The following is a 55,774-nucleotide window of genomic DNA, read 5'->3' on the forward strand; positions in this document are numbered from 1 at the left end:
GACATCGACGGCCGCCGCGCCTTCCGGTACCACTCGGTCTACTACGACACCCCCGGGCTGCGGTCCTTCCACGACCACCGGCAGGGTCGCCGCCTGCGTTTCAAGATCCGTGAACGGGTCTACGAGGACACCGGTGAGCGGCAGTTCGAGATAAAGCTCAAGGGGTGCCGTGGCGACACGGTCAAACACCGCCGCCCGCTCACCGGCGCCGACACCCCGCTCGACGCCGCTCCGCTGGCCTTCCTGGCCGACACCCTGGACCGGGCGTACGCGATCGCCGCGCCCACCGCCCTCGCCCCCTCGCTGAGCACCGACTACCTGCGCGCCACCTTCGTGGCCGACGGGGAACGCATCACCTGCGACGCGGCCCTGACCTGCGTCGATCTGCGGAATGACCGGGCTGTGCAGTGCGGGAGCGATCTCGTACTGGTCGAGACGAAGTCGGCGGACCACCTGACCGAGGCGGACCGGCTGCTCCACGCGCATGCCCTGCGCCCCGCCGTCTTCACCAAGTACTGCGGCGCCCTCGCCGCCCTCCACCCCGACCTGCCCGCCAACCGCTGGCGCCGGGCGGCACGGCAGGCGTTCGGGGGCGGGGGAGTGGGCGCGGTACGCGCTTGAGTCGGACGGGGGGTGGCACGGGCCGAATTGCCCGGGCCGTTCCCGCCGGCCTCAGCCTCGGCCACGACGCAGGCGCCCGGCCGTTCAGGCGGTCCGGGCGTCGCCGCCGAGCAGGTTCTGCGGCAGGGCGCGGAAGCTCCAGGCGCCGCCCTTGCGGGTGAACTCCCAGACCAGATCGAACCGGTCCGGCCATACCTTGGGCACGTTGGCGACCCCACTGGCGCCGAGTGCGTCCACGATGTGCGGGATACGGGAGTGCTCCCAGCAGATCAGCACCGGCGCCTTCGCCGCCAGTGCGGCGGCGGCCAGCTGCTTCTCCTCGTGCTCGGCGATGCTCGTGTCGACCCGGATGCGCAGCGCCTCGGCGAGCGGCGTCACCGTCTGCCGCATCCGGTGCGCGCCCGCGTGGGGGCCCCGGTCGGCGGCGGCGAAGATCGTCGCGGGGCGGGGGAGCAGGGGAGCGGGGCGGCCGGGGGTCGGGATGAACAACCCCGGCAGGGCGTGCGCCCGCTGCCAGCCGCGCTTCGTCAGCGACTTCTTGTCCTCCTTGCCCGATTCATCGAACCCGGCGTCGCCACCGGCCGGCTTCTCGCCATGGCGGATGATCAGGACGGTGGTGTCGTCGACGCGGCCGGTGCCGGTGGTGGCGGGGTCCGAGGCGGAAGGCTTCGGATCCTTCGTCCCGCTGCTGCATCCCGCCGCCACCACGGGCGCCGCGAGGGCGAGACCGACCAGCACCGCCCGACGGTTGGGGCCGCCGTTGTCCGTATCGTGCACTTGTGCGCGCCTCTGCCTCGGTTCGGTGTGCGTAGCTGCGTACGCAACGATGTCAACCACGTTGATGGCGGATCGGGCGGCGGGGTTCCCACGGAGTGGTGTGAACGAGCGGCAGCAGTTCCAGCTCACTGCGTGCGCCGGGCATTCGGGGTGTTTCGGCTGTTGCGCGTGGAGGGTCGGCTTACCGACTTCCTACTGATCCTGAGCCAGTATGAGTGGTCGGATTGTTCGGTCAGCTCCAGAGCGAGAAGGGCGATTCCCCGTGGCGGACAGCGGTCGAACCGGAACGTCGAGGACAGAGGGCGCGGGAGCGCGGTGAGCACCGCCCCGGTTCACTCGGTTCAGGAGAGTGCGAGGGCGGACGGCGAGGTTCGGCGACGGTTGTGGCGACAGCCCACGGCCCGAGTGCGTCTGATCCTCCTCTATGGCGGTATGTTCCTGCTCTGCGGGATCCTGCTGCTGTCGGTCGTCTATTTCCTGGCCGCCCGGGCCCTGCACGACGGCAGCGGCGATCTTCCGTTCCGGGTGCTTCCCGGCAGCCAGATCTCGGTCAGTGGCAGTTGTCCGGGACTCGATGCCCAAGTCTCGCCCGCCTCCGATACCAATTCCGTACTCGACGCGTGCCTGGCGCAAGAGCGCCGAGACGCCCTGGGTGACCTGCTTCACCGGTCGCTGCTCGCGCTCGCGGGACTGACGGTGATCGCGTTCGGGTTCGGGTATGCGATGGCGCGCCGCGTCCTGTCGCCGCTGGGCCGCATCACCCGCGCCGCCCGCCGGGGGGCGGGGGCGAATAGTCGCGGGTGAGGGCAGGGAGGTGCGTGTTACGGTCGCGCCATGGACAAGGACCAGATCGACGCGATAACCGCCGAGTTCTACGGCGCCTTTGACAACCGGGACGGGAAGCCCGCCGACGTGGCCCGCATCCGTCGGCTGATGCTTCCGACCGGCGTGATCGTCAATACGGGCCCCAAGTTCACGGCGTACACGGTGGAGGAGTTCATCGCGCCTCGCGAGCAGTTGCTCTCCGACGGTCGGCTGGTCGAGTTCAGCGAGTGGGAGACTTCCGAGCGGACCGACATCGCGGGTGACATCGCCTCGCGGTTCGGCACGTACCGCAAGTCCGGGACTCTGGAAGGCGAGCCGTACGACGGCGGCGGGTCCAAGACCCTCCAGTTCGTACGCACCCCGGAGGGCTGGCGTATCGCGGCGTTCTCCTGGTACGACGACCAGTCCTGACGACAGAGGTGTTCCGCAGGCGAATGAACGCCCCCGTCATACTCAACGCTCCCGCGACGCCGACCGCTCCGGCGCTCGTCCTTCGGCCCTGGTCCACGCAGGACGTTGCCGCGGTGGTCGAGGCCTTCCAGGATCCCGGCGTGCGCCGTGGGGCGAGCGCTCGGATCGACGACGAGGCCGACGGTCTGCGATGGCTGCGGATGCAGGAGCGGGGATGGGAAGCGGGCGACCGGTTCGGCTTCGCCGTCCTCGACGTGCCCCGTGACGACACACCGCGGCGCATCGTGGGCAACGTGGTGCTCAGGGAAGTGGCATCCGGCAAGCCCTCCGCCGAGGTCGGCTACTGGACGTTGCCATGGGCTCGCGGACAGGGCGTGGCTCCTCGGGCCCTGGAGGCTCTCACCACCTGGTCGCTCGACACCTTCCGGGCCGACGGCCTGGAAAGGATCGAACTCCTCCATCAGTTGGACAACCCGGCATCCTGCCGCGTCGCGGAGAAGTGCGGCTACGAGTTCGACAGGATCCTGCCGTCCGCGCCGCCCTCGTACCCGCTCGATGGGCACTTGCACGTGCTGCGCGTCACGGCCGGGTGACCGAGCTGCCGCCGAAGATCCTGCCCAGCACCGACTGGACCGGCTCGCCGTCGAGCAGCTTCCGTAACTCGTCGACTCCCTCCCGGCGCTGGAGCGGTGTGAGCGAGATGTAGTGCTCGATACGTTCGTTGAACGTCCGCCGGAACAGCGCGTAGAGCTGGTCGTCCGCCCGGACCCGGGCGGCGATTTCCACCAGGGCCGCGGTCCCGGCGAAGTCGTCCTCCGGGCACCGGGTGCTGCGGCAGGACATCCCCGAACCGCGCCGCGCCCCGGCCGAACTCCGTGTCGTCGAGCTCGCGCATGGTGTAGACGTGGGCGGCGTGCTGTTCGTGGATGGCCATGGGCAGTTGATCGAGGGCCAGCGACTCATGGAGCGCGGTGAGCCCAGGGGCGAGCAGATAGTGGGGCGCGCTCGCCGCCACCTGCAACAGCTCGCGCTGCTGGAGGAATCGACAGGCGGCCTGCCGTCCGGCGACCGTAACGGTCCGCTGCCGCTCTCCGCCGAACGGCCCTCCGCAGACCAGAACGGAGCGGAACCGGGGCCAGTCCCGCAGGAGATCCGGGATCCAGCGCAGCAACAGCCGTACATAGGCGTTGTTGACGTCGAAGTCCAGGAGGAAGTTCTTGAACCCACCGACATTGATCAGCATGTCGTGTACGGGTTCGGCGCCGCGAGCGGTGCTCCGCAGCCCCTCGGTGTCGATGATCGAGCCTGTCAGATGGACGACGGGACCGCCGCCGAGAGCGATGAACTCGGCCGCGCGCCGGGCGACCCCCGGAAAGTTCTGCACGACGCTGTGCGTGGCGAGCAGGTGTGCCGCGACGATGCGTTCGTGCGGCGAGAGCCCGGCGAGGTGGTCGTCGGCGGCCGCGTACGACGTACGGGGCATGGTTGCGCACAGCTCGCGGATCCTGGTCGGCGGCAGCGTCAACTGCCAGAAGCCGAACAGGCTGTCCACCATGACCACCGGCCGCCGTGCCACCACCGCCCGGAGGACCAGGTCGGCGTCCATGACGGAGACGGCCTGATCGCTGCCGTGCAGTAGTTCGTCGATCGCCGCGGATCCGGACTTCTCCCGTACGCCGTCGGTCTCGCGGATGTCGTCGAACGCGTCCGGGTTGCGCCTGGCGAAGGCGGCCGCGACGCCGTCACCGACGAACACCCGCTCGTGGTCGTGCAACAGGCGGGAGACCGCCACCAGTTCGGCCGCCGGGCCGAATCCGCAGTTCTGGGCCCCCATCACGATCCGCATGCCGACGCCCCCTATGGGTGGTGTGGTGGGAACCCGTTGGCCTGGGAGAACAGCTCGGCGAGTTGACGGGCGAACTCGACCGGGTGTTTCGCGTAGCCGATGTGCCCGCCGGGGAACAGGGCGAGTTCCCGGCCGAGCCGCTGCGCGAGTACGGCTGCGGGGCGGTGGACCAGATACGTACGCGATGCGCGGCCGCCCGCCACGACGACGCGGTCCGCGATGGACGCGAGTGCCGCGAGGTCGGGTACGAAGTGGGAGAAGGGCCGGATCACATGGGCCAGGAAGAAGACCGTGTTGTCGTGCGCCTCGGGCAACTCCGGCGCGGGAACACCGCCGAAGAACGCCTCGAACCTGCGCAGCGCCGGGGCCGCCCCTTCCCGGCGGAACGTCTCGTGCACGTCGTCGATGTCCCTGAGTGTCGCGGCGGCGTCCGGAAGCAGCCCGAACGACGGAGGCTCATGGACGACGACCAGCCGCACACGCTCCTGCCGACGGATGGCGAGTTCGAGCGCCACCACCCCGCCCGAGCAGCTTCCGAAGACACGGGCCGGTTCGTCCGGCCCGGCCAGATGGTCGAGCAGACGGCACGCGTCCTCGGCGTGCTCCTCGACCCGTTGATCCGCCGGCGGGCCGTCGAGCGGACTGCGGGAATTGCCCCGTGGGTCGTACGTGACGACCCGGTACTCCACCGCCAGGACGGCGGCCATCCGCTCGAACACGGCCGCGTCGGAATCACCACTGGCGATGAGCAACAGCAACGGCCCCTCGCCGCGCACCTCGTAGTGGATACCCGCGCCCGGGACCGTGAGCATGCCGCTCTTCGATGGTTCCATCACACTCCATGGGACGAAGCCGACGTGGCACCGTACGCCATGGTCAGGTTACGGACGGTGAAGGGCGCGCGGAAGGGCGTATCGGCGCGCGGCGAAGCGCTGCCTCTGCTGGTGCGTGACGCGCTGGTCGGGGTTGTTCGCCCGGTCAGCGCGTCCGGCGCGGACGGCGTTCGAGGACCGGGTCGCGGACGGTCAGTACCGCCGTCGTGGTGAGCAGCCCGATGCCCGTGAGCTGGAAGCCCGCCGCCCACCACCACATCAGGTCGCCCTTGCTCCCGATGATGGGCCCGACGACGCCGCCGGGTGAGTAGACGACCGTGAGGTGTGCCCCGCGAGGAGCGGGGCAGGCGCCGGTCCTGGGCAGTCGCTCATTGTTGCCGTCGGGGAGATCGACCCAGCACTGCTTGTACTTCGTGCCGTGCGCGCCGGTCTCCGTGGAGGCGTACGCGACCGCGGCCGTGCCCTGCTCACCGGTGAGGGCCAGGAACGCGTCCGGCGCGTGCACCGCGCCGACGACCAACAGCGCACCGCCGACCCAGTACGTCGCCCTGGCCCAGCGGGGTACGGCCCTGCTGCCGAAGACGACCCGCCGCAGGATCCACGCGTACAGCGTGATGAGCACGATGAAGCCGAACACGACGCCCAGGCCGAAGTCGAGCATCGCCGGTACGAGCGTGCTGACCACGGCCACGACGATGATCACGGCCCACGCCACGGCCATCGCGCGCGGCCCGAGCCCGGGTCTCGCCGCCACCGCCCGCTTCTTCCCGCCACCCATCGCCCCGCCCCCTCGTCATGTGACCGGAAGTCTCGCACGCGTCACCGTGGCCGGATCCAACCGCTGCCCCTCGCGTTGACCGACACGTACGGGCGGTCGTGCACCTCGTGCTGCCCGAGGGAACGAGGAAGGTAGGGTTCCGAGGGCAGTTGGCGTGATTCCGCCATCGCGGGCGCAGATTGGCGGTGGGTGGGGGCTCCCAGCGACAGGTGTAAGGACCATACTGGTCATGCCCCGATCACCCAGAGAACGATTCCATGGCCAAGAAGACGACTTCCTCGACCACCGTCCCCGACACCGTGTGGCTGGGGCGCGGGCGCCACTTCGGGCCCGAGCCCGAGCAGGACGTGCGGCGCAACCTGATCGCCCTCCAGGCGGCCGGGGTGCTCGACGACTTCCTGGACCTCGACCCCGTCGAGGCGGCCCGTTCCACCGTCCTGCACCCGCGCGACGAGTCCGCCGACCCCGGCCCCTTTGCCCGCCGCGTCTTCGAGGCCCGCTGGCGCGTGGCCGACGACGTCACGGTGCGCGCGCAGCTGACCACGTACGACCCGGAAAGCCGCCGCAAGGAAGGTGAGGGCGTCACCTGGGTCCTCGCCGCCGAGGCCGAGCGGCCCTGGGACGTGCAGTGGCCCTCGCCCGCCACCATGCTCTGGCCCGACAGCGACCGGATCGCCTGGGACCACGACACGGTCCCGGGCCTGCGGCTGCGGACGACGAACCACCTGCCGAAGGACGACGACGAGCTGCGCCACCGGCTGCGCGACTGCACCCGGCAGAGCTGGTGCATCCACGTCGTGGTGCACGAGGCGATGACACCGAACGTGAAGGGGCAGCAGCCGATCTCGGCGTTCCTGCCGCCCAGCCTGCGCCACCGGGTCGTCGAGCACCGGGGCACGCCGGAGCAGGCGCAGATCGCCGACTTCGCGATGAAGCGGGAGCTGAGCGTACGGATGCCGCGCGGCGGCGCCGTCGTCCTGCCCACGGTGCCGCAGGGCCCGGATTACGACGCCGAGCGTTTCACGGTGCGCAGTGTCTTCCTCGACGGCTCGCAGCCGACCGAACTCGTCGACGCCATCGTGGAGTTCGCCGCGCTGCCGCAGGTGCTGTCGGCCGACGCCGAACGGGCGCTGACCCGGCTGCGCCAGGGCTGGCACCTGCTCACCCCGGACGAGGAGCTGGTCCACGCCCAGTCCATGGTCACCAGGTACGCCGAGGCGCTCGACGCCATGACGAACTCCCGTGACCTCTACCGCGAGGCCGCCGAGGCGGCGCAGGCCGCACTCGCCGAGGCGACCGGCGGAGACGGCGTGCCCCGGCCGCGCACGCCGGGCTCGGCCAAGCCGGACGGCTCACCGCTGGGCGCCCTGACGAAGGCGTTCGGCCGGTTCCGGGACCCGAACAAGTAAGTCGCGTCGCGGTGCCGTGGTGCCCCGGCTACCGGGCGAGGCGTTCCGCCAGCAGGAAAGCGCCGATCAGGATCATCATGGCGCCGGAGGCGCGGGTGACCGCCCGGGCCGCCGAAGGGCGGGTCTTCAGGACGGTGCGGGCCAGGACGCCGACGCCGAGGTAGACGACGGCGCAGGTGGCCATGTGGAGCGTGCCGAGCAGGCCGGTCTGCGCGGCGACCGGCCAGTGGGACGCGGGGTCGATGAACTGCGGGAAGAGGGAGAAGAACAGCAGCACCGCCTTGGGGTTCAGGCCGCTGGTCCCGGCCCCCTTGAGCATGATCCGCAGGCGGGAGGAGCTCATCGTCTCCTCGGACGCGGTCAGGGCGGCCGGCTGCCGCAGTACGCCCCACCCGAGCCACACCAGATAGCCCGCCCCGGCGACGGTCAGTGCGGTGAGCAGGGTCGGCGAGCTCGCCACCAGCACCACCAGGCCCGCGACGGCGAGCAGCGTGTACCCCGCGTATCCGGCTATCAGCCCGGCGACCGCCGGCACGACCGAGCGGTCCCGCAGACCCGCCGCGATGGCATAGGCCCAGTCCGCGCCCGGGGTGAACACCAGCAGGATGTCCACTGCCAGGAAGGCCGCCAGCGTGGTCGTGTTCATGATCGATCTTCCTCACGTGCTTCGTTTCGTGAGGAAGGCTAGGTCGGATCCGCCGGAAAGTGTTTCCGTCTTTACTTCATGATCGCGCGATCTGGAGGATAATCTTCTCCATGGACGCCCTGGACCGGAAGATTCTTACCGAGCTACAGCTGGACGGCCGTCTCACGGTCACCGAACTGGCCGCCCGCGTGCAGCTGAGCGTCTCGCCCTGCCACCGGCGGCTGCGCGATCTGGAGCGCGCGGGCGCGATCCGCGGCTACCGCGCGATGGTGGACCCGGCGGCCGTCGGCCTCGACTTCGAAGCCCTCGTCTTCGCCACCCTGCGCTGGGAGGACCGCGACACGGTCACCGCGTTCGAGGAGGCCGTGGCGGCGGTCCCGCACGTACTCCAGGCCCAGCGCCTGTTCGGTGAACCCGACTACCTGCTGCGTGTCGCGACCGCCGACCTGTCCGCGTTCCAGCAGCTCTACGACCAGCGGCTGGCCCGGCTGCCCGGGGTCCAGCGCCTGACGTCGACGCTCGTGATGAAGCATGTCGTGGACGATCGGCCGTTGCCCGAATAGTGCCGCATGGTTCGACGACCCAGTGGCCGGGCAGTCGCGTCCCCGCTGGGTGCAGGGGATCCGATCACGGCGTGACCGAGAGGACGATCTTCCCCGTCGTGCGACCCGTCTCGCCCAGGCGGTGGGCTTCGGCGGCCTCGGTCAGGGGGAAGACCGCGTCGGCGATCACCTTCAGGCGGCCCTCCTCGACCAGCTTCGCTATCTCCTGGAGGCCTTGCCGGTCGGGCTCGACGAGCATGAACACCGCGCGCACTCCCGCCGCTTCGGCCTCGGCCGTGGGGAACGTCGCGTCCAGCGGCAGGATCGAGATCAGGGTGCCGCCCGGACGCAGAGTGCGCAGGGAACGGGCCCAGTTCGGGCCGCCGAGGCTGTCCAGGACGACGTCGACATCGCGGACCGTCTCGGCGAAGTCCTGGGTGCGGTAGTCGACGAGTTCATCCGCGCCCAGCGAGCGCAGCAGGTCGTGCTTGGCGGCGCTCGCGGTGCCGATGACGTGGGCGCCGCGGGCCTTGGCGATCTGGACGGCCAGATGGCCGACCCCGCCCGCCGCGGCGTGGATCAGTACGCGCTGACCCGGCCGGACGTCGGCCGTGTCGACCAGGGCCTGCCACGCGGTGAGCGCGGCCAGCGGCAACGCGCCCGACTCGACGTGGCTGAGCCCCTTGGGCCGTACGGCGAAGTGGCGGGCGGGCGCTGCGACATACTCGGCGTGCGCGCCGGCCGGGTGCGGGAAGCGCGGCATCCCGTACACCTCGTCACCCGGCCGGAAGACCGTCACACCGTCGCCGACCGTCTCGACCACGCCGGAGACGTCCCAGCCCAGTGTGAACGGCGGCTTCGTCCCCACAGCGAACTCGCCACGCGAGCGGGTCTTCCAGTCGGCCGGATTCAACCCGGCGGCGTGCACCCGGACCAGGATCTCGCCCCTCCCCGGCGCGGGGCGCCGCGTCTCGACGACCTTGAGGACCTCCGGGCCTCCGCCGGTCTCCTGGGACACGGCGCGCATGGTGGCGCCGGAGGTCGTGGCGGCGGGAGAGGCGGCGGAGGTGGTGACCTGGGACATGATGATGTGGCCTCGCTTCTGCAGTGCTGCTCGTGTTGTTCGCATAGTCCGTGCTGGGCGTGCTGGACGTGTTGTTCGTGCTGTCCTTGTCGGAGGTGCCGGATCCGTCTCGCGGCACGTCCTCACACTGCCCGAGCGCGCACCCCCTCGGCGGTGGCGCTCTGGCCACATGATGAAAAGATCTGGCCATGCATCACGTTGGCGTTCTGGCGCTGGACGGCGTCGTCCCCTTCGAACTCGGCATCCCCGCCCGGATCTTCGGCGCCGCCCGCGACAGCGCGGGCAATCCGCTCTACGCCGTGACCACGTGCAGCGTGGACGGCGGTCCGGTCCGTGCCGAGGCCGACTACGGGCTCACCGTCTCCCGGGACGCCTCCCTGCTGGCCACGGTCGACACCGTCGTCATCCCGCCGTCCCACGACCTCGGACCGATCCGCGAGGAGGGCCGGCTGCCCGCGGCGCTGCGCAGCGCCCTGGACGCCGTCCGCCCCGGCACCCGTATCGTCGGCATCTGCACGGCCACGTACGTACTGGCCGCGGCGGGGCTCCTCGACCACCGTCCGGCCACCACGCACTGGCGCGAGGCCGACCGGCTGCAGCGGATGTTCACCACCACTCGCATCGACCCCGACGTCCTGTTCGTCGACGACGGTGACATCCTCACCTCGGCCGGGGTGGCCGCGGGCATCGATCTGTGTCTGCACCTCGTCCGCCGCGACCACGGCAGCCAGGTCGCCAACGACGTGGCCCGCTCCTGTGTCGTACCGCCCTGGCGCGACGGCGGTCAGGCCCAGTACATCCAGCGCCCCGTCCCCGACGCCACGGCATCCGGCACCGCCCCCACCCAGGCGTGGGCCCTGGCACGCCTCGCCGACCCCCTGACCCTCGCCGACCTGGCCGAGCACGCCCACATGAGCGTGCGCACCTTCTCCCGGCGCTTCCGTGAGGAAACCGGCACCACTCCCGGCCAGTGGCTCATCCGCCAACGCGTCGACCTGGCACGCCACCACCTGGAGACCACCGACTGGCCCGTCGACCTCGTCGCGCACCGCTGCGGCTTCGGTAGCGGCGTCTCCCTGCGCCAGCATCTCCAGGCCGCCATCGGCGTCAGCCCCCAGGCGTACCGTCGCACCTTCCGCCCCACGACAGTCCCCGCGCCCGCCTCCTCGTGACGCACAACTGAGCGAGGGCGCCCGTCACATACGTACGCAATCAGCCTGACTGGCACGTGCCCGAGGCAAGCCGTGGTCGCTGCTTTCGGCCACTCGGCATCGGTCGTGTGCGCCGGTTCCGTGCGCCAAGCGTGCGCCCGTATCCGCCACCGCACCACCCGCACCTTGCATGGGCGCACAAGGCAATGGGCCGGTCGCTCGCCGCGCCGCTCGCCCACCGGAATTCGGCAGCATCCCCGCTGGCTCGAATACAGTCGAACGCGTCTTCCATGGTTGACGGTGGCACATGCTCCCGGGAGCCTTACGCTCACCGAATCATCAGTGAATCGGCAGCTCAGATTGGGGACGCGAATGAACGCCAACGGCAATGGAAAGTCGGGCGACCAGCCGTACCTCATCACCGGCCGGGGAAAGGACGCCGCCCCGAAGAATGCCTTCGCCCTGTTCGCCGACATCAATTACAACGTCGGGGGCCCGCGCACCAAGATTCTGGTCATTCCGGCCAGCGGGACGGCGAACAACTTCAGCGACTACGGATTCGACCAGAGCGACGACGGTGTGAGCAGCGTCGTCAACAACACCGACCGGGACAACATCCTCTTCACGAGGACCAACCAGGGCGGCTCGCAGTTACCCGTCCCGGCCAACTCCTCGATCGCCGATCTGACCCGGATCCCGCTCAGCGGAAGCGCCACCCGCACCTGGAACGACCAGGCCCAGTCCGCCCTCGCCTTCAACAAGCCCGTCCCGCTCCCGGTCTTCACCGCGCCCAGGGCCAGCGCGCAGACCCAGGACCGCCGGCAGGCCGTCCAGGGCAGCGCTGCCGCCGACGTCCAGCAGGTACTGCTGTACGAGGCGGCCAAGTTGCTCGCCACCTGCCCGGTCAAGGACAGCAAGTGGGAGTACGTCCCGGACCACGACTGGCCGCTCGGCCAGCACGACCTGTCCGCCATCGCCGTACGGGACGACGTGCTGTCCGGCAAAGCGCCACTGCGCTTCTACGTCACCCTGCCGACCCCTGTCGTGGACATCAGGTCGCCCAAGGAGGGAACCGAGGTCGACAGCGGTGCCACCGTCGACGGGGTCGCCTTCAACGCCGACTCGGTGGTGCTCACCGAGGGCGGTGGCCCGCTCGGCACCGCCAAGGTCACCAGCAACGTGTGGAGTTTCGCCCGCGCGGGCGGCTGGCCGGTCGGGAAGCACAGCGTCACGGCGAAAGCCGTCCACGGCAGCCAGGAGTCCGAGCCGGACACCGTGAACTTCACGGCGGCCAACAAGAACCTCAAGGTCGAATTCACCTTCAACTCCTCCTGGCAGGACGGGCAGAGCCACAAGTACATCTACTCCTACGACGTCACCATGTACGCCGGGGAAACCGATGTGAAGCACTGGAACGTGGGATTCGGTCAGCTCCCGGACGGATCCGTTCTGGCCCCGGAATTCGAGGCCAGCTTCTGGGGTCTGATCGTCGATGACGGCTCCGCCGGAAACGTGGTCCTCGGCTCTCCTCCCGAGGGAATCCACGTCGTCCCGGCCAAGGGCAAGCTGGTCATTCGCGTCCTCGTCCTCATCCCGACAAAGGACGACGCGTACCACAAGCTCTACGGCCTCTTCGCGAAGTCGCTGACGCAGTAGCCGGCGCCCGGCGTCGGGCAGCGGGGACGCGCTCACGCGCCCCCGCTGTCCCTGTCTCCGCCCGGGTTCCACGGATTCGCCACCCGCCGGCCGGGGAAGGGGGACATGCTCGGAAGCGCAGAGCCAGGTCCGTACGAGGGAGGTCTCATGGGGTGGCGCAGTGAGGAGTTCGGGGCCTCGCACGAGGGCAAGGCGCAAGCCGTGCTGGCCGATGGCAGCGAGCCCGGGCCGAGGTACTTCGACGTGGGCAGCGGCCCCAACGTCCACAAGACGAGCGACTGGTGGGTGTACGACGGGACGCCGCGCGCGCCGCAGGCGACCGATCTGCGGGCGGCGTGCGTCTGCGGCTGGCGCGGGCTCGCCCAGTATGTGATCGACTGGTCGGACGTCGAAAGGAACGGCCCGGACCTGTACGACACCTCCGGCCCGTACGGCGACTGGAACCAGCACATCCGTGAGGTGACGGCCCGCACGGTACCGCTGCCCGCCGCTGTCGAGGACCTGCTGGAGCGCCTGGACGAGCAGTTGACCGCCCTGGCCATGGACGCGCCGCTCGCCGCGTTACGGGCGGTGGCGGCCCTGGAGCGCACCACCCGCAGTGTGGGCCGCGCGGCGGCCTGCATGGCGGAAGCCGACGAGATGCCGTGGGAGGCGATCGGAACGGCGCTCGGGCTGAGCGAGCGGGACGCCTGCGCGCGGCTGCGACGCTACAGCCTGGGCCTGGACCACCGGATGTGACTGCCCGTCATGCTGTCATGTCCGGCTGCCGACGGGGCAGTTCGGCGCGCCGGACCGCGTCCGAGGCGAGCGCGATGGCCACGCCCAGGCTGCCGAAGACGCCGCAGCCGATGAACACCGGGGCGGCGCCCCAGGCTCCGATGGCGGCGCCGACCACGGGGTAGCTGAGGGACGCGTTGCGGCGGCAACTCGCCGAGTGCCCCCTGGACATGCTCGTGCGCCCCGTGCCGGTAATTCGATGGCGCGCCTTGTTCCGTCCGGCCACTGTTGGTCCCGTGGTAGAACCCAAGTATCAGATCCGCGCCCTGCATACGGCGTCCACGCTCACCGTCTACCAGGCGTACGCGCCTGAGATCGGGCTTCCCGCCGCCCGGGATGGGCGTTTTCCGGCGCTCTGGCGGCGGGAGCGGATGACATGGATCAAGACGTCGTTCCTGTGGATGATGTACCGCTGCGGGTGAGGGAACAAGGGCGGCCAGGAAGCCGTCCTCGCTGTCGAGATCACTCGGGAAGGCTTCGCGTGGGCGCTGGAGCGTGCCTGTCTGTCCCACTACGAGCGGGGGCTCCACGCCGACCAGGCCACCTGGAAGCGGGAGTTGAAGCGGGCCCCGGCCCGGGTGCAGTGTGATCCCGAACGCGACCTGCACCTCCACCCCCGCCCCCACCGCTCGCTCCAGCTCGGCCTCACCGGTGAAGCCGCGCACCGCTACGCGGACGAGTGGATCGTCTCCATCACCGACGTCACCCCGCTCGCCCGTACGATCCACGCCCATGTACGGGAGGGCGCCATGGACGCCGCCAGGCAACTCCTGCCTGCCGAAAGCCCCTACCCGGTGCCCGACGGGTTCCTGGCTCACCTGACCCCGTGAACCACCGGCGCTCGCGCCCGGGAACGTATCCGCGATCATGGCTGTCATCTCCTGATGACTTCCATCCGCCGAAAGGGACCCATGGTCAACGCCCGGATACTCCTCGCCCTCGCCCTCGTCGCTGCTCTGGTCGGCTGTAGCGCGGCCGATGGGGGCGGTGGCAGTGGCCGGTCGTCGCCTCGGGCCTCCGCGTCCGCCGGCAATGCCAGTCCGGGCGGGAAGGCCTCGCCGCCCGGGCTTGAGGCGTGGATCTACCCCGGGTCCACCGGGGAGGACACCTGTGGGGCCGTCGCCGAGTACCGTGACGGACGACTGCGCAACGGCGTGCTCAAGCCGCAGTACTGGGACGTCGACCCGAGTGGCGCGGTGAAGCTGCTGGATTCCGGGACCCACCCGTGCAACGGCTTCAGCGAGGCCGATGCCGCGGACGTCAAGGCGTATTCGGCCGCCCAGTACACCACCGTCTCCGCGATGGACCGGCCCGCGATCGCCGCACTGGTGAGCGACCCCACCCGTCGTACGGCCGCGGTCGGCTCGCTCACCGAGCTCGCGAAACGCATCGGGTTCACCGGTGTGGACATCGACTTCGAGGACTTCTGGACCTGGACGGCCGAGGACGAGAGCGGGTACGAGGCGTTTCTCACCGAGCTCGCGCAGAGTCTGCACCGCGCCGGCCTCAAGCTCCAGGTCGACGCTCCGGTCGAAACCCATGACGGTGACTCGGTGTTCGACTACGCGGCCGTCATGCGGACCGGGGTGGACCAGCTGGTCGTCATGGACTACGGCCGGCAGTTCAACACCCCCGAAGGGGAGAAGTGTTGGGCCATCTCACCGCACAGCTGGGTGCGCGAGGCCGTCGCGTATGCCCAGTCCCGGGTGCCGGACAAGGACCGGCTGGTCATCGGGCTGCCCTCGTACGGCTTCACCGCCCCCGACCCTTGCGTCACGGACAAGGTGAAGGACAGCGTCGCGCTCGCCACGATGCGCCGCGCGCCCGGCTACTCCGACGACCCCGCGACCACGGCCGCCCGGCGGGACGCGGCCTCCGGCGAAGTCCGCTGGACAGCGGGCGGCACCCTCTACGACTACACCGACCAGCAGGGCATGGACACCAAGTTGGCGGTCCTCCACCAGCTCGGGGTCGCGCACGTGTCGGTGTGGGCGCTGGGCACAAACCCGTGGTTCTCGGCCAATCCGCGTACGAGGTGAGCTGGTCCGGCAGGCGGCCGGAAGGGGTGTCGGCTGGTGGGGGCGGTGCATGCGCGGGGCGGATTCCCTTCGCGTATGCCCGGGGCAGGCTTGTCGCGCGAGCGGGCGTCGCCGATGCTGAAGCCCATCCGACCGGCGGGCCACGGACGGTCCGTCAGGCACCACCTGGTAATGGCGCAGGCGGCCCCGCGTATGCCGCCGATCTCCTCGCGACCTCGTCGCGGCTCCCACCCGAGCGGACATGCCTGTGTCCGGCCTGCGCCCATGACACCACCGGAGGTATCACACCATGGGCAGACCACGGCTGACCGGACGTTGGAGAACGGTGACCCGCGCCCTGGCCGCCACCGCGCTGGCGACCGCCGGACTCAGCGGTACGGCGGCCCACGCCGCCCAGGCGGCCCCGCTCGCCGCAGCCCCGGCGATCGGCATCCAGTTCAACCCCGACGGTGACGCGGGCCAGTGCGGCGGCCGGACGGGCCAGCAGTGGGCCACCTCGCCGGACTGGACCCAGTCGATCCGCTTCGACACCGACAACCGCCCCGGCGGCTGCCAACTGGCCTTCGGCGTCTACGACCCGGACCGCACCTTCGCGGGTGCGTCCATCACCTACGACTTCCACGTCAGCCCCGGTGGGGACAGCGGTCAGTGCGGTAGCCAGGGTTCGTATCAGATGCCGATCCAGCCGTTCCAGACCTTCGGCCCCAGCGTCCGGGTCGACACCGACAACCGATCGGGCTACTGCAACCTCACCCTCGCGGTGAACGGCCGCTCGGATGTCGGCCTCGACGTGCAGTTCTACCCCGACGGCGACGCCGGGCAGTGCAAGAACTACCTGCCCGCGGGCCAGTACCAGACCGCGTACGCGGGCAACCCGGTCACGGTCGGCATCGACGCCGACAACCGTCCCGGCGGCTGCCAGTTCCTGCTCAGGTTGCGGCACTTCTAGGGTGAGGGTCGCGCCTCACCTCAGCGGTGGTGGTCGCCGCCGTGCGTGTGGTCGTCGTCGCGGCCCGTGTCGGGGGATCCGCCCATCATGCGGAGCATGGAGAGGCCCCCGGTGCGCCAGAAGCGGAGCAGGAGCGCGGTGGCCAGGACGATGAAGGCGATGTTGAGCCAGGTGGTGTAGTTCCAGCTCACGCCCTCCATGGGGATCGTCGCGTCGGCCTGGTCGGGGATCAGACCGAGGCCGCCGAAGGTGAACTCGACGATGTACCCGGCGACGACCATCGCGAGGTAGAAGGTGCCGAGCAGGAAGGCGGCGGTCCGCGCGCCGTAGTACTTCCGGTAGACGTTGAGGATCGGCGGGATCAGCAGGTCGGCGAAGACGAAGGAGACCACACCGCCGAAGCTGATGCCGCCCTTCCACAGCACCACCGCCAGCGGCACGTTGCCGATGGAGCACACGAACGAGGCGATCGCCACCAGCGGGCCCGCGATCGGGCCCCACAGCTTCGCGGCGAGTGGGTGCCCGTCGAAGAAGAAGGCGCGCCAGAAGGAGTCGGGGACCCAGGCGGCGATGGCACCGGCGATGAGCAGGCCGACGACCAGGTCGCGCAGGATCGCCGCCCACTCCATGACGAAGACGTGCGAAGTGGAGGTGAAGCCCTCGCGGGAGAACAGGCGCCGGGCGAACGAACCCTCCCGGTGGACGGACATGTCCATCGCCGCGTGGCCCTCCATCGACCCTGCCAGCCCCCGTTCGGCCTGCTCGCGGGCGGCCCGCAGGAGCCCGTCGCGGAGGAAGAACCGGAACAGCACCGCCAGCACGACGATCATGATCGGGCCGCCGATGAATTCGGCGGCGGTGAACTGCCAGCCCATCAGCAGCGCCAGGATCACCCCGAGCTCGACGACCAGGTTGGTGGAGGCGATCTCGAAGGCCATCGCGGCGGTGAAGTTCGCGCCCTTGCGGAACAGCGAGCGGGCCAGCGCCACGGCCGCGTACGAGCAGGACGAGGACGCCGCGCCCAGTGCGGCGGCGATGGCGAGCGTACGGGGCCGGTCGTCGCCCAGGAGCGCGACCACGGTGGATTTGCGGACGACGGCCTGGACGACGGCGGACAGGGCGAAGCCCAGAATCAGGGCCCAGGTGATCTCCCAGGTCATGGATCCGGTGATCGACAGCGCGTGCAGTACGGCGTGCATCTGTGAAGCCTTCCCTGTGCGGGGGCCCGCCCACGGCGGACACGCGCCTTCTTCGGGGTGCGGGTCCGCCGGGCCGGAGGTGCGGGGCGCCGCCGTCGAAGGCGGCGCCCCGCCGGGGTCAGCCGACGCGCAGCGTCAGGGCGGCGGTGTGGAGCTTGCCGCCGGTTCGGAACTGCAGGAACAGCCGCCAGTTGCCGGACGTGGGCAGCTCGGCGTGGAAGGACAGGTCCGGGCCGCCGTTGTCGCCGGTGACCTTGGTCGTCGGGTGCAGGTGGGCGAACGCCGCGTCGCCTTCGTGGAAGGAGGTCAGATGGGCGTACGTCTCCAGGTACGGCTGAAGGTCGGTGACGGGTTTGCCGTCCTTGGCGATCGAGACGGTCAGCGGGTGCGCCATGCCCGCCATGAGCTCGCCCTTGACGGTGACGGTGTACCCGTCGACCCGCGTGGTGGCGGCCGGTGCGGGCAGCGGGGTCTTCGCGGCGTCGCCCGGCACTGTGACGGTGCGCGAGAGCACGAAGTCCTTGCCCTTGCCCGCGCCGCTGTTCGGGGTGAAGGAGGTGAACATGCGCCAGGAGCCCGGGGCGAGGGCGGACAGGTCCGCGCTCCAGGTGCCGTCGGCGGCCATGGTCGGGTGCAGGTGCTGGAAGCCGGTGAGGTCGGAGCGGATGGCGTAGAAGTGCATCCGCTTGGTCTGGTCGACGGCGAAGTCGGTGACCGCCTTGCCGTCCGGGCCGGTCACGGTGAACCCGTAGGCGGCCTGCTTGCCGCCCGGCAACGTGGTGTCCTTCGAGGTGAGGCGGTAGCCGTCCTTGCCGTCGGACAGGCCGTTGCCGGACGCCATGTGGTCCATGCCGGGCATGTCTCCCATCGCGGGCGACTTGCTGGACGAGGACGAGGACGACGCGGAGGGCTTGCTGCCGTGGTCCATCCCCGGCATGGACGAGGAGTCGCCGGAGGAGCCGCAGGCGGCCAGCGTCAGCGCGAGAGCGGCCGAGGCGCCTGCCGCGGCGAGCACGCGGCGGCGCGCGGTGAAACGAGAAGGAGAGAAGCGGGAAGGGGAGAACATCGGGTGGGGTCTTTCCGGGTGGGCGCACCACACCGGTGGCGCGCGCGGACAGTAAGGGCACGTCTGCCGGTCCCGGTCGACGACCGGGGTCCGGCGCATGCCTGTCACGTCCGCGCGATGCACACCCGCAGCAGATGATCTCTTCCGCCGACCGGTGGCCCGCGCCGCCGACTCCCGCCCTCTGCCCGCAGCCGGGCAAGCGCCCAGGCGGTCAGCACGGTGACGGCCACCACGGCCGCCAGGCCCGGCGCGCCCAGGGAGATCCGCTGCTGTGCCGGGGTCGACACGCACAGCGCCCCGGACATCCCCGCGCCTTCGGCGGCCCGGGCGCTCGGCCCCTGGCCGTCCATGGGCGATGCGTGGGTCATCGGGGAGGCGTCATGGCCCGCGGCCATCGGTGTATGGGCGGCCATCGGCGCGTGGGCGGTCATGGAGCCGTGGCAGCCCTCGGCGGCACTCGCCGGGGCGCCATGCATGAGGAACAGGCCGAACAGGACCACGCACACCGCCAGCAGCCGGGCGATGCCCCGCCCGCTCGCCGGTCCGCTGCCCACGTCCCGTCCCCTTTCGTCCCATGCCCCGGGCGCACCGCACCACCCCTTGGGCACAGTGCGGCCCCCGGACGCACCGCCTGCGCCGGGCGCACCCACCATACCGGGGCAGGGTATCGAACGCCGCACCCGCCTCCGCCCTGATCCGCCCCGTACCCCCTCGGTAGGCTGAGCGCGACAACTCATCGTGAAGCAGTACGTGGCACAAGGAGCAAGACGTGAGCGAGCCGGCGTCCATCGCCCTGCAGCAGCAGATCGCCCGGGAACTTGAGGTCGCCGAGTTCTTCGAGGCCGAGCGGGAGATCGAGCGCCGGGTGGCCTTCCTCGCCGAGCGGCTGACCTCCACCGGTCTGCGCTCGCTCGTGCTCGGCATCAGCGGCGGCGTCGACTCCACCACCGCCGGCCGGCTCTGTCAGCTCGCGGTCGAGCGCGCCCGGGCCGCCGGGCACGAGGCGCGGTTCTACGCGATGCGGCTGCCCTACGGGGTCCAGGCCGACGAGCACGACGCCCAGCTCGCGCTCTCCTTCATACGGGCCGACCACGTGCTGACCGTGGACATCAAGCCCGCGAGCGACGCCGCGCTGGAGGCCGCGCTGGCCGCCGGGGTGAGCTTCCGCGACGCCCACCACCAGGACTTCGTGCGCGGCAACATCAAGGCCCGCCAGCGCATGATCGCCCAGTACGCGGTGGCGGGCGCCCACGACGGCCTGGTCGTGGGCACCGACCACGCCGCCGAGGCGGTCTCCGGCTTCTTCACCAAGTTCGGCGACGGCGCCGCCGACCTCGTCCCGCTGACCGGCCTGACCAAGCGCCGGGTGCGGAGGGTGGCGGACGCGCTGGGGGCGCCCGCCGAGCTCGTCTGGAAGACCCCGACGGCCGACCTGGAGAACCTCGACCCGGGCAAGGCAGACGAGGACGCCCTCGGGGTCACGTACGACGACATCGACGACTTCCTTGAGGGCAAGCCGGTCGACGAGCGCGCCTTCGAGACGATCGTCAACCGCTACCGCCTCACCGACCACAAGCGCCGGCTGCCCATCGCGCCGTGAGCACCGCCTCGGCGCAGGCCCAGCCGCACCACACCTGTGCTGCGGCGCATGTCCTGTAGAGCCCTTCCCTTGTCCCAAGCCGCCCGGTAAAGGCCGGTGATCGGCGGTGGCCTGCTGCGGAACACGATCCGCAGCAGGCCGCCTGACCATCGTCGGGACGGCGGTTCCTCACCGCCGACGCGACTACTCCGCTACTCCGCGGCGATCGGACGCAGGAACTCCAGCGACCACGTCGCCTGCGGCTCGGGCGTCTGCGCGATGAGCTGGATCTGTGCGCCCAGATAGTCGGCGCGCCAGGCCAGGCTCTTGTCCGAGACGATCTGGAGCCCGCCGATGACGGGCTCGAAGGTCCACTGCGTACGCTCCTCCGGCCGCACGCTGTTGGCGAAGAGCTTGTCGTCGGCCGCCACGAGGCCCACCTGCGGATGGGTGTCGAGGAATATCTGGTACGGCGCTCCCGGTGTGTCCTGGATGGGCAGGATGGCCCATTCCTGCTGGAAGGGCGGGTCCAGAGGGCGGTCGGTGGCGACCGGGACGCCGTGCTCGATGACGTTTTCCCGGGCCGTCGCGAGCGCGGGCGGACCGAAGATATGGGCGTAGAGCCGGTAGACGCCGGGCCTGATCGGTACGGGAGGCATGCTCGCCACGTCCTCTCTCCCTCACTGGCCGGTGGCGACCACCACCGGTCCTCGCCCCACCATCACGGGCGCACCCGTCGCAGCACAGCTCAAATGCCGCCAAGCCGAGTACGGCGCGTACGAGGCGCCGGGGGCTGCCGTGACCATTGAGCAGGCCCGGACCATTGCCCGCTGAACTCGCCTATGGCTAGCCTGTGTTCGTCATTACGATCGTTGACCGGGGTTTCGAACACGAAGGGCGGGTGGCGGGCGATGGGCCGACTGGTTCCGGCGGTGACCAGGGCGCTGGACGTACTGGAGCTCTTCCTGGAGAGCGAAGTCCCGCTCTCCGCACCCGACATCACCCGAAGGCTCCAACTGCCCCGGACGACCGTCCATGAGCTGATCACCACCCTGGCCGCCCGGTCGTATCTGGTGGCCGTCCCCGAGCAGCCCGGCCGCTATCGCCTCGGGGTGCGCACGTACCAGCTCGGCAGCCGGTACGCGGAGCAGCTGGACCTCGCCGCCGAGGGGCAGCAGGTGGCGCGCGAAGTCGCCGAGACCTGCGACGAGACCGTGCATGTGGCGGTCCTTGAGGACACCGATGTCATCTACATCGCGAAGGTGGACTCCACGCACGCCGTCCGTATGGTCTCGGCGGCGGGCCGGAGGCTGCCCGCCCACTGCACCGCCGTGGGCAAGATGCTGCTCGCCTCGCTGCCGCCGGCCGAGCTCGACGTACGGCTCGCGCGCGGCGAACTCGTCGCGATGACCCCCGGCAGCGTCACCGACCCGGCCGTGCTGCGCGCCGCCCTGGGGGAGATCCGGGCCCGGGGGACCGCCGTCGAGCACCGCGAATCCAACCCGGACGTGAGTTGTGTGGCCGCCCCGGTACGCGACAGCGCGGGCCGGGTCGTGGCCGCGCTGTCGATCTCCGTACCGGTGATCAGATGGAGCGCGGAGCGCGAGGCGGAGCTCGCGGAGCTGGCCCTGAAGGGCGCCGGTGATCTGTCCGTGCGGCTCGGCCACCGGGGCTCGCGATGAGGCCCGAGGTCGCGGTGCGCGAGTGGGCCGAGCTCGGCGAGGGCCCCACCTGGGATCCGGTCGGCGGGCGGCTGATCTGGGTCGACATCCTCGCGTCGCGCATCCACGGGTACGAGCCCGGCAGCGGCCGGCGTACCGTCATGGCGACCGAGCAGCACGTCGGCGCCGCGAAGCCCCGCGTGGGCGGCGGTCTGGTCGTCAACCTCCGTGACGGCGTCGGCCTTTACGGGCCCGACGGGGCCTTCTCGTGGCTGCTGCGGGAGCCCGTGCCCGGGCGGCGCGGCAACGACGCGGCCGTCGCACCCGACGGGGCCCTGTGGGCGGGCACGATGCGCTACGACGAGGCGCCGTCCGGCGGCTCCCTGACCCGGGTCACGGGCGACGGCACGCCCACTCCGCTGCCGGGTGACATCACGGTCAGCAACGGCATCGGCTGGAGCCCGGACGGCCGGTCGATGTACTACGTCGACAGCCCCACCCGGCGTATCGATGTCTTCGACTTCGACAGTCAACTGGCCCATGAGCGGCGGGAGTTCGCGGCCATCGAGGAGGGCGCCGGTTTCCCGGACGGGCTGGCCGTGGACGCGGCGGGCGGTGTGTGGGTGGCGCTGTGGGACGGCGGGGCGATCCGCCGCTACGGGCCGGACGGGACCCTCGACCTGGTCGTCGGGCTGCCCGTGCGCCGCCCCACCGCCTGCGCCTTCGGCGGCCCCGGCCTCGGCGACCTGTACATCACCACCGCCCGGGTCGGCCAGGACCGGCCGCACCCGCTCGCGGGCTCGCTCCTGGTGCTGCCGGGCATCGGCAGGGGAATACCGGGCACCGCCTTCGCCGGATGAACGACGGAGGCGATGCCCGGCGACCGGGCCGCCCACCGGGCCCGGGGTCTGGGGTCAGCGCGTCTCAGCGCGTCGAGAAGGTGTGCAGGGTGGAGGAGCGATACGTCCGGCCGGGGCGCAGCACCGTCGACGGGAACGCGGGCCGGTTGGGCGAGTCGGGGAAGTGCTGGCTCTCCAGGCACAGCGCGTCGCCCTGGCGGTAGGTGCGGCCCGAGGGGCCGACCAGGGTGCCGTCGAGGAAGTTGCCGCTGTAGAACTGAAGGCCCGGCTCGGTGGTGTACATCCGCATGACCCGGCCCGAGCACGGATCGGCGAGCGTGAGCGCGTACTCGGGGCTCTGCGTGATCCCCTTGTCCAGCACCCAGTTGTGGTCGATTCCCTTGCCGTACAGGAGCTGCGGATGCCCCTGGCGGATGTCGCGGCCGATCTCCTTCGTACGGCGGAAGTCGAAGGGCGTGCCCGCCACCCGGGCCAGTTCGCCCGTCGGGATCAGGCCCGTGCCGACCGGGGTGTAACGGGCGGCGGCCAGTTCCAGGGTGTGGTCGAGGACGGAACCGCTGCCCTCGCCGCCGAGGTTGAAGTACGTGTGGTTGGTGAGGTTGACGACGGTGGCCCGGTCGGTGGTCGCCTCGTAGTCGATGCGCCACGCGCCGCGTGCCGTGAGGGTGTAGACGACGCGGACCTTGAGGGTGCCGGGGTAGCCCATCTCGCCGTCCGGCGAGATGCGGGAGAGGACGAGACCGGTCTCGGAGCCGTGGGTGAACGGCTCCACGTGCCACATCCGCTTGTCGAAGCCCTGGGTGCCGCCGTGCAGGCTGTTCACCCCGTCGTTGAGGGGCAGTTGGTAGGTGTGGCCGTCGAGGGTGAACCTGCCGCCCGCGATGCGGTTGCCGTAGCGGCCGATGAGTCCGCCGAAGTAGGGGGACTTGGCCACGTAGTCGGCGAGGTTGTCGAGGCCGAGCGCGATGTCGGCCAGGTGGCCGTGGCGGTCGGGGACTTCGAGGGAGTGGACGATCCCGCCGTACGAGAGGACCTTCAGGCGGGTGCCGCCGTTGGTGACGGTCCACAGGTACACCTTGGTGCCGTCGGCCAGGGTGCCGAACAGCGTCCTGGTGGGGGTGGAGCGGCCCGGCGCGGCGTGGGCCGTCGCGGGGGCGAGTCCGGCGGTGAGTCCGGTGGCGAGTCCGGCCGCCAGCGCCGTACGTCTGCTGGTGTTCATGAGGGCGACTCCTCGGGAGTGGGTGGGGAAGTCAGGAACCGGCCTTGCGTTTGTTGTAGACGTCGAAGCCGACCGCGGCGAGCAGCACGAGCCCCTTGATGACCTGCTGGTAGTCGGTGCCGACGCCGACGAGCGACATGCCGTTGTTGAGCACACCGAGGACCAGGCCGCCGATCACCGCGCCCAGGACCGTGCCGACGCCGCCGCTCATCGAGGCGCCGCCGATGAAGGAGGCGGCGATCGCCTCCAGTTCGAAGTTGACGCCCGCGTTGGGGGTGCCCGCGTTCAGACGGGCCGCGAAGACGACGCCGGCCAGCGCGGCGAGCAGGCCCATGTTCACGAAGACGAGGAAGGTGACCCGCTTGTCCTTGACGCCGGAGAGCTTGGCCGCGGCCTGGTTGCCGCCGAGCGCGTACACATGGCGCCCCACGACGGCGTTGCGCATCACGAAGCCGAGCCCCAGGAGCAGGGCGCCGAGCAGCAGCAGGACAACGGGCACACCCCGGTAGCTCGCCAGCGTCAGGGTGAAGGCGAGGACGGCCGCCGTGATCGCCGCGCACTTGGCGAGGAACAGGCCGCGGGGCAGCACCTCCAGTTCGTACGCCTGCTGGCGCCGCCGGGACCGTACCTCCTGTACGAGGACGACGGCGATCAGGCCGAGCCCCAACAGCAGCGTCAGATTGTGGTAGTTGGTGTTCGGGCCGACCTCCGGCAGATAGCCGGTGGATATCTTCTGGAAGCCGTCGGGGAACGGGCCGAGCGAGCGCGAGCCGAGCAGGATCTGGGTGGCTCCCCGGAACAGCAGCATGCCGGCGAGGGTGACGATGAAGGACGGGATGCCCACATACGCGATCCAGAACCCCTGCCAGGCACCCGCCAGGGCTCCGATGGCGAGCGCGATGACCAGCGCCAGCACCCAGGGCACATGGTGCTCGACCATCAGCACCGCGCACGCCGCCGAGACGAAGGCCGCCAGCGAGCCCACGGAGAGATCGATATGGCCCGCGATGATGACGATCATCATGCCGATGGCGAGGACCAGGATGTAGCTGTTCTGCAGCACCAGATTGGTGACGTTGTTCGGCTTGAGCAGCACGCCGTCCGTCCAGATCTGGAACAGGACGACGATCAGGCCGAGCGCGACCAGCATCCCGTACTGCCGCATGTTGCGGCGGGCCGCGTCGAGCAGCAGGGCCCCGGCCGTGGCGCGCGGGGACTCGGGTGCGCGCGGGGCGCTCGGCGGGCTGTCGGTGGTGACCGGACTCATGCGACTACCTCTTGTTCGTGGTCATATGGCGCATCAGCACTTCCTGGGTCGCCTGCGCCCGGGCGACCTCGCCGGTGAGCCGCCCGGCGGCCATCGTGTAGACGCGGTCGCACATGCCGAGCAGTTCGGGCAGCTCGGAGGAGATGAGGACGACCGCTCTGCCCTCGGCGGCGAGCCGGTCGACGACGGTGTAGATCTCGTACTTGGCGCCCACGTCGATGCCGCGTGTCGGCTCGTCGAGGATCAGCACATCGGGGCCCGCGAAGATCCACTTGCTGAGGACGACCTTCTGCTGGTTGCCGCCGGACAGCCGCCCGGCGCGCTCGAAGACGGTCGGCGCCTTGATGTTCATGGTCGCGCGGTACGACTCGGCGACCCGCCGCTCCTCGTGCTCGTCCACGATGCCGCGCCGGGACACCTTGCCCAGCGCACCGAGCGTGATGTTGTGGCCGATGGTGTCGATGAGGTTGAGGCCGTAGCGCTTGCGGTCCTCGGTGACATACGCGATGCCATGGGCGACCGCCTCCGGGACGGTCCGGGTGCGGATCTCGCGGCCGTCCTTGAGTACGGTGCCGCTGATGCCGCGCCCGTACGAGCGGCCGAAGACGCTCATGGCCAGTTCGGTGCGGCCCGCCCCCATCAGTCCCGCGATGCCGACGATCTCGCCGCGCCGCACGTACAGGCTGACGCCGTCCACCACCTTGCGCTGCTGGTCGACGGGGTGGTGCACGGTCCAGTCCTGGATCTCCAGGGCGGGGCGGGCGTCCGGGTCGCCCTCGTACGGTGTGCGCGCGGGGAAGCGGTGGTCGAGGTCGCGGCCGACCATGGCCCGGATGATGCGGTCCTCGGTGGTGGCCTCGTCCTTCACGTCGAGGGTTTCGATGGTGTGGCCGTCGCGGATGACGGTGACCGAGTCGGCGATCGCCGCGATCTCGTTGAGCTTGTGCGAGATGATGATCGAGGTGATGCCCTGTTCCTTCAACTCCGCGATGAGGCCCAGGAGATGGGCGCTGTCCTCGTCGTTGAGCGCGGCGGTCGGCTCGTCGAGGATGAGCAGCGTGACCTCCTTGGCGAGGGCCTTGGCGATCTCCACCAGCTGCTGCTTGCCGACGCCTATGTCCGCGACCCGGGTCTGGGGATGTTCGTCGAGTCCCACCCTTTTGAGGAGCCGCGCCGCGTGCTGGAGCGTCCGGCTCCAGCTGACGATGCCGTGCGAGGCCTGTTCGTTGCCGAGGAAGATGTTCTCGGCGATGGAGAGATGGGGGACCAGGGCCAGTTCCTGGTGGATGATGACGATCCCGCGTGCCTCGCTCGCCCGGATGTCCTTGAAGGCGCAGGGCTCGCCCTGGAACAGGATCTCGCCCTCGTAACTCCCGTGCGGATGAACGCCGCTGAGCACCTTCATCAGGGTCGACTTGCCCGCGCCGTTCTCCCCGCAGACGGCGTGCACCTCACCCGGCGCGACGGTCAGGGAGACGTCGGAGAGCGCCCGGACGCCGGGGAAGGACTTGCCGATGGAGCGCATCTCCAGGACGGGTGCGCGCGGGGCGGGGATGCGGGGAGCGGGGTTGTCCGGGGCCGGGACGTCCGGGGTGGGGGTGTGGCTCACTTGAGGTCACTCGCCTTGATGTAGCCCGAATCCACCAGCTCGGCCTGGTAGTTGGTCTTGTCGACGCTGACCGGGTTGAGCAGGAAGGACGGCACGACCTTCTTCTCGTTGTCGTATGTCTTGACGTCGTTGACCTCGGGCTTCTTGTTGTTGAGCACCGCGTCGGCCATCTGCACGGCCTGCTTGGCCAGCGCCCGGGTGTCCTTGTAGACGGTCTGGGTCTGGTTGCCCGCGATGATCGACTTCACCGACGCCACCTCGGCGTCCTGCCCGGTGACGACCGGGTACGGCTTGGCGGCGGTGCCGTAGCCGCCGGAGCGCAGCGCCGACAGGATGCCGATCGACATGCCGTCGTACGGGGACAAGACGGCGTCGACGCGGTCGGAGGAGTACGACTTCGTCAGCAGGTCGTCCATGCGCTTCTGTGCGGTGGCGCCGTCCCAGCGCAGCGTGGTCACCTGGTTGAGCCGGGTCTGCCCGCTGCGTACGACCAACTGCTTCTTGTCGAGGTAGGGCTGGAGCGTCTTCATGGCGCCCTGGAAGAAGTAGCGGGTGTTGTTGTCGTCGGGGGACCCGGCGAAGAGCTCGATGGTGAACGGGCCGGTCTTGGCGCCGCTCTTGAGCCCGAGCTTGTCGATGATGTACGTCGCCTGGAGGACGCCGACCTTCTCGTTGTCGAACGAGGCGTAGTAGTCGACGTTCGGCGAGCCGAGGATGAGGCGGTCGTACGAGATCACCTTGATGTGCTGGTCGGCGGCCTGTCGCAGGACGTCGCTCAGCGCGCGGCCGTCGATCGCCGCGATGACGAGGACGTCGTCACCCTTGGTGATCATGTTCTCGATCTGGGCGACCTGCTGGTCGACGTTGTCCTCGCCGTACTGGAGATCGGTCTTGTAGCCGAGCGCGTGGAACTGCTTGGCCATGTTGTTCCCGTCGGCGATCCAGCGCTCCGAGGACTTGGTCGGCATCGCGATGCCGATCGTGGCGCCCTTGCCGCTCTTGCTGGTGCTTTTGCCGCCGCCCTCACTGCTCTGCCCGCACGCGGCGAGCGCGAGGGCGAGCGAGGCGGCGACGAGGGGGAGTGCGGCTCGGCGGGTGCGGCGCATGGTCATCGGTCCTCCGGAGTGAGGGGGAAGCGGTCGAGGGGGCCGGGGCGGCGGGAGCCGAGCGGGGACATACCGCCGTCGGCGCGGTGGCGGGCGAGCAGATCGAGGACGAGCCGGCCCCGGCGCACCCGCTCACGGGCGGTGTCCAGGGCGGTGTCGCGCAGATGGGCGCCGTACGGGTAGATGCCCGGCGCCTTGGACAGGCCGAACTTGAGGTAGAGCGGGGCGGCCCGGCGGATCAGCTCGGCCGCCTCGTACATCCGCACATAGCCGCCGAGGTCGTCAGGGGCTTCGACGTACAGGTCGAGGGGGACGCCGGAGACCCGGCGCATCTCGGTGAAGTGAGCGAGCGTCAGGTCGGAGGGGACGTTCACGGAGTCGGCGCCGAGGTGTTCGTACACCGCGACCGACGCCGGGTTGACCGGGCCGACCAGTGCGGAGACCTTCAGGGTGGTGTCGGCGGGCAGCAGGCCGCGCTCGCGCATCCGGTGCAGGGTCCACAGCACGCCCTCGTCGGCCACGAGCAGCGAGGGGACGCCCAACTCCGTCGCGCGCAGGGCGTCTTCGACGCAGCCCGCGAGCGCGTCATGGCCCCGGGCGCGCAGTCCCGCGCCGCCCGACGCGGTACGGGCCGAGGCGCCGGTGTCCCAGGTGCCGCGCGGGCCGGTGAACAGGCAGAGCTCGATGTCGCGCTCGGCGGACGCCTCCACCATCTCGGTGATCTCCGCGTCGGAGAGCATCCACACTCCACTGCCCTGGCTGACGCGGTGCACGGGCACATCGAGGCGGGAGGCCTCCTTGAGGACCGCGCCGAGCGCTTCGGGGCCCTCCACGGAGGGAATCTCGGTGCGCCAGGTGCCCCCGTCGGGAAAGGAGTGCGGGGAGGAGTCGGTGGGACGGTCGGCGGGTGCGGCCAGGCCGAGCGCCGTCAGAGCCGGTTCGCCGGGACGGCGGGGCCCTTCGGGGGTCGGGGCGGGGGCTGATGTGTGGGTCACGGGCGGTTCCTAGGCTGAGAGTTGTTCGAAATACCGGACATCGTTCGGATAGTTGGGCGCGCGGCGCCGTCGGGAGCACGAGGCGCGCGCCTCACGGGCGCAGCAGGACCTTCCCCGTATCGGGATCGTCGGCCGCGAGCAGCGCGAGCGCGTCGCCGAACCGTTCCAGCGGGAACTCGTGCGTGATCAGCCGCGCCGGATCGATCCGCCCCGTGGCGTACGCCCGTACGGCGAAGGACCAGGCGGCCGAGGGCGCTCCGAAGACGCTGCGGACGGTGAGCTGGCTCAGCGAGAGGTGGACCGGATCGATGCCGACCGCTCCGGCGGCGAACATCCCGGTGAGGACCACCCGGCCGCCGCGCCGGGCGAGCAGGCAGGACCCGGCGGCGGTGCCGGGCGCCCCGGCGGTCTCCACGACCAGGTCGTAGTGGCCGTGCACCTCCTCGTTGGCCTCGGGGGTGCGGGCCTCGGTCGCGCCCGTCAGGAGGGCGAGCTTGGCACGTTCGGGCCGGGGGTCGACGGCCGCCAGCTCGGCGGGGGAGTACGCCGAGAGCAGCTGGACCGCGAGCAGCCCCAGCGTCCCCGCACCGACCACGGCGATCCGTTCCCCCGCCTCCGGCGCCCCGGCCCGGACGGCGGCCGCGACCACCGCGGCCGGCTCCAGCAGGGCCGCGGCGCGCGGATCCGCGTCGTCGGGCAGCGGATGCAGCAGCCGGGCGGGCACCACCAGGTGGTCGGCGAAGGCGCCGGGGTGGGTGAACCCCGTTTCCGCGTACGAGTCCGCACACAGCGAGGTCTCGCCCTGCCGGCACCGCTCGCAGGTCCCGCAGCTGCGGAAACCCTCGGCGACCGCCTTGCGCCCGACGAGCCCCGGATCGACGCCGGGCCCGGCCGCGACGACCGTGCCGGACCACTCGTGGCCGGGTGTGACGGGGTAGCGGACGTACCCGGGGTCGCGGTGGCCGTCGTACACCTCCAGGTCGCTGCGGCAGATCCCGGCGGCGGCCACCTCGACCAGTACCTCGCCGGGGCCGGGCTCCGGGCGCGGACCGGTGACCAGGCGGTGGCTGCCGGGGGTGTCGATGACGACCGCGCGGCTGCTCACCGGCCCGCCCTCGGGGAGCCGGGGGCACCGGGGGAGCCGGGGGCGCGCTTCTCCCAGCCCTCCGCCCACAGGTCGAAACGGGCCTGCTGCTGCGGGAATTCGGCCGCCGCGTCCACATCGAGCTCCACGCCGAGGCCCGGGGCGTCGGGCAGTGTGAAGTAGCCGTCGACGACCTGCGGCGCGCCCTTGACGACCTTCTTGATGTCGGCGTCCGCGAAGTCGTTGAAGTGTTCCAGTATCTTGAAGTTCGGTGTGCAGCCCGCGAGTTGGAGGGTGGCGGCGGTGAGCACCGGGCCGCCCACGTTGTGCGGGGCGACGAGTACGTAGTGGGTCTCGGCGGTCGCCGCGAGCTTGCGGGCCTCCAGGATGCCGCCGAGGTGGCCCACGTCCGGCTGGATGATGTCGGCGGCCTGGGACTCGAAGAGCTCGCGGAACTCGATGCGGTCGTGGATGCGTTCCCCGGTCGCGACCGGGATGTCCACCTTGTCGGCGACCTTCCGCAGCGCCTTCAGGTTCTCCGGCGGGACCGGCTCCTCCAGCCAGGCGGGCGCGAACGGGGCGAGCTCGCGGGCCAGGCGCACCGCCGTGGCCGGGGAGAACCGCCCGTGCATCTCCACCATCAGCTCCGCGTCGGGGCCGATCGCGTCCCGTACCGCCTCGATCAACGAGACGGCGTAGCGGGTCTGCTGATGGTCGAGTTCGAAGTGCCCGGTGCCGAACGGGTCGATCTTCAGGGCCCGGTAGCCACGCTCCACGACCGTACGGGCCGCTTTGTGGTACGCCTCCGGGGTGCGCTCAGTCGTATACCAGCCGTTCGCGTACGCCTTGACGCGGTCCGTCACCCTGCCGCCGAGCAGCTGCCACACGGGCACGCCGAGCGCCTTGCCCTTGATGTCCCAGCAGGCCATCTCGACGACCGCGATGCCGGACATCACGATCTCGCCGGCCCGTCCGTAGTCGCCGTACTTCATCCGGCGCACCAGGTCCTCGATGGCGAAGGGGTCGGAGCCCGCGATGTGGTTGGTCTCGGCTTCCCGGAGATAGCCGATCAGGGCGTCGGTGTGGCCGAGCATCCGGGTCTCGCCGACGCCGGTGAGGCCTTCGTCGGTGTGGACCTGGACGTAGGTGAGGTTGCGCCAGGGGGTCCCGACGACATGGGTGCTGATTCCGGTGATTCGCACGGCAGTTGCTCCCGGGGGTGATGCACGGCGTTCGATATTTCGTCACACGTTCGAAATCCTGGCGTGACGGTAATGACGCCGGGGAGCGGGTGTCAATGGGTCGCGCGGCAATCGTTGAAATGTGAAGAACCCATGGTGCGCGGGGTGTTGACGCGAGGGCGGAGCAAGGGGAATGCTCCCGGCGTCGAAATGCAGAACGATGTCCGAAATCTCGAACCGCTGGCGAGAGTTGAGGAGACCGGCATGACCGCACACCCCGCATCCGGACCGGCACAGCCACCCGCCCACAGGCCCGGCCGCAGAACCGTCCTCACCGCGCTCGGCGCACTGCCGCTCGCCGGGGCGATCGGCCCGGCCCTCGCGGCGCCTGCTGCGCGGGCCGCCGAAACGCTCCCTGCACCCGTGGCGCACTGGACGTTCGACGAAGGCGCCGGCACCACGGCCGCCGACAGCTCCGGCGGGCCCGCCCTCACCCTGGGCGGGGGCGCGCGGTGGGGCGCGGCGAAGTACGGGGCGTCCGGACTCGACCTGTCGGCGGGCGGCAGCGCCACCGCGCCGGGTCCCGTCGTGAACACCGCCGGGGACTTCAGCGCGGCCGCCTGGATACGGCTCGCCACCACCACCGGATACCAGACGTTCGTGTCCGTCGACGGCGCCGACGTCAGCGGTTTCTACCTCCAACTCCGCGACGACACCGGTGCGTTCGCCTTCACCCGGCTCCCGTCGGACGCCGCCTCCGGAAACGGCGCGGCCGCCGTCGCCGGGGCGTCCTTCGCCCCCGTGCCCGGCGTCTGGTACCACGTGCTCGGCGTCAACGACACCTCGGCCAAGGCCGTCCGGCTGTATGTCAACGGCGTACTGGAGGGCGAGACGCCCTACCATGACGGCTGGCGCGCGACCGGGGCGACCGCCGTGGGGCGCGGCCGCTTCGGCGGCGCCGACGTCGACCAGGTCCACGGGCTCATCGACGACGTCCAGGTCTTCGGCGTCGCCCTCACCGCCGACCAGGCCGCCGCACTGGCCGGAGTGCCCGTCGAGGCCACACGCCCGCTGCTGACCGTCGACACGACCCGTCCCGGACCGGTGGTCAGCCCCGAACTCGGCGGGATCTTCTTCGAGGACATCAACCACAGCGGCGAGGGCGGCCTGTACGCCGAGCTCGTCGACAACCGCAGCTTCATGGCCGCCGCCACCCCGCTGCACTGGTCGGCCGTGGGCTCGGCCACCCTCGCGATCGACCCGGCTCAGCCGCTCAACCGAGCCCTCACCCAGTCGCTTCAGGTCACCGCGTCCGCCGCGGGCGAGGGTGTGGCGAACGAAGGTTTCTGGGGAATCCCGGTCCGGCCGAACACGACCTACCGCGCTTCGCTGTACGCCAAGTCATCGCACACATCCGGCAAGTTGACGGTATCGATCGTGGGAAAGGACGGCACGGTCCACGCCACGGCCACCACGGGAACCCTCACCACGGCCTGGCACCCACACGAACTCACCCTGACGACCGGCCCGAACGCGCCCACCACCATGGAAGCCCGGCTCACCGTCACGGTGACGGCCCCCGGCACGCTCTGGCTGAGCCAGGTCTCCCTCTTCCCGCCGACGTACAAGAACCGGCCCGGCGGGCTGCGGGCGGACCTGATGGAGAAACTGGCGGCGCTGAAGCCCGCGTTCCTGCGCTTCCCGGGCGGCAACTACCTCGAAGGCAACGTCATCGCCGACCGGTTCGACTGGAAGAAGACGATCGGCCCGGCCGAGGAGCGCCCCGGACACCGCAACTCCGCCTGGGGCTACTGGTCCACCGACGGACTCGGCCTGCCCGAATACCTCCAGATGACCGAGGACCTGGGTTGCACCCCGCTGCTGTGCGTGTACGCGGGCTACTCGCTGGGCGGTGAACACGTCACCGGCGACGCCCTGAAGCCGTTCGTCCAGGACGCCCTCGACCAGATCGAATACATCACCGGCCCCGCCACCTCCACCTGGGGCGCGCGACGTGCGGCCGACGGACATCCCAAGCCCTATCCCCTGACATACGTGGAGATCGGCAACGAGGACTCGTTCGACCGGTCGGGCTCGTACGAGCAGCGGTACGCGGCCTTCCACGACGCGATCACGTCCCGCTACCCGGCGCTCAAGCTGATCGCCACGACGCCGGTGACCTCCCGCCCGTACGACCTGATCGACGAGCACTACTACCTCTCGCCCGCCGCCTTCCAGGCCGCCTCGCACAAGTACGACCAGCGTGACCGGAGCGGCCCCAAGGTGTTCGTCGGCGAATGGGCCGCGCAGGAGGGCCGCCCCACCCCTGACCTCAACGCCGCCCTGGGCGACGCCTCCTGGCTGGTCGGGCTCATCCGCAACTCCGACCAGGTCCTCATGGAGTCGTACGCACCGCTGTTCAGCCACGTCCGGGACAACACCTGGGCCACCAACCTCATCGCGTACGACGGGCTGACCAGCTACAACTCGCCCAGCTACTACGCACAGCAGCTGCTGCGCACCCGGCGGGGGAGCGTGGTCCTGCCGACCTCGGTCCGCGCGCTGCCCGGTCTGAACGTCGTGACCACCCGCGACCCGGCGACCCACCGCGTCTACCTCGCGGTGGTCAACACGAGCGCCACCGCCCGGACGACGGTCGTCCGCCTCCAAGGGGCCACCCGCACCGCCCCGACGGGCGCGGTCACGGTCCTGTCGGCGGCGGACAAGACGGCCACCAACACCCTGGCCGACCCCGAGGCGGTGATCCCGCACCGCCGCCCCGTCGGCGGTCTGACGCCCGCGTTCCGGGCGACGTTCGCGGCGTACTCGGTGACGGTGCTGGAGGTGACGGCGGGCTGAGCGGGCGCGGTCGACCGGCCCGGCACCGGCCTGCGGCGAATATCCGGTGGCGGGCACGGCGCCCGGTGGTGAGGATCGCGGGATGCGTGCCTTCCTGGAAACCGAGCAACTGGTACTGCGCCCGTTCGACGACGGCGACGCCGACCACCTGTTCGCGCTGGACAACGACCCCGATGTCATGCGCTTCATCAACGGCGGCCGGCCGACCGGCCGCGAGGCGATCCGCACGCGGATCCTGCCACGGCTCCTCCACGACCATCCGTGCTCCGGTACCCGTGGCTACTGGGCCGCCGAGGAGAAGGGTGCGGGTACCTTCCTGGGGTGGTTCGAGTTTCGCCCGATTGACGACGACAGCCCCGCCGTGGTCGAACTCGGCTACCGGCTGAACAAGGCCGCCTGGGGCAGGGGCTGTGCCACCGAAGGATCTCGGGCGCTGATCCGCAAGGGGTTCACCGACCTCGGTGTGGAGCGGGTCACCGCGAACACGATGGCGGTGAATACGCGCTCCCGGCGGGTGATGGAGAAGGCGGGCCTGTCATTCCTGCGGCACTTCACCGGGGACTGGCCGCAGGCGATCCCGGGATCCGAGCACGGCGAGGTCGAGTACGAGCTCCTTCGGGCCGACTGGGAGCGGGGCCGGTAGCCGTCGGCCAGGTGCGGCCGGAGCCCTCGAATCTGTTCCGTTCGGTGGCCAAGTGAGCCGTGACCATTGCCGTCGAGTGGCAGGATCGACCGGTCTCCTTACCGCCTGTGAGCAGCCGAACCCACCGCCGCGCTCCTATATCATGATCGAACCCATGATGATCGCCCTCATCGCCCGCCCCGACCGGAAAACCATGCTGTCCAGCATGAAGAGCGATCTATGCAACGAAATCTAACAAATCGGCCAAACAATTGATATCTATAGCATCACGGATGTTTTCGCGAATCAACTGCAAATCCATGCTCGCCGCGTGGCGTCAGCCACGGGCGATGTTGTGGACCGCGGCGAGCGTGGTGGCCCTCGGATTTCTTGTCGCGCTGGAGATCGCCGCGCGGCACTACGGCACGCGGGGGCCCATCGACAACCAGGTGCGAGAGGTGGTGTTCGCCCCCAAATCGGGGCCGCTGCTGTACGCCAGTATGGCGTTGATGATGGTGGTGCTCACCTGGCGGCAACGGATCATCGCGATCAGTGTCGCGGTCGGCATCGATGTCGTCTTCTTCCTGGTGCGCTGGGCGTTCGACGCCAAGATGATGTTCGGCAACGGCGCGCTGTGGGTGCTTTTGGGCTGCGCCGTCATCGCTGTCACGCGACGCACCGGCCGGGAACGTGCCCTGCTCCTGAAGGGTGTGGGGCTCGGACTGCTGCTCGTGGCCGGCCGCAAGACCGGTGACGCCTGGCTGCTCATCACGTCCAAGACCCGTCCGACGGTGCTCGACCAGTACGTGGCGGTCGCCGACCACGCGCTGGGCAACCCGTCGTGGGTGGTGGGCCGGATGGTCAAGGCCACCGGGCCGATCGGCGCGCATGTTCTCGACTACGTCTACATTCAGCTCGCGGTGGCCGCGGTCATCGTCACCGTGTACCAGCTGCGCAATGTCGCGACCGAACGCCGCTTCCCGAGCCATCATCTGGTGCGCACCTTTTTGACGATCGGCCTGCTCGGACCCGCGATCTACATGATCTTCCCGGTGGTCGGCCCGATCTTCGCGTACGGTACGGGCGCCTTCGGTACCGGCGGTGAACATCTGGCGGTGGCCAACCTGTGGCCGCACACCCCGCCGCCGATCGCCGCCCCGCACCACATGCCATTCGACGAGCTCACCCCGCGCAACTGCATGCCCAGCCTGCACACGGCCTGGGCCACCGCGATTTTCATCCATTCCCGCAAGGGCCCGAGAATTCTTCGCTACGCGGGCGCTTTCTGGCTGATCGCCACGCTCGGCGCGACGCTGGGATTCGGCTACCACTACGGCACGGACATCATCGCCGGTGTCGTATTCACGCTCACGATCGAGGCGGGACTGCGCGCGATCGAACGCGGCTGGGACCGGTCGGGAATTCAGCTGGTCGCTTATGGCGCGACCGTTTTCGCCGCGCTCCTGGTCTCGTATCGCTATCTGCCGCTGCAGATGGCCGAACACCCGTGGGTGTTCGGCCCGCTTCTCATTCTGGCGATGGTCTCGGTGATCTACGGCTATGTGCGGACCGCCAAGCGGTGGGAGCCGGTGGCAGTGAAGGTCGTCGCGCCGCGGCAGCCGGAACCGCAGCCCGAACTGGTGTGAGGCGGGCAGTGGTGTCCGTCACCGCCTGACGAGCCACTACACTTCGTGCTCGATTGGTCTCACAGGGTGCTCATCCTCGCGAGGGTGAGCGCCCTGCCGTTCGACCGGGCAGGAGTCGTCGACCTTGGAGCGACCGGACGTCGTCATCGGCCCAGCTGCCGCGAGCGACACGACCATGGCGGTGACGCGGAAACTGCCCGAGGTCACCCTGGCCTTCTGGATCATGAAGATCGCGGCGACGACCCTGGGCGAGACGGCCGGGGACCTCTTCGCGCAGACCATGAAGCTGGGCTATTTCCTCACCACGATCGCGCTGTTCCTCGTCTTCGTGGTGACCCTGCTCGTCCAGCTGCGGTCCAGCCGCTACAACCCGTTCTGCTACTGGACGGTGATCCTGTCGACCAGCACGGCAGGCACCACGATGTCCGACTTCATGAACCGGGACGCGGGCCCCAAGTACCTCCCGAACGGCACGGACGCCCTGGGCTGGGGCCCGCAGGGCCTCGCCCTGGGATACCCGGCGGGCGCGGCGATCCTCCTCTCGGTCCTCCTGGCGATCTTCGCGGTCTGGAAGTCGAGCGGGATGACGTTCCAGATCCGCGAGATCGTCACCTTCCGGGGCGAGGCGGTGTTCTGGTCGGCGATCCTGGTCTCCAACACGCTCGGCACCTCGATGGGCGACTTCCTCTCCGACAGCTCGGGCCTCGGCTACGCGGGCGGCGCGCTCCTGGTCTCCGCCGCGCTCGCCCTGCTCATCGTGCTGATGAAGGTGCCGGCGGTGCCGAACGTGCTGCTGTTCTGGATCGCCTTCGTCCTCACCCGCCCGCTGGGCGCCACGGTGGGCGACTTCCTGACCAAGCCGGTCGCCAAGGGCGGCCTGGACCTCGGCACGGCGGGGTCGTCGGGAGTCCTCCTGGTGGTGCTGCTGGGTCTGATGGCCCATGCGCATGGCCTCGGAAGGCGCGGTGCGGTCACTGCGCGAGTGCGACCTGGACGACCTTGATGACGACCAGGACCATCGCGATCAGGAGGTAGGTGCGCAGCGCGCCCATGCCGATCTTGCGGGCGGTGGACATGGTCGGCCGGGTGAGCGTGTCCAGCGGGGGCATCCGCCAGTTCTCCCGGCCGGTGCGGTCGATCGGGTCCTCCTTCGTGCCGGTGCGGCGGCGGGTGAAGGAGTATCCGGCCGCCAGGACTCCGATGACGCCGCAGGCGGCCATGATGTCGAGGATCGCGGCGGACGTGATGTCCGGGAAGAGGACCGAGGCGGTCAGGATGACGGAGAGCGTGACCAGCACGCCGACCACCGCGGCCGTGAAGGCGTTGGTCTTCGGGCCGTTGGCCCACGGGCCGAGCACCGCCCTGTCGTTGCAGAGCAGCAGCAGGAAGACGGAGGCGGAGGGCAGCAGGACTCCGGCGAGCGTCTGGACCCCCTGGGTGAGCAGGCCGAGCGGGGAGCCGGGGATCAGCACGACGGTGGCGGCGACGGCGACGAGTCCGGCGTAGACCGCGTAGAAGCCCTTGGCGCCCTTGATGCCGCGGTGCAGGGAGTGCTTCATGCCCATCACGTCACCGATGGCGTACGCCGTGGACAGCGACACCGCGAACGCGCCGATGATCGAGGCGTCCAGGAGCGCGACCGCGAACAGCACTCCGGCCAGTTTGCCCGCGTGGGCCTCCAGCCCCTGCGCGACCCCGGCGGCGTCCGTGAACTGGCCGAACTCCTTGGTCCCGGCGAACGTGGCGGCGGTGAAGCCCATCATGGCGGCGGCGCCGACGACCACGACGGCGATGCCGATCCAGAGGTCGACCTTCTCGTACTTCATGAACCGCGGGGTGATCCGCTTGTCGATGACGAAGGACTGCTGGAAGAACAGCTGCCACGGGGCGACGGTGGTGCCCACGATCGCGATGATCAGCAGCATCACGGTCGCCAGCTCGCCCGAGCCGCCCGGGATGGCCGGTACCACGAAGTCGTGGGCCATCTGCGACGTCTTCGGGTGGATCATGAAGTACAGCGGCACCAGCAGCAGCGAACCGGCGCACAGGGCGATCGCGATGCGCTCGAAGCGGCGGAAGGAGCCGGTGAACGCGGAGGCGATGATGATCGCGGCGGCCAGGACCACCGACCCTGTTTTGGGCAGTCCCAGATATCCGGCCGCCAGGGTGATGCCGATGAACTCGGTGACCAGGGTGAGCGCGTTGAGCAGGAACAGGTCGATGACACTGAACGCGCCCCAGAACTTCCCGAACCGCTCCAGGATCAGCCGGGCGTGCCCCACCCCGGTGACCGCGCCCAGACGCAGCACCATCTCCTGGTTGACGTACAGGACGGGGACCAGCAGGAGCAGCGTCCACAGCAGACCGGTGCCGTAGTTCTGACCCGCCTGGCCGTACGTGCCGAAGGCGCCGGCGTCGTTGTCGCCGACCATCACGATCAGGCCGGGCCCGACGATCGCGAGCAGCGTCTTGAACTTTGCCGACAGGCCCCGGCGCTCACCGGTGTCGTCCAATCGGATGGTGCCGAGCGCGCCGCGGATGTCACCGACGTGGGCGTCGTCCAGTACGGCGGCGCGGGGCGCGGGAACAGCGGGCTTGATGGGTGCGGTGGTCATGAGAGGCCTCCCGACTCCCCTGTCTTGGGGAGGAGTTGGGGGCGCTCGGCAGCGATCCGCCCTGCGAGCGCGCAGCCCGACCACCCGAGGGGCGAAGGCCGCACGGGTGCCTGATCGGTTGCGTGGGAACGCGCAGGGAAGGTGGTTACCGGGCGCCGGAAGTCAACGAGGACGTACGGACGCGGGGCCGATGATGGCCCGGACTACTGCAACTGCTGTCCAATGTCTCTCGCCTCCTTCCGGCCGGAGCGCACACGGGCGCTTGACGACGCGGCAAGGAGCGGACCGGGGCATCCCCCCGGTTCACCCCAACTCGTCAGAGCTTTGGCACTGCACGGCGTAATCCCCCTACAGGGGAAGCCACTTGGGGTCACCCCTTAAGCCGGGGAGACCTGTCCTGACCCTGGGCGTCTCTCGACGTCGTGGGGTCAGTGGCCTGTGTCCGCGCAGACGCCTCACCGAACGAGGTGCCTTCTTCAAACCTCCAGAAGCATAGCGCCTTACTTGCGAGATCACGCAACCATTTGGGGAAGTCTTGACATACGGCGCTCCTGGAGAAACCGCAGGTCGCGGGGATCTTGTCGGTGTCGACAACCGTCACCGTTACCACCTTTGGATCTTCGCCCGCAACGTGTTCCACTGGGCGTGGCCGACCGATCCGGGCCGCCGGCGCCGACCTCCCCGGAGGACCTCTCGATGAGCAACCACGTCCACGAGCACACCCACGAAGGCGAGGCGCACGGCCACCGCCACGGCTCCGACGGGCACAGCCACGGGGTGGCCGCGGACGCGGACCGGCGGTGGCTCACCATCGCGCTCACCCTGATCGTCGTCTACATGTGCGGCGAGGTCGTCATCGGTGTCCTCGCCCAGTCGCTGGCGCTGATCTCGGACGCCGCGCACATGCTCACGGACGCCGTCTCCATCGTGCTCGCCCTGGTGGCGATGCGCCTGGCCGCCCGCCCGGCCAAGGGTGGCTATACGTACGGGCTCAAGCGGGCCGAGATCCTCTCCGCCCAGGCCAACGGGCTCACCCTGCTCCTGCTCTCGGCCTGGCTGGCATACGAGGCCGTCGTACGCCTCATCTCGCCGCCCGAGGTCACCGGTGGCCTGGTGGTGGTCACCGCGCTGGTCGGAATCGTCGTCAACATCGTGGCCGCGTGGTGCATTTCGAAGGCCAACCGCACCTCGCTCAACGTCGAGGGCGCCTTCCAGCACATCCTCACCGACCTGTACGGATTCATCGCCACCGCCGTCGCCGGCGCCGTCGTGATGCTCACGGGCTTCGCCCGCGCGGACGCCATCGCCTCCCTGGTCGTGGTCGGCCTGATGCTCAAGGCGGGCACCGGCCTGGTGCGCAAGTCGGGACGGATCTTCCTGGAGGCCGCACCCGCCGGAATCGACCCCGACGCGCTCGGCGCCCGGCTGGTCGCCACCCCGGGCGTCGTCGAGATCCACGACCTGCACGTCTGGGAGATCACCTCCGGACAGCCCGCCCTGTCCGCACACGTCCTGGTCGACGAGGCCAGGGACTGCCATGCCGTGCGCCGCGACCTCCAGGGTCTGCTGCGGAGCGACTACGAGATCACCCACGCGACCCTTCAGGTCGACCACGCATCCGACGAGGTCCCCGCCCTCGCCACCGGCGGGACGGCGAACGACCCGCACTGCGACGACGCCCACGGTCCCGTGCACCGCACCGGGTCGCGCGAGCACTGAGCGCGGCGCGGTCTACGGCCGCAGGCGGATGCCCTTGACGGCCGTGTCGAAGACCGGCCGGTACTGGTCCCACTGGGCGTTCGGCGCGGAGAGGTAGACCACGTACTGGGTGCCGTCGGTGCCGCTGAAGGCCAGTTCCACCGCGCGGTACTTGCGCACCTTGCCCTGGAACGTGAACTCCCAGTAACCCGCCGGCCGTCCACGGAAGGTCGTGGGGGCCATCCGCACCCGCTCGTAGCCCGGGTTGTCGCGGCGCGTCTGGTCCTCTTCGGTCTCGCGCCAGTGCGTGAGGGGGTCGGTGCCCGCGAACTGGACGACGTCGACGCGCAGCCCGGCGAGCCCGGAGGGGCCGATGTAGGCGATCTCGCCGCCGGCGACGTTCTTGGAGGTCCAGCCGTCCGGTACGGGCACGGAGAAGCCCTGGCCGGCGGTCTCCAGGTGGTAGCCGCTGGGAAGCGGGGGCGGGCTCGGGGGTGCGGGGGTGGCGGTCCCGGCCGCTTCCGAGGCCGACGACGCCGTGCCGCTCCTGGCCCAGAGCAGTGTCCCGCCGGTCGCGGTGGCGGCCACCACGACCGCCGAGACGATCCACAGCGCCGCGCGGCGGCGCCGGGGTGCCGGGAGCGCGGGTGCGGCGTGTACGGCCGCATGCTCCAGTCGCGTCGTACGGGTCGGGGAAGCGGTTGCGGCGGCGGCCACCTGCCCGAGGAGGCGTTCGGCCTCGCGGACGTCCATGCGCTGGGCGGGGTCCTTGACCAGCAGACCCTCGATCACCGGGGTCAGGTCCCCGGCGTCGCGCGGAGGCTCGTGCGCGTCCGCCGCGATGGCGTACGCCGTCTCGATCGGGGTGTCCCGGTCGAAGGGGTGGCGCCCTTCGACCGCCTGGTAGAGCGTCGTACCGAGCGACCACAGGTCGCACGCGGGGCCGGGCTCGGCGCCCCCGTCGCGCAGGCGCTCCGGGGCGAGGTAGTGGATCGACCCGACCAGCTCGCCGGTCCTGGTCAGGGACGACGACCCGGACTCGACGGCGATCCCGAAGTCGGTGAGGACGATGCGCCCGTCATGGCCGAGCAGGACGTTGGCCGGTTTGACGTCCCGGTGCAGCACCCCGGCGTCGTGCGCGGCGCGCAGCGCGGTGGCCATGATGCGGCCGATCCGGGCCGCCTCGCCGACCGGCAGCCTGCCCTGCTCCTTCAGCACGTCACCGAGTGTCACGGAGGGTATGTACTCCATGACGATGCACGGAAGACCCTCGTCGTCGACGACGTCGTGCACCACGATGATGTTGGGGTGGCTGATCCGGGCGGCGCTGCGCGCCTCGCGGCGGGTGCGCTCGTGCAGGCGCAGGACCTCGTCGTCGTGCAGATGCGGCGGTACGTGCAGCTTCTTGACGGCGACGTGCCGCCCGAGCACCTCGTCCTCGGCCCGCCACACGGTGCCCATACCGCCCCGGCCCACCCGCTCGACCAGCCGGTACCGGTTGGCTATGAGCCGCCCCTGATCGGACACCGAGAGACCTTCTACTTCCCCGTACACCTGTGCACGCCTGAAACGGAACTTTGGCTTCACCATACCCAGCGGGTGCCGGTGGCCGGGCCCGGCGGGGCGGGTCGCGGGTGGGCGGCGGGGTGCAACGACTCGGGTGCGCGATGTTCGTGGCGGTATTTCCGCAGGTCACGGCGCCGCCCCTCGTTCCTTGTCCGGACTTTTCGCTGCCGCGTATTGCGTCCTGGAGGGACGGGGGTTTGACTGGGGACGTTTCCTCAGAGAGACGTTCGCAGGGGAGGCCGGGCCGGCCTCCCAGGAGAACGGAGACCGCCATGTGCCCTTCGGCGACCCCGGAGACCTCCGGGCGCGGTACATCCCAGGCCGACCGTGCGGCAACGCGGGCCGAGGAGCTGGACCGGCAGCGACTGGAGTCGCTGATCGACGAACTGCGTGCCCGCCAGCAGCACCTGCCCGGCCTCGCCGAGCAGCGGCACCAGTTCCTCGACATAGACCCTGACCTGGCCGAACGCAGCTACCAACCGTCTGCCGGATAAGCCTCCCGGGCCTGAAGGGAGCCCAAGGCGCCTACGCCGGCGGCGCCTGGCAGGTCACCTCCCTCGCCCGGCTGGAAGCCTGCCCGTGGCCAGGTAACCGTGGCGCTGTCGTCGTAACCGTGGCGCTGTCGTCCGCACAGGCGTTGGTGCCGTCAAGCGGCATTCGGCGCACAGAACCGGACCCACGCGGTGGTGATCGCGTATGAGTCCGGTCTGGTGGTTCCGGGGTTCGCGGGCTGACGCCTGGATCTGCTCAGTTGTGGCCGAACTTCCGCGGTTGCTTGTGGGAGACCTCCGGAGTCGGGTGGGTCGTCTCCTGCGCGGAAGGTGTCGGCGCCTGCCGCTTGGTGGTCTCGGCGGTGGTGTTGTGCTCGTGGCCGCCGGTACGGGCTCCGCGGTTCTGACGGGTCTGTTTCTTGCCCATGGTGGTTGCCTCCTGGCGGTCGGGGACGTCGCAGGATGAAGTGCTTCCACGCTCGCGCATACGTACAAAGATCGCATTTCGGGTCCTTTGGCTGTGGGATTCCACATCGATTCGAGATATCTCGATTCGATGTGGCACGATGGGCGCATGCTGGAGCTCGCGATTCTCGGATTCCTCGCCGACGGCCCACTGCACGGCTACGAGCTGCGGCAGCGCGTCGCCCAGTTGTCCGGCCACACCCGGCCGGTCAGCGACGGCAGCCTCTACCCGGCGATCAACCGCCTGGTGAAGAAGGCGTTGCTCGACCGGCGGGTCGAGCCCGGCGCGGGGGCGGCCCGGCGATACGTCCTGACGCTCACCGAGGCCGGGCGCACCGAGATGCTGGAGCGCCTGCGCGACCCGGCGGAGCACGACCTCACCGACGGCAGCCGGTTCTTCACGCTCCTGGCGTTCCTCTCCCTGCTCCCCGACGTCGCTGACCAGCACGCCGTGCTGCGTCGACGACTGGCCTTCCTGGAGACCCCGGCGAGCTTCTTCTACGACGGGGACACACCGCTGCGCGCGGAAGAGGTCGCCGATCCGTACCGCCGGGGCATGCTCCTGGTCGCCCGTGCCACCGGCCGGGCGGAACGCGCCTGGCTGCGTGAAATCCTCGCCGCGCATCCGAGTGAAACAGCCCCGAGCGCTACAGACCCCGAGGGACGCGGCCCTGGAGGCATGCGGCCCTGATGGCATGCGGCCCTGACCCGGGCCGGACCGCTCATCGACGTCAACCAACCCCACTCCGTACCCAAGGAGACCAGTGCACGCAACGATGAACGCCGTCGTCCTCGACGCGCCGGGCCCCGTGACCAACCTCCATGTACGTCGACTTCCGGTCCCCGAAGCCCGGCCGGGCTGGGTCCGGATCAAGGTCGAGGCGTTCGGTCTCAACCGCTCCGAACTGCACACCCGCCTCGGCCTCGCCGAGGGCGTGACCTTCCCACGCGTCCCGGGCATCGAGGCGACCGGGACCGTGGACGCCGATCCGGACGGCGTGTTCGCGGTGGGTCAGCAAGTCGCCGCGCTCATGGGCGGTATGGGCCGGGTCTTCGACGGCGGCTACGCCGAGTACACCCTCGTACCGCGCTCCCAGGTCATCCCCTTCACCAGCGACCTGCCGTGGGCCACCATCGGCGCGGTGCCCGAGACCCTGCAGACCGCTTACGGGTCGCTGACCACCGGCCTGGACCTGAGAGCCGGACAGACGCTGCTGATCCGTGGCGGCACCTCCGCCCTGGGCCTGGCCACCGCCGCGCTGGCCAAGGACATGGGTGCCACCGTCCTCGCCACCACCCGCAAGCCCGAGCGTGCCCGGGACCTCGCCGACCACGGCGTCGACCATCCGCTCGTCGACGACGGGGACGTCGCCGGGCAGGTCCGCCGGATCCTCCCCGACGGGGTGGACGCGGCTCTGGAGCTGGTCGGCACCCCCACCCTGCCCGACACCCTCCGTGCCACCCGCGTCCACGGCACCGTCTGCTTCACCGGCATGCTCTCCAACCAGTGGACCGTGCCCGACTTCTACCCCATCTCCTACCTGCCGCACGGGGTACGCCTCAGCGCGTACGGCGGCGACGCCGGCGACCTTCCCGCCGCTGTCCTGCAGCGCTACCTCGACCGCATCGCCGCCGGCGAGGTGAGCCTGGGACCCGTCCATGCCTACGCCCTGGACGACATCCGCACGGCACACCGCGACCTTGAGGAGGGCAACAGAGTCGGCAAGCTCGTCGGCGTCACGGCTCCATCGGCGCCCTGACCATGCCCCTCGGCTACGGCCGTGTCCAGCGTTGGTTCGCCCCGCCGTTGCAGTCCCAGATCGCCACCTGTACGCCCGGAAGCGTGGCGAAGGCCGGGTCGTCGAGGCACTTGCCCGAATGGGGATTGAGCAGGGCGCCGTTGGTCCGGCGCTGCCATTGCTGTGCGCCGGTGGCGTTGCAGGAGTAGATCTGCACCGGTGTGCCGTTGCCGGTACCGGCGGCCCGCACGTCCAGGCACTTGCCCGCCATGTGGACGGTGCCGTCCGACTCCTCGGTCCACTCCTGACCGTTGGTGCCGTTGCACGGGAAGATATCGACCTTGGTGCCGTCGGTGTTGTCGTGCCCGGCCAGGTCGAGGCAGAGCCCGTTGTACCCGATCAGCGGGGTCGTCACCGCCGAGGTGGCGGGCACCACCGTCCACAGGAACGTGGTGGTGGCGAGCGCTCCGGCCGTGTCCTCGGCGGTGACCGTGACGGTACTGGTGCCCGCGCTCGTCGGGGTTCCGGAGATACGTCCCGTGGCAGAGATCGACGTGCCTGCGGGGAGCCCCGTCGCGCTGAAGGCCGGGGTCTGGCCGCTGGTGGTGTCCTTGGCGTTGATCTGCAACGACACCGGTGAGCCGGTCGGGCCCTCCTGGGCGCCGGGGTCCGTGAGGGTCAACGGCTCGCCCAGCTGCGCCGAGGCGACCGGGAGCGTTCCGGTCAGCGGCAGGTGTGCGGCGGAGTCCCCGACCGAGACGCGGTAGTCACCGGTGCTGAACGACCAGTTGTCGCTGCCGGTGTCCCAGTGCCGCAGATTGCGCCCGGTCAGCGGGAAGGTGACCGTCCTGCTCTCGCCGGGCTTCAGGTCGACTCGGGCGAACCCTTGGAGTTGTTTCGGGGGTTCACCGGCCGAGGAGGGCTGGCCGACATACAGCTGGGCCACGTCCGCACCGGCCCGCGAGCCGGTGTTGGTGACCGTCGCGGTGACGACCGCCTGGCCGCCGGCCCGCAGTGTGCCGACATGGAGGTCGCTGAAGGAGAAGCCGGTGTAGGAGAGTCCGTGCCCGAACGGGAACAGCGGCTCGATCCTGTTCGCGTCGTAGTGGCGGTAGCCGACGTTCACGTCCTCGGAGTACTGCACCTTGCCGTTCACACCCGGCCACTGGGCCGCCGTCCTCGCCGGTACGTCGGCCAGCGACTTGGGGAAGGTCACCGGCAGATGGCCCGACGGGTCGGTGTCGCCGAACAGCAGGGAGGCGATGGCCGTACCGTAGCCCTGGCCCGGATACCACGCCTCGAACACACCCTTGACCTTGTCGAGCCAGGGCATGGTGACCGCGGATCCGGTGTTGAGCACCACGATCGTGTTCGGGTTGGCCTGGGCGACGGCGGAGATCAGGGAGTTCTGGTTGCCGGGCAGATCGATGTCCCCCAGGTCGCCGCCCTCGGACTCGCCCTTGTTGACGAAGACCACCGCCACGCCGGAGCTCTTGGCGAGGGCCGCGGCCGACGCGGTGGAGACGCCGTCGTCGTACCGCACCGAAATCCCGCTGCCCGCACGGGACGTGATCCCGTCGAGCGGTGTGACGGTGCCACTGGAGTGGACGTTGGCGCTGCCGCCCCCGGCGGTCTGGGCGTTGGCGGAGGCGTTGCCGATCACGGCGATCGACTTGGTGGACGATGCCAGCGGGAGCACCCCGTCCTGGTTCTTCAGCAGCACGGTGCCCTCGGCGGCGATCTCCGCACCGGTCCGCTGGTGGGCCGTGCCGGTGGAGGTCTGCGCGATCGAGCCGATGGGTTCCTTGTCGAACAGGCCGAACGCGAACATCTCGGTGAGTACGTGCGTGGTGAGCGCGTTGAGCGTGGCCTGGCTCACCTGCCCGGCGTCGACGGCCCTGACGAGGTTGTCGCCGTAGTACCCGTCACCGCCGGGCATGTCCTGGTCCAGACCGCCGTTGGCGGAGTTCGCCGTGGAGTGGACGGCACCCCAGTCCGAGGTCACGAACCCCTTGAAGCCGAACTGCCCGCGCAGTACCGAGTTGAGCAGGCCCCCGTCCTCGCAGGCGTGGACGCCGTTGATGCGGTTGTACGAGCACATCACGGAGGAGACCGCACCACTGCGCACCGCGTCCTGGAACGCCGGCAGGTAGATCTCCCGCATGGCACGTTCGCCGATCTCCGCCGACACGTCGAAGCGGTTGTTCTCCTGGTTGTACACCGCGAGGTGCTTGACCTGGGCCAGCACGCCGGTGGACTGCACACCACGGATGTTCGCCGCGCTCAACTGCCCGTTCAGATAGGGGTCTTCGCCCATCGACTCGAAGGCGCGGCCCCAGCGCGGGTCGCGGTCGATGTTGATGGTCGGCCCCAGGTCGACGTTCGCGCCCTTGGCGGCCTGCTCCGCTCCGATGACCCGGCCGTAGTCCTGCTCGGCCCGGGTGTCCCAGGTGGCAGCGGCGCTGACGGGCGCGGGAAGCTGGGTGACACCGTCCTCGCTGTGCCCGACCCCGGCCGGCCCGTCCTCCAGGTCCATCGCCGGTATGCACAACGCGCCGATGCCCGGGGTGAATCCGGTGTAGCGGGAGCCGCCCGCACCGGTGGCCAGCGTGACCTTCTGGGCGGTGGTCATCCTCGCCAGTAGCTGGCCGACGCGGTCGGGGATCGGGGCGGTGGAGTGCACCCAGGGGCAGACGCTGTCCGCCGCTGCCCGGGACGTCGTGGTGGCGCTCGCGGCGGGAGTGCCCATGGCCAGGGCGCCGACACCGCCGGTGACCAGGGCCAGCGCGAGCGGAAGGGGGATGCGTGTTCTGGTGGGTGCCTGTCGTCCGGCGCGGATACGGGGCATGAGCAGAGGACCTCCGAGGAACGGCCGCCCGGCAGGGCGGCACGGTGGGGTTGCCGGGAGGGAGGAGCGTCGGTCGCCACCACCGTGGCGGGCGCGGAGGCAGGCCGTCGACTCGGTGCTGTCGAGACGTGGGGCGTCGTTCTCGTGCTCGGTAGGCGACCGTAGTGCGGTGCACGTGATGTGTCCAGTGATTGAACGGTAGTCGTGGTCCTCAACGGCCAATCAGGCGAGTTGACTTCACTGGTTGAACGGATCGCATGAGGCACACGCGACTTGGGCATCAGTAAAAACATCCGCAGTTTCTGTGATCCGCCGCGCGGCACAGGATCTCCTCTTATGTACGGCACGGATCGGTTCGCCGGAGGGAGCGCGAGGATGGCAGGCACTGAAGGGGAGGCGCGGTTGGTGGCGGCGGCACGTTGCGGCGAGCCCGAGGCGCTGGACGAGCTGGTGAGCCAGTACCTCCCGCTCGTCTACAACATCGTCGGGCGGGCCCTGCCAGGACGCGCGGACGTGGACGACGTGGTGCAGGAGACGATGCTGCGGATGGTCCGGGGCCTGTCCGGGCTGCGCGACGACACGGCGTTCCGCTCCTGGCTGGTCGCGGTGACGATGAATCAGATCCGCCGCTACCGCCAGTCTCTCCCGGTGGCGGTGTGCGCGCTCGACGAGCTCGCGACCGTCGCCGACCCGGGCGCGGACTTCGCCGACCTGACGCTGATCGAACTGGGCCTGACCGGGCAGCGCAAGGAGACCGTGGAGGCGACCCGGTGGCTGGACCAGGACGACCGGGAGCTGCTCTCCCTGTGGTGGCTGGTCACCACGGGACACCTGACCCGTGCGGAGCTGGTGGCCGCGATCGGCTTGGACGCCCATCACGTCGCGGTCCAAGTCAGCCGGATGAAGGAGCAGTTGGAGATCGCGCGCTCCGTCGTACGCGCCCTGACCACCGAACCGCGGTGCGATGAACTCACCCGGAGCGTTCACCTGTGGGACGGCCGCCCCAGCCCGCTGTGGCGCAAACGCCTGGCCCGGCACCTGCGCGGGTGCGGATACTGCGGCGGTTTGAGCGCCGAACTGGTCCCGGCCGAGCGCCTGTTGGTCAACCTCGCCCTGGTGCCGCTGCCGCTCGGCCTGGCCGCGCTCGTCGCGGCCCACACCGCAGGTCAGGCCGTGTCGATGGGCTACGCGATGACCGCATCGGACGGCATACGGGCGGCACGGCCGGTGTCGCATCGCCGCAGCCGCATACCCAAGCACCGCGCCAGGCGACCGCTCACCGTGTTTACGGGAAAGCCCCTGGTGACGGCGGCCGCGGTGGCGGCCACGGTCACGGCGGCGATGGGCATCGGAGCGCTGAACTCGGGCTCAGGGGGCGGACGTTCGACGGTTGGTCAGGAACGCCTCGACGAGGCGGACGGCGAGACCGCCACCACCGCCTCCATCCCACCGGGGCACACGACCACACCCGCCGTTCCACCACCGGCGAAGCCGTCACCCGACAAGACCGCCAAACCCACCCCGACTCCGACCCCTGCGCACACGCAACACCCGCCTTCCCCCACTCCCCGTACGCCGGAGCCGACTCCCACACGCGCGGTGGCATCCCCCGAGGCCGGTAGCCCGGAGGTGGCCGCTGCCGCGCAGGTCCTGGCCGTCATCAACCAGGCCCGCGCGGACCAGCACGTCGCGCCCCTCCAGGCGCTGTCCGGCCTGGAGTCCAGCGCCGGGACGCACAACCGGACCATGGACTCGGGCTGCGGTCTGAGCCACCAGTGCCCGGGCGAAGCCGACTTCGGCTCCCGCGAGCACGCCGCCGGGGTCTCGTGGGGGAGCGCCGGCGAGAACATCGGCAGCGGCGGGAGCATACCGAGTACGACGTCGGCGGTGGCCGGGATGGCCGTGGGTATCACCAAGTCCATGCTGGCCGAACAGCCACCGAACGACGGCCACCGCAAGAACATCCTCAACCCGGGCTTCCACCACATAGGGATCCACGTGCTGCACGACAGCTCCGGCATGCTCTACATGACCCAGGACTTCACCGACTGACGGAGCCCGGTGCCGGGAGCTCCGCTGACGGCGGCCTCGGCGTCAACCCGTCCAGGGTGAGGTCGAGGAGGCGTTCGGCCTGGTCGCGTTGGTCCGGGTGGGCCGAGGTGAGGGCGATGCCGGCGAGGGCGGCGAACATGTCGGTGGGGCGGATATCGGAGCGGAAGGCGCCGGTGGCCGTCCCGGCGTCCATGAGTGCGGTGATGGCGCTCTGGATCATCTCGCGGCTGTGGCCGTAGGGGTCGGTCCCCGAGGCGACGACGGCTCGCAGGGCGTCGGCCATGCCGAGTTTCGCGGTGGCGTAGTCGATGAAGCGGCCCATCCAGGCGCGCAGCGCCTCGCGCGGGGGCAGCGTCGCCAGCAGGTCGGGGACGGCCTCGCACAGCCGGGCCACTTCGTTGCGGTAGGCCGCCTCGATGAGGGCTTCCCGGGTCGGGAAGTTGCGGTAGAGGGTGCCGGTTCCCACGCCGGCCTCCCGGGCGATGCCGGACCGTCTCGCGGCGCAGGCCGCCCGTATCGAGAAGGCAGGTGGCCAAGCAGCCTATGCGTGTACGGATGTGAAGCGCCGCCAGGACCTGTCCGACCTGGTCGAGCTGGCCCGCGACCGGTACGGCAGGGTCGACGTCCTGGTCAACAACGCCGGGGTCGGCCTGATCTCCCCGCTCGACGACCTGCGCGTCGAGGACTGGGAGGAGATGATCGACGTGAACTTCAAAGGCGTCCTCTACGGGATCGCCGCGGCGCTGCCCGTCTTCCGGGAACAGGGCTTCGGGCACTTCGTGAACACCGTCTCCACGGCCGGGCTGCGCATCGTGCCGCTCCAGGCGGTGTACGCCGCCACCAAGAACGCCGTACGCACGCTCTCCGAGGGCCTGCGCCAGGAAGCCGGGGACAGCCTGCGCGTGACGGTGGTCTCGCCGGGTATGACGCGTACGGAATTCGCGGACTCCATGGCACCGGAGATGAGGGCCCAGGTCCTCGACAGGATGGCGAAGACGGCGATCCCGCCGGACGCCATCGCCCGTGCCATCGCCTTCGCCATTGAGCAGCCGGCCGGTGTCGACGTGGGGGACATCGTGGTGCGCCCGACGGCGCAGAACTAGGGCCTGGCGGTTGGGTGGTTGCGGCACATCCACAACCACGGTGGCAGGAAAATAGTGCTGGGCACGATGACGTTCCGTTGCTAATGTTCGGGGCGACCGCGACGCCGCACCAGGAGGTGAGACCCATGAACGCTGTAACTGTGTGGGCGCTCCCCCTTTCCGTCACGGTCTGGCGATTGACGTAGATGTCGCCGGGAGCGCCTTTCCCGCAAGGCATTCCCGAAAGGCAACATCATGAATTCTCTCCAGTTCACCACTGAGTCGTCGTCAAACGGCGTCATCGAGCGCGAGTTCACCGTGGGCGACGTCCCCGGTGTGCTCTGGTCACCCGCGTCGGGCGCCGATCGCGCACCCCTGGTCCTGATGGGCCACGGCGGCGGCAACCACAAGAAGCACCCGGCGATGGCCGGTCGCGCCCGCCTCCTCGTGACTCTCTGCGGCTTCCACGTCGCCGTGATCGACGCGCCCGCCCACGGCGACCGGCCGGTCACGGCGCACGACGAGGAAGAGGTCGAGAACCTGTTCCGGGCCAGGGCGGCGGGCGAGCCGGAAGGCCCGATCGTCGTCCGCTACAACGACCACCTCGCGAAGCTCGCCGTGCCCGAGTGGCGGGCCACCCTGGACGCCCTCCAGGCACTTACGGAGATCGGCACCGACGGGCCGGTCGGCTACTTCGGCATCAACATGGGCACCGCGATCGGCGTGCCCCTGGTGGCGGTCGAGCCCAGGATCACGGCCGCGGTCTTCGGCCAGCACTGGCCCGACACCCTGGCCGAGAAGGCGAAGCACATCACTATCCCGATCGAGTACGACATGCAGTGGGACGACGAGCACATCTCGCGCGAGGACAGTCTCGCACTGTTCGACGCCTTCGCCTCGAAGGAGAAGTCCCTGCACGCCAACACGGGCAGGCACAAGGAACTGCCCAGGTTCGAGGCCGACAGCGCGGTCCGCTTCTTCGCCCGCCACCTCGGCGGGGCCGCCACGCCACCGGCCCGAACCGACGTGTAGCGGCCGCCGGGCCCTCACGCCCCTGATGGGCCCGGATAAGCCCGCTGAGCGGTGGCCAGGTCCTGCCCGTGCTCAGCGGGTGACCGTGTAGTTGACGGTGAAGGTATACGTCAGGGTGAGGGTGAGAGTGAGGGCGACCGGTTGCCGGTGGCTTCCCCGTGCAGGTGGCAGGCCCTAGCGGGCGAGGAACGGACTCAGTACCGAGATCAGTTCGGCGGGCGCGTCCAGTGGGATGAGGTGCCCCGCGGTGGCGAACTCGGCCAGCGTGGCATCGGGTATCCCGGCGGCGTACCGGCGGGCGATGTCCTGGAAGTCGGCGATGTCGAGCCGGCCGATCCCCACCAGCGTCGGCACGGTGATCGTGGCGATGTCGCCGTCCGTGGGTCCCTGGGAGTGCTTGCCCACGATGTCCTGGTTCTCCAGCGACGTCCGCAGCGGGCCGCGCAGCCGGTCGGGCAGTGCGGCGTCCACGTCGCACTCGCGAGCCGACCCGCGCAGCCACATGTCCATGTTCACGCGGGCGGCCTCGTCCAGGTCGCCCGCGGCCAGCGCCGCCGTCTCGACCTCGTCGTACGCCACCATGTCCGCGGACCAGGGGTATCCCGGCCACGGCGGACAGAGCGCCACCAGCGAGCGCACCCGGTCCGGGTGGGTGAGCGTGAAGTCCACCGCCACGCGGCCGCCCCAGGAGCAACCGACGAGCCGGACGCGTTCGTGGCCGAGGTGGTCCAGGAGGCGGCACAGGTCGTCGGTCTCGCTGAACGGGCCGGTCGGGGGTGCCGATTCGCCGAAGCCGCGCAGGTCGTAGCGGATGACGGTGTGCTGTTCCGCGAGCGCGGGCACGACCGCGTCCCACATACGGTGATCGGCGACCCCGGCATGCAGCAGTACGACGGGCGGTCCGTCGCCGGTGACGGTGTAGGAAAGGTGGCCGAGTTCGTCGGCGAGCATCAGCATGTGCGGATGTTCGCAGGTCGGCGGGGTACAGGCCAATGAATTCGGCAGTGCCCGGGGTGCGTCGGCCGGCGCGTGCGCGGTGTTCCGCGCACCCCGGGACCAGGGCGGCGAACCAGGCGTTCCGTCCGCCCTCGCCGCTTGACCTCAACTCCGCTTGAGCTCCTACCGTCGGAGCCATGAACTACTCGCACAGCGACGAAGAACTGGTCCGCCAGCCCGTCGGCTACTGGAGCTGGGCCGCCCACAGCGCGGTCGTCGGCCACATCAGGGCGAATCTCGCCGAGTTCGGTCTCACCCAGCCGCAGTGGTGGGTCCTCAACCAGGTGCTCGCGGGACCCGACGGCCGACGCCCGCGTACGGAGGTGGTCGGGATCCTGCGCGGCTACCTGGACATCGGCGGTGGCCCGCTGGACGAGGGCATCGACGAGTTGGTCGTACGCGGTCTGCTCACCGAGGACGACGAGCGCGTCCTCGCTCTCACCCCGCAGGGCCGAGACGTACGGGACCGGGCGGCCGAGCGTCAGCGGACGGTCCGGGACCGGATCCACGAGGGTGTCGACGACGAAGAGTATGTGGCCGTACTCAAGGTCCTTCAGCGAATGATCCACAACGTCGGAGGCAACGCCTGGCACCACTGAGTGCCGACGCCGGGCGTGCGGGCGGCGCCCCGCGCCACCCGCTCCCGGCGACAGTGAGGGCTGTGGGTCACGCGGACTTGTTGGTGACGTAGAAGCCGGGGTCGTGGATGGGCTGGACCTCGATCTCCTCGCCGTGGGCGGTGAGCCACTCCTCGCGCAGGCGCGCGGCCTCGTCGTCGGCCTGGGAGGCGGGGACGAGGCGGCCGTCGGGGGTGAGACGGTGTGGAATGTCGCCGGCCGGACGCCAGTCGAAGCGGGCGGCGATCTTGAAGAGGTCCTCCTGGGTGAGCGGGCCGCCGTTGTCCTTCTCGGCCTGCAGGGCGGTGGGGTGGTAGTCCTCGTATCCGCCGGGCATGTGCAGGGTCAGGAAGTGGCAGCCCTCGCCGGGCGGGGTGGCCCAGGTGTGGCGGGTGCCACTGGTGATGTGAGCGAGCGCGCGCGGACCCAGCTCCACCACTTCGTCGTCGACCTGGACCAGCAGGGTGCCGGACACCACGTAGTAGGTCTCGGTGGACTCCGCGTGGGTGTGCAGCGGCGGGCCGGACCAGGCCGGGCCCTGGCGGGTTTCGACCCAGGACGCCGCGCGGTCGGTCATCTTGCTGGAGAGGAAGATCTCGAATCCTCGGCGGCCTTCGGGCCGCTCGCCGGCGTGGACGATGTGGGTCATAAGGACAGTCGCTTCCTGCTTGATAATGGCTTGAGTTCTGATCTACCCCAAAGCGGGCCTGTTCGTCTGCGGGCGCCCGTCCGCAGTCGAACGCGGGCATCCCGCCACCCTGTCCGCTCTTTCCCGTTCGGTGCGCCAGAAGACACGATGTCGCGGCCGCACCGCCCGGCGTCAAGGCGGAATGCAGCCAGGTGACAGGGCCAAGTGGGGGCTGGGCGCCTCCTTGAAGGTCGGGGCCCGACGTGACGTACGTGACTGTGAGCAGGATCCGGCAGTTGGGTGAGGGCCTTGTCGTACGGGAGGGGGAGCTCATGCTCATCCCGACGAGGCGGGGCCTCGGTCCGCGGCCGCAGGTGTGCGTGGCGAACGCCCGGGGACTGTGGCCGGATTAGCCGCCTGACAGGTGTTCGGATCCGGCAATACTCGGGACTGGGACATCCGTCCCGATCCCTATGTCCGGAGGCCGCTGATGCCCCAGACCAGTGTTCCCGCCGTCGCCGTTCTCAACGCCTGGCTCTCGGGCGCCGAGAGTGCGTACGGTCAGTCCAACCCCGCCGGGCCGCTCTATGTCGGCGGCGCGGCCGCCGAGGCGGCGCTCACCGACCCGAGCGACTCCCTCTACGGCTTCTGTTCCAGCCCGAGCGGGTCGCACGGCAGCTGGTGTTGCTGACAGTCGCCTGAGACAGGCATCGCTGGAGACAAGTGGGGAACCGCGCGCGCGGTTCCCCACCCCTTTGGAGCGCCCGGGCGGGGCGGACGTGCGATGGGATGGGGAGGTCGGGCGGGTGGACGTGTCGACGCCGGAATCGGGAACGCCGCAGGCCGGGGGCGAGGGCGAGTGGTTCGCCCGCCCGGTGCGCACGATCGCCCGGCCGTGGCGGGAGGAGCTGGCCCGGCGGCTGTCCGCCGTGGACGCGCTCGGCGACGAGGAACGGGACGTGGTGCTGGCAGCCGGGCACACCGCCCTGCTCAGGTCCTTGCACGCGAAGCTCTCCCGCCTGTTCCTGATCGAACTGCACGCGCTGCGCATGGCGGCGCGCGGCGGGCGCGTCGACGCGGACGACGGGGCCGGGTACGACGACACCAAGACGTGGACCGCGTTCATCGAGCAGGCCGAAGAAGACGGCTATCTCGACCAGTTGGCCGGTCGATACCCCACGCTCGGCGCGCGGATCGCGTCGGTGGCTCGGCTGTCGGTGGCGGCGACGGCCGGTTTCGCCGCGCGGCTCGCCTGCGACCGTGAACTGCTGCGGCCGCTACTGGACGGGCCCATGGGGGAGTTGCGGGCGGTGGCGTTCGGGGCGGGCGACACCCATCGGGGCGGCCTGACGGTCAGCCGGGTCGACTTCGCCGGTGGGACCGTGATGTACAAGCCCCGGCCGTCCCAGGTCGACGCGGCCCTTGGCGCGCTCCTCGACGAGCTGTTCGCGGACTTCCCCGGCGCTCCGGCGCCGCAGGAGCGCATCCGGGTGCCGCGCACGCTGGTGCGCGAGGGGTACGGCTGGGCCGAGTTCGTACGCCACCGCTACTGCGCGGGCGAGGCCGAACTCGCCGCGTTCTACCGCAACGTCGGACACTGGCTGGCCGTCCTCCGTTTCACCGGCGGCACCGACATGCACGCCGAGAA

General features: G+C 70.3%; 52 protein-coding genes, 3 pseudogenes and 1 riboswitch (2 of these 56 cut by a window edge). Of the genes and pseudogenes, 30 read left to right on the plus strand and 25 right to left on the minus strand.

The features are described from left to right. A protein-coding gene (locus ACGFRG_RS19320) for a polyphosphate polymerase domain-containing protein (protein WP_361425811.1) crosses the window boundary here: on the plus strand, positions 1-621 show its 3' portion. 216 nt of this gene lie to the left of the window's left edge; only the last 621 of its 837 coding nucleotides appear in the window; its start codon lies off the left edge, out of view; its stop codon occupies positions 619-621. A gap of 84 nt (positions 622-705) precedes the next feature. Here the strand turns inward: ACGFRG_RS19320 and ACGFRG_RS19325 are convergent, their stop codons facing one another. Beyond that, entirely contained in the window at positions 706-1,398 is a 693-nt protein-coding gene (locus tag ACGFRG_RS19325; protein ID WP_393265374.1) for a hypothetical protein, read from the minus strand. Between the two features lie 405 nt (positions 1,399-1,803). Between ACGFRG_RS19325 and ACGFRG_RS19330 the strand changes: the two genes are divergently transcribed. Genes ACGFRG_RS19330 through ACGFRG_RS19340 form a run of 3 tightly spaced genes read left to right on the plus strand, consistent with a single transcriptional unit; the run spans position 1,804 to position 3,227 of the window. After that, positions 1,804-2,202: a hypothetical protein gene (locus ACGFRG_RS19330; RefSeq protein WP_393265377.1), complete on the plus strand. Its 399-nt coding sequence runs from the start codon at positions 1,804-1,806 to the stop codon at positions 2,200-2,202. Between the two features lie 30 nt (positions 2,203-2,232). Then, positions 2,233-2,634, plus strand: coding sequence for a nuclear transport factor 2 family protein (locus tag ACGFRG_RS19335; protein ID WP_361425802.1), 402 nt, complete (start codon positions 2,233-2,235; stop codon positions 2,632-2,634). A 23-nt stretch (positions 2,635-2,657) separates the two neighbouring features. Then, a complete protein-coding gene (locus tag ACGFRG_RS19340) occupies positions 2,658-3,227 on the plus strand; it encodes a GNAT family N-acetyltransferase (protein ID WP_393265380.1) in 570 nt (189 codons plus the stop codon). Here ACGFRG_RS19340 and ACGFRG_RS19345 read toward each other — a convergent pair. The 3 genes from ACGFRG_RS19345 to ACGFRG_RS19355 all read right to left on the minus strand — a co-directional run bounded on the left by ACGFRG_RS19345 (position 3,140) and on the right by ACGFRG_RS19355 (position 6,067). Then, entirely contained in the window at positions 3,140-4,480 is a 1,341-nt protein-coding gene (locus ACGFRG_RS19345; protein WP_393265383.1) for a hypothetical protein, read from the minus strand. The genes ACGFRG_RS19340 and ACGFRG_RS19345 overlap by 88 nt on opposite strands. Before the next feature lie 11 nt (positions 4,481-4,491). After that, positions 4,492-5,313, minus strand: coding sequence for an alpha/beta fold hydrolase (locus tag ACGFRG_RS19350; RefSeq protein ID WP_393265386.1), 822 nt, complete (start codon positions 5,311-5,313; stop codon positions 4,492-4,494). Positions 5,314-5,458: 145 nt separating this feature from the next. Continuing rightward, positions 5,459-6,067: a hypothetical protein gene (locus tag ACGFRG_RS19355; RefSeq protein ID WP_393265389.1), complete on the minus strand. Its 609-nt coding sequence runs from the start codon at positions 6,065-6,067 to the stop codon at positions 5,459-5,461. Between the two features lie 281 nt (positions 6,068-6,348). Here ACGFRG_RS19355 and ACGFRG_RS19360 point away from each other — a divergent pair, with 281 nt between their 5' ends. Then, positions 6,349-7,500 (plus strand): hypothetical protein, encoded by a 1,152-nt coding sequence (locus ACGFRG_RS19360; protein WP_393265392.1) that lies wholly within the window; start codon positions 6,349-6,351, stop codon positions 7,498-7,500. Between the two features lie 28 nt (positions 7,501-7,528). On the opposite strand, the gene ACGFRG_RS19365 is transcribed toward ACGFRG_RS19360, so the two are convergent. Next, positions 7,529-8,146 (minus strand): LysE family translocator, encoded by a 618-nt coding sequence (locus tag ACGFRG_RS19365; protein ID WP_393265395.1) that lies wholly within the window; start codon positions 8,144-8,146, stop codon positions 7,529-7,531. 110 nt (positions 8,147-8,256) lie between these two features. On the opposite strand from ACGFRG_RS19365, the gene ACGFRG_RS19370 reads away from it, so the two are divergent. Beyond that, positions 8,257-8,709, plus strand: coding sequence for an Lrp/AsnC family transcriptional regulator (locus ACGFRG_RS19370; RefSeq protein ID WP_393265398.1), 453 nt, complete (start codon positions 8,257-8,259; stop codon positions 8,707-8,709). A gap of 64 nt (positions 8,710-8,773) precedes the next feature. Here the strand turns inward: ACGFRG_RS19370 and ACGFRG_RS19375 are convergent, their stop codons facing one another. After that, complete coding sequence (locus ACGFRG_RS19375) at positions 8,774-9,772, minus strand: NADP-dependent oxidoreductase (RefSeq protein ID WP_393265400.1); 999 nt, start codon at positions 9,770-9,772, stop codon at positions 8,774-8,776. 188 nt (positions 9,773-9,960) lie between these two features. Between ACGFRG_RS19375 and ACGFRG_RS19380 the strand changes: the two genes are divergently transcribed. The 3 genes from ACGFRG_RS19380 to ACGFRG_RS19390 all read left to right on the plus strand — a co-directional run bounded on the left by ACGFRG_RS19380 (position 9,961) and on the right by ACGFRG_RS19390 (position 13,317). Then, positions 9,961-10,944, plus strand: a complete 984-nt coding sequence (locus ACGFRG_RS19380; protein ID WP_393265402.1) for a GlxA family transcriptional regulator — start codon at positions 9,961-9,963, stop codon at positions 10,942-10,944. 351 nt (positions 10,945-11,295) lie between these two features. Then, on the plus strand, positions 11,296-12,579 hold the full coding sequence (locus ACGFRG_RS19385) for a hypothetical protein (RefSeq protein ID WP_393265405.1): 1,284 nt from the start codon (positions 11,296-11,298) through the stop codon (positions 12,577-12,579). Between the two features lie 147 nt (positions 12,580-12,726). Continuing rightward, entirely contained in the window at positions 12,727-13,317 is a 591-nt protein-coding gene (locus ACGFRG_RS19390) for a hypothetical protein (protein ID WP_393265408.1), read from the plus strand. A gap of 7 nt (positions 13,318-13,324) precedes the next feature. Here the strand turns inward: ACGFRG_RS19390 and ACGFRG_RS19395 are convergent. After that, positions 13,325-13,492: pseudogene (locus tag ACGFRG_RS19395) on the minus strand (MFS transporter); the annotation flags it as partial. 130 nt (positions 13,493-13,622) lie between these two features. Here ACGFRG_RS19395 and ACGFRG_RS19400 point away from each other — a divergent pair. From ACGFRG_RS19400 to ACGFRG_RS19410, 3 genes and pseudogenes are all read left to right on the plus strand, one after another. Then, positions 13,623-14,186, plus strand: a pseudogene (locus ACGFRG_RS19400) (DUF4291 domain-containing protein). A gap of 54 nt (positions 14,187-14,240) precedes the next feature. Then, on the plus strand, positions 14,241-15,395 hold the full coding sequence (locus ACGFRG_RS19405; RefSeq protein WP_393265410.1) for a glycosyl hydrolase family 18 protein: 1,155 nt from the start codon (positions 14,241-14,243) through the stop codon (positions 15,393-15,395). A 325-nt stretch (positions 15,396-15,720) separates the two neighbouring features. Next, complete coding sequence (locus ACGFRG_RS19410; RefSeq protein ID WP_393265413.1) at positions 15,721-16,344, plus strand: hypothetical protein; 624 nt, start codon at positions 15,721-15,723, stop codon at positions 16,342-16,344. 20 nt (positions 16,345-16,364) lie between these two features. Here the strand turns inward: ACGFRG_RS19410 and ACGFRG_RS19415 are convergent, their stop codons facing one another. From ACGFRG_RS19415 to ACGFRG_RS19425, 3 genes are all read right to left on the minus strand, one after another. Next, a complete protein-coding gene (locus ACGFRG_RS19415) occupies positions 16,365-17,543 on the minus strand; it encodes a permease (protein WP_393265416.1) in 1,179 nt (392 codons plus the stop codon). A 118-nt stretch (positions 17,544-17,661) separates the two neighbouring features. After that, on the minus strand, positions 17,662-18,609 hold the full coding sequence (locus ACGFRG_RS19420; RefSeq protein WP_393265420.1) for a hypothetical protein: 948 nt from the start codon (positions 18,607-18,609) through the stop codon (positions 17,662-17,664). Positions 18,610-18,713: 104 nt separating this feature from the next. Next, the gene (locus ACGFRG_RS19425) at positions 18,714-19,163 is read right to left on the minus strand and encodes a hypothetical protein (protein ID WP_393265423.1); all 450 of its coding nucleotides are present in this window, start codon (positions 19,161-19,163) and stop codon (positions 18,714-18,716) included. 215 nt (positions 19,164-19,378) lie between these two features. Here ACGFRG_RS19425 and nadE point away from each other — a divergent pair, with 215 nt between their 5' ends. After that, complete coding sequence (nadE, locus tag ACGFRG_RS19430) at positions 19,379-20,209, plus strand: ammonia-dependent NAD(+) synthetase (protein ID WP_393265426.1); 831 nt, start codon at positions 19,379-19,381, stop codon at positions 20,207-20,209. A 191-nt stretch (positions 20,210-20,400) separates the two neighbouring features. Here the strand turns inward: nadE and ACGFRG_RS19435 are convergent, their stop codons facing one another. Beyond that, the gene (locus tag ACGFRG_RS19435) at positions 20,401-20,847 is read right to left on the minus strand and encodes a hypothetical protein (protein WP_361425963.1); all 447 of its coding nucleotides are present in this window, start codon (positions 20,845-20,847) and stop codon (positions 20,401-20,403) included. A 252-nt stretch (positions 20,848-21,099) separates the two neighbouring features. Between ACGFRG_RS19435 and ACGFRG_RS19440 the strand changes: the two genes are divergently transcribed. Together ACGFRG_RS19440 and ACGFRG_RS19445 are read left to right on the plus strand one after the other, a co-directional pair. After that, entirely contained in the window at positions 21,100-21,870 is a 771-nt protein-coding gene (locus ACGFRG_RS19440; protein ID WP_361425745.1) for an IclR family transcriptional regulator, read from the plus strand. After that, positions 21,867-22,709, plus strand: a complete 843-nt coding sequence (locus ACGFRG_RS19445) for an SMP-30/gluconolactonase/LRE family protein (protein ID WP_393265430.1) — start codon at positions 21,867-21,869, stop codon at positions 22,707-22,709. Before ACGFRG_RS19440 ends, ACGFRG_RS19445 begins: the two co-directional genes overlap by 4 nt. Before the next feature lie 64 nt (positions 22,710-22,773). Here the strand turns inward: ACGFRG_RS19445 and ACGFRG_RS19450 are convergent, their stop codons facing one another. The 7 genes from ACGFRG_RS19450 to ACGFRG_RS19480 all read right to left on the minus strand — a co-directional run bounded on the left by ACGFRG_RS19450 (position 22,774) and on the right by ACGFRG_RS19480 (position 31,191). Further along, complete coding sequence (locus tag ACGFRG_RS19450; protein WP_361425739.1) at positions 22,774-23,928, minus strand: aldose epimerase family protein; 1,155 nt, start codon at positions 23,926-23,928, stop codon at positions 22,774-22,776. Positions 23,929-23,959: 31 nt separating this feature from the next. Beyond that, positions 23,960-25,195, minus strand: coding sequence for a multiple monosaccharide ABC transporter permease (gene mmsB, locus ACGFRG_RS19455; RefSeq protein WP_361425736.1), 1,236 nt, complete (start codon positions 25,193-25,195; stop codon positions 23,960-23,962). A 4-nt stretch (positions 25,196-25,199) separates the two neighbouring features. Beyond that, a complete protein-coding gene (mmsA, locus tag ACGFRG_RS19460; RefSeq protein WP_393265609.1) occupies positions 25,200-26,720 on the minus strand; it encodes a multiple monosaccharide ABC transporter ATP-binding protein in 1,521 nt (506 codons plus the stop codon). Positions 26,721-26,800: 80 nt separating this feature from the next. Further along, positions 26,801-27,910 (minus strand): multiple monosaccharide ABC transporter substrate-binding protein, encoded by a 1,110-nt coding sequence (gene chvE, locus ACGFRG_RS19465; protein ID WP_361425733.1) that lies wholly within the window; start codon positions 27,908-27,910, stop codon positions 26,801-26,803. 2 nt (positions 27,911-27,912) lie between these two features. After that, positions 27,913-28,905 carry a hypothetical protein gene (locus ACGFRG_RS19470; RefSeq protein WP_393265434.1) on the minus strand — a complete coding sequence of 331 codons (993 nt, stop codon included), beginning with the start codon at positions 28,903-28,905 and terminating at the stop codon, positions 27,913-27,915. Between the two features lie 91 nt (positions 28,906-28,996). Next, a complete protein-coding gene (locus ACGFRG_RS19475; RefSeq protein ID WP_393265436.1) occupies positions 28,997-30,010 on the minus strand; it encodes a zinc-binding dehydrogenase in 1,014 nt (337 codons plus the stop codon). Next, complete coding sequence (locus ACGFRG_RS19480) at positions 30,007-31,191, minus strand: mandelate racemase/muconate lactonizing enzyme family protein (RefSeq protein ID WP_393265438.1); 1,185 nt, start codon at positions 31,189-31,191, stop codon at positions 30,007-30,009. The genes ACGFRG_RS19475 and ACGFRG_RS19480 overlap by 4 nt, the downstream gene beginning before the upstream one ends. A 243-nt stretch (positions 31,192-31,434) precedes the next feature. Here ACGFRG_RS19480 and ACGFRG_RS19485 point away from each other — a divergent pair, with 243 nt between their 5' ends. The 4 genes from ACGFRG_RS19485 to ACGFRG_RS19500 all read left to right on the plus strand — a co-directional run bounded on the left by ACGFRG_RS19485 (position 31,435) and on the right by ACGFRG_RS19500 (position 37,300). Beyond that, positions 31,435-34,029, plus strand: coding sequence for an alpha-L-arabinofuranosidase C-terminal domain-containing protein (locus ACGFRG_RS19485; RefSeq protein WP_393265441.1), 2,595 nt, complete (start codon positions 31,435-31,437; stop codon positions 34,027-34,029). A gap of 82 nt (positions 34,030-34,111) precedes the next feature. Then, complete coding sequence (locus ACGFRG_RS19490; protein ID WP_361425718.1) at positions 34,112-34,672, plus strand: GNAT family N-acetyltransferase; 561 nt, start codon at positions 34,112-34,114, stop codon at positions 34,670-34,672. A gap of 272 nt (positions 34,673-34,944) precedes the next feature. Beyond that, positions 34,945-36,297 carry a phosphatase PAP2 family protein gene (locus ACGFRG_RS19495; protein WP_393265445.1) on the plus strand — a complete coding sequence of 451 codons (1,353 nt, stop codon included), beginning with the start codon at positions 34,945-34,947 and terminating at the stop codon, positions 36,295-36,297. A gap of 124 nt (positions 36,298-36,421) precedes the next feature. Then, the gene (locus ACGFRG_RS19500) at positions 36,422-37,300 is read left to right on the plus strand and encodes a hypothetical protein (RefSeq protein ID WP_393265448.1); all 879 of its coding nucleotides are present in this window, start codon (positions 36,422-36,424) and stop codon (positions 37,298-37,300) included. On the opposite strand, the gene ACGFRG_RS19505 is transcribed toward ACGFRG_RS19500, so the two are convergent. After that, on the minus strand, positions 37,269-38,912 hold the full coding sequence (locus ACGFRG_RS19505; protein ID WP_393265450.1) for an NRAMP family divalent metal transporter: 1,644 nt from the start codon (positions 38,910-38,912) through the stop codon (positions 37,269-37,271). The genes ACGFRG_RS19500 and ACGFRG_RS19505 overlap by 32 nt on opposite strands. A gap of 300 nt (positions 38,913-39,212) precedes the next feature. Continuing rightward, a riboswitch (M-box (ykoK) riboswitch) is annotated at positions 39,213-39,386 on the minus strand. A 222-nt stretch (positions 39,387-39,608) separates the two neighbouring features. Here ACGFRG_RS19505 and ACGFRG_RS19510 point away from each other — a divergent pair. Beyond that, complete coding sequence (locus tag ACGFRG_RS19510) at positions 39,609-40,631, plus strand: cation diffusion facilitator family transporter (RefSeq protein WP_361425706.1); 1,023 nt, start codon at positions 39,609-39,611, stop codon at positions 40,629-40,631. A 12-nt stretch (positions 40,632-40,643) separates the two neighbouring features. Here ACGFRG_RS19510 and ACGFRG_RS19515 read toward each other — a convergent pair whose 3' ends face one another. Then, on the minus strand, positions 40,644-42,137 hold the full coding sequence (locus ACGFRG_RS19515) for a protein kinase (RefSeq protein WP_393265453.1): 1,494 nt from the start codon (positions 42,135-42,137) through the stop codon (positions 40,644-40,646). A 311-nt stretch (positions 42,138-42,448) separates the two neighbouring features. Here ACGFRG_RS19515 and ACGFRG_RS19520 point away from each other — a divergent pair, with 311 nt between their 5' ends. Beyond that, positions 42,449-42,670: a hypothetical protein gene (locus ACGFRG_RS19520; RefSeq protein WP_393265456.1), complete on the plus strand. Its 222-nt coding sequence runs from the start codon at positions 42,449-42,451 to the stop codon at positions 42,668-42,670. Between the two features lie 165 nt (positions 42,671-42,835). Next, a pseudogene (locus ACGFRG_RS19525) lies at positions 42,836-42,910 on the plus strand (DNA-binding response regulator); the annotation flags it as partial. Positions 42,911-42,923: 13 nt separating this feature from the next. On the opposite strand, the gene ACGFRG_RS19530 reads toward ACGFRG_RS19525, so the two are convergent. Next, a complete protein-coding gene (locus ACGFRG_RS19530) occupies positions 42,924-43,094 on the minus strand; it encodes a hypothetical protein (RefSeq protein ID WP_393265459.1) in 171 nt (56 codons plus the stop codon). Between the two features lie 147 nt (positions 43,095-43,241). Between ACGFRG_RS19530 and ACGFRG_RS19535 the strand changes: the two genes are divergently transcribed. Then, positions 43,242-43,823, plus strand: a complete 582-nt coding sequence (locus tag ACGFRG_RS19535; RefSeq protein WP_393265462.1) for a PadR family transcriptional regulator — start codon at positions 43,242-43,244, stop codon at positions 43,821-43,823. An 85-nt stretch (positions 43,824-43,908) separates the two neighbouring features. Then, positions 43,909-44,892 (plus strand): zinc-binding dehydrogenase, encoded by a 984-nt coding sequence (locus tag ACGFRG_RS19540; protein WP_393265612.1) that lies wholly within the window; start codon positions 43,909-43,911, stop codon positions 44,890-44,892. 13 nt (positions 44,893-44,905) lie between these two features. Here ACGFRG_RS19540 and ACGFRG_RS19545 read toward each other — a convergent pair whose 3' ends face one another. Continuing rightward, on the minus strand, positions 44,906-47,719 hold the full coding sequence (locus ACGFRG_RS19545) for a glycoside hydrolase family 3 C-terminal domain-containing protein (RefSeq protein ID WP_393265464.1): 2,814 nt from the start codon (positions 47,717-47,719) through the stop codon (positions 44,906-44,908). A 375-nt stretch (positions 47,720-48,094) separates the two neighbouring features. Here ACGFRG_RS19545 and ACGFRG_RS19550 point away from each other — a divergent pair, with 375 nt between their 5' ends. Further along, positions 48,095-49,771: a sigma-70 family RNA polymerase sigma factor gene (locus ACGFRG_RS19550; protein WP_393265467.1), complete on the plus strand. Its 1,677-nt coding sequence runs from the start codon at positions 48,095-48,097 to the stop codon at positions 49,769-49,771. On the opposite strand, the gene ACGFRG_RS19555 is transcribed toward ACGFRG_RS19550, so the two are convergent. Continuing rightward, positions 49,761-50,288: a TetR/AcrR family transcriptional regulator gene (locus tag ACGFRG_RS19555; RefSeq protein WP_393265614.1), complete on the minus strand. Its 528-nt coding sequence runs from the start codon at positions 50,286-50,288 to the stop codon at positions 49,761-49,763. The two genes, ACGFRG_RS19550 and ACGFRG_RS19555, sit on opposite strands and share 11 nt — an antisense overlap. Here ACGFRG_RS19555 and ACGFRG_RS19560 point away from each other — a divergent pair. Further along, positions 50,254-50,874, plus strand: a complete 621-nt coding sequence (locus ACGFRG_RS19560; RefSeq protein WP_393265470.1) for an SDR family oxidoreductase — start codon at positions 50,254-50,256, stop codon at positions 50,872-50,874. The two genes, ACGFRG_RS19555 and ACGFRG_RS19560, sit on opposite strands and share 35 nt — an antisense overlap. A gap of 234 nt (positions 50,875-51,108) precedes the next feature. After that, a complete protein-coding gene (locus ACGFRG_RS19565; protein WP_393265473.1) occupies positions 51,109-51,885 on the plus strand; it encodes an alpha/beta hydrolase in 777 nt (258 codons plus the stop codon). A 174-nt stretch (positions 51,886-52,059) separates the two neighbouring features. On the opposite strand, the gene ACGFRG_RS19570 is transcribed toward ACGFRG_RS19565, so the two are convergent. Next, positions 52,060-52,842, minus strand: coding sequence for an alpha/beta fold hydrolase (locus ACGFRG_RS19570; protein ID WP_393265476.1), 783 nt, complete (start codon positions 52,840-52,842; stop codon positions 52,060-52,062). A gap of 176 nt (positions 52,843-53,018) precedes the next feature. Between ACGFRG_RS19570 and ACGFRG_RS19575 the strand changes: the two genes are divergently transcribed. Beyond that, on the plus strand, positions 53,019-53,480 hold the full coding sequence (locus tag ACGFRG_RS19575; protein ID WP_393265478.1) for a MarR family winged helix-turn-helix transcriptional regulator: 462 nt from the start codon (positions 53,019-53,021) through the stop codon (positions 53,478-53,480). Between the two features lie 67 nt (positions 53,481-53,547). On the opposite strand, the gene ACGFRG_RS19580 is transcribed toward ACGFRG_RS19575, so the two are convergent. Continuing rightward, positions 53,548-54,147, minus strand: coding sequence for a cupin domain-containing protein (locus tag ACGFRG_RS19580; protein ID WP_361425673.1), 600 nt, complete (start codon positions 54,145-54,147; stop codon positions 53,548-53,550). 469 nt (positions 54,148-54,616) lie between these two features. Here ACGFRG_RS19580 and ACGFRG_RS19585 point away from each other — a divergent pair, with 469 nt between their 5' ends. Together ACGFRG_RS19585 and ACGFRG_RS19590 are read left to right on the plus strand one after the other, a co-directional pair. After that, positions 54,617-54,817 carry a DUF6229 family protein gene (locus ACGFRG_RS19585; RefSeq protein ID WP_361425670.1) on the plus strand — a complete coding sequence of 67 codons (201 nt, stop codon included), beginning with the start codon at positions 54,617-54,619 and terminating at the stop codon, positions 54,815-54,817. 115 nt (positions 54,818-54,932) lie between these two features. After that, positions 54,933-55,774, plus strand: partial view of a type 2 lanthipeptide synthetase LanM family protein gene (locus ACGFRG_RS19590; protein WP_393265482.1) — the 5' end (the start) only. It continues 2,011 nt past the right edge of the window; 842 of the gene's 2,853 nt are visible here — the first part of the coding sequence; the start codon lies at positions 54,933-54,935; the stop codon falls past the right edge of the window.

Source organism: Streptomyces sp. NPDC048696, assembly GCF_043198895.1.
GTDB lineage: Bacteria > Actinomycetota > Actinomycetes > Streptomycetales > Streptomycetaceae > Streptomyces.

Excerpts from the sequence above, each read along its gene's own strand:
- ACGFRG_RS19335 (WP_361425802.1), top strand. The coding sequence starts at position 2,233 with ATGGACAAGGACCAGATCGACGCGATAACCGCCGAGTTCTACGGCGCC.
- ACGFRG_RS19340 (WP_393265380.1), top strand. The coding sequence starts at position 2,658 with ATGAACGCCCCCGTCATACTCAACGCTCCCGCGACGCCGACCGCTCCG.
- ACGFRG_RS19345 (WP_393265383.1), bottom strand. The coding sequence starts at position 4,480 with ATGCGGATCGTGATGGGGGCCCAGAACTGCGGATTCGGCCCGGCGGCC.
- ACGFRG_RS19350 (WP_393265386.1), bottom strand. The coding sequence starts at position 5,313 with ATGGAACCATCGAAGAGCGGCATGCTCACGGTCCCGGGCGCGGGTATC.
- ACGFRG_RS19360 (WP_393265392.1), top strand. The coding sequence starts at position 6,349 with ATGGCCAAGAAGACGACTTCCTCGACCACCGTCCCCGACACCGTGTGG.
- ACGFRG_RS19365 (WP_393265395.1), bottom strand. The coding sequence starts at position 8,146 with ATGAACACGACCACGCTGGCGGCCTTCCTGGCAGTGGACATCCTGCTG.
- ACGFRG_RS19370 (WP_393265398.1), top strand. The coding sequence starts at position 8,257 with ATGGACGCCCTGGACCGGAAGATTCTTACCGAGCTACAGCTGGACGGC.
- ACGFRG_RS19375 (WP_393265400.1), bottom strand. The coding sequence starts at position 9,772 with ATGTCCCAGGTCACCACCTCCGCCGCCTCTCCCGCCGCCACGACCTCC.
- ACGFRG_RS19380 (WP_393265402.1), top strand. The coding sequence starts at position 9,961 with ATGCATCACGTTGGCGTTCTGGCGCTGGACGGCGTCGTCCCCTTCGAA.
- ACGFRG_RS19385 (WP_393265405.1), top strand. The coding sequence starts at position 11,296 with ATGAACGCCAACGGCAATGGAAAGTCGGGCGACCAGCCGTACCTCATC.
- ACGFRG_RS19390 (WP_393265408.1), top strand. The coding sequence starts at position 12,727 with ATGGGGTGGCGCAGTGAGGAGTTCGGGGCCTCGCACGAGGGCAAGGCG.
- ACGFRG_RS19405 (WP_393265410.1), top strand. The coding sequence starts at position 14,241 with ATGACTTCCATCCGCCGAAAGGGACCCATGGTCAACGCCCGGATACTC.
- ACGFRG_RS19415 (WP_393265416.1), bottom strand. The coding sequence starts at position 17,543 with ATGCACGCCGTACTGCACGCGCTGTCGATCACCGGATCCATGACCTGG.
- ACGFRG_RS19420 (WP_393265420.1), bottom strand. The coding sequence starts at position 18,609 with ATGTTCTCCCCTTCCCGCTTCTCTCCTTCTCGTTTCACCGCGCGCCGC.
- ACGFRG_RS19435 (WP_361425963.1), bottom strand. The coding sequence starts at position 20,847 with ATGCCTCCCGTACCGATCAGGCCCGGCGTCTACCGGCTCTACGCCCAT.
- ACGFRG_RS19440 (WP_361425745.1), top strand. The coding sequence starts at position 21,100 with ATGGGCCGACTGGTTCCGGCGGTGACCAGGGCGCTGGACGTACTGGAG.
- ACGFRG_RS19445 (WP_393265430.1), top strand. The coding sequence starts at position 21,867 with ATGAGGCCCGAGGTCGCGGTGCGCGAGTGGGCCGAGCTCGGCGAGGGC.
- ACGFRG_RS19450 (WP_361425739.1), bottom strand. The coding sequence starts at position 23,928 with ATGAACACCAGCAGACGTACGGCGCTGGCGGCCGGACTCGCCACCGGA.
- mmsB (WP_361425736.1), bottom strand. The coding sequence starts at position 25,195 with ATGAGTCCGGTCACCACCGACAGCCCGCCGAGCGCCCCGCGCGCACCC.
- mmsA (WP_393265609.1), bottom strand. The coding sequence starts at position 26,720 with ATGCGCTCCATCGGCAAGTCCTTCCCCGGCGTCCGGGCGCTCTCCGAC.
- chvE (WP_361425733.1), bottom strand. The coding sequence starts at position 27,910 with ATGCGCCGCACCCGCCGAGCCGCACTCCCCCTCGTCGCCGCCTCGCTC.
- ACGFRG_RS19485 (WP_393265441.1), top strand. The coding sequence starts at position 31,435 with ATGACCGCACACCCCGCATCCGGACCGGCACAGCCACCCGCCCACAGG.
- ACGFRG_RS19490 (WP_361425718.1), top strand. The coding sequence starts at position 34,112 with ATGCGTGCCTTCCTGGAAACCGAGCAACTGGTACTGCGCCCGTTCGAC.
- ACGFRG_RS19495 (WP_393265445.1), top strand. The coding sequence starts at position 34,945 with ATGTTTTCGCGAATCAACTGCAAATCCATGCTCGCCGCGTGGCGTCAG.
- ACGFRG_RS19505 (WP_393265450.1), bottom strand. The coding sequence starts at position 38,912 with ATGACCACCGCACCCATCAAGCCCGCTGTTCCCGCGCCCCGCGCCGCC.
- ACGFRG_RS19510 (WP_361425706.1), top strand. The coding sequence starts at position 39,609 with ATGAGCAACCACGTCCACGAGCACACCCACGAAGGCGAGGCGCACGGC.
- ACGFRG_RS19520 (WP_393265456.1), top strand. The coding sequence starts at position 42,449 with ATGTGCCCTTCGGCGACCCCGGAGACCTCCGGGCGCGGTACATCCCAG.
- ACGFRG_RS19530 (WP_393265459.1), bottom strand. The coding sequence starts at position 43,094 with ATGGGCAAGAAACAGACCCGTCAGAACCGCGGAGCCCGTACCGGCGGC.
- ACGFRG_RS19535 (WP_393265462.1), top strand. The coding sequence starts at position 43,242 with ATGCTGGAGCTCGCGATTCTCGGATTCCTCGCCGACGGCCCACTGCAC.
- ACGFRG_RS19540 (WP_393265612.1), top strand. The coding sequence starts at position 43,909 with ATGAACGCCGTCGTCCTCGACGCGCCGGGCCCCGTGACCAACCTCCAT.
- ACGFRG_RS19545 (WP_393265464.1), bottom strand. The coding sequence starts at position 47,719 with ATGCCCCGTATCCGCGCCGGACGACAGGCACCCACCAGAACACGCATC.
- ACGFRG_RS19550 (WP_393265467.1), top strand. The coding sequence starts at position 48,095 with ATGGCAGGCACTGAAGGGGAGGCGCGGTTGGTGGCGGCGGCACGTTGC.
- ACGFRG_RS19560 (WP_393265470.1), top strand. The coding sequence starts at position 50,254 with ATGCCGGACCGTCTCGCGGCGCAGGCCGCCCGTATCGAGAAGGCAGGT.
- ACGFRG_RS19565 (WP_393265473.1), top strand. The coding sequence starts at position 51,109 with ATGAATTCTCTCCAGTTCACCACTGAGTCGTCGTCAAACGGCGTCATC.
- ACGFRG_RS19570 (WP_393265476.1), bottom strand. The coding sequence starts at position 52,842 with ATGCTGATGCTCGCCGACGAACTCGGCCACCTTTCCTACACCGTCACC.
- ACGFRG_RS19575 (WP_393265478.1), top strand. The coding sequence starts at position 53,019 with ATGAACTACTCGCACAGCGACGAAGAACTGGTCCGCCAGCCCGTCGGC.
- ACGFRG_RS19580 (WP_361425673.1), bottom strand. The coding sequence starts at position 54,147 with ATGACCCACATCGTCCACGCCGGCGAGCGGCCCGAAGGCCGCCGAGGA.
- ACGFRG_RS19585 (WP_361425670.1), top strand. The coding sequence starts at position 54,617 with ATGCCCCAGACCAGTGTTCCCGCCGTCGCCGTTCTCAACGCCTGGCTC.